The 56,700-nt window shown below is 36.5% G+C and carries 65 protein-coding genes (2 of these 65 running past the window's edge); 38 read left to right on the forward strand and 27 right to left on the reverse strand.

Annotated features, from left to right (window positions below):
* The 3 genes in view from O5639_RS10370 to O5639_RS10380 are tightly spaced (each overlapping or abutting the next) and all read right to left on the reverse strand, a layout consistent with a single transcriptional unit that may run on beyond the window.
* Positions 1-190 carry the beginning of a DUF3153 domain-containing protein gene (locus O5639_RS10370; RefSeq protein WP_269624424.1) on the reverse strand. Its footprint begins 902 nt before the window's first position, so 190 of the gene's 1,092 nt are visible here — the first part of the coding sequence; the start codon lies at positions 188-190; its stop codon lies beyond the left edge, outside the window.
* The gene (gene argB, locus O5639_RS10375; RefSeq protein ID WP_269624425.1) at positions 191-1,105 is read right to left on the reverse strand and encodes an acetylglutamate kinase; all 915 of its coding nucleotides are present in this window, start codon (positions 1,103-1,105) and stop codon (positions 191-193) included.
* Positions 1,098-1,661 (reverse strand): DUF2854 domain-containing protein, encoded by a 564-nt coding sequence (locus O5639_RS10380; RefSeq protein ID WP_269624426.1) that lies wholly within the window; start codon positions 1,659-1,661, stop codon positions 1,098-1,100. The genes argB and O5639_RS10380 overlap by 8 nt, the downstream gene beginning before the upstream one ends.
* Before the next feature lie 53 nt (positions 1,662-1,714).
* On the opposite strand from O5639_RS10380, the gene O5639_RS10385 reads away from it, so the two are divergent.
* Complete coding sequence (locus tag O5639_RS10385; protein ID WP_269624427.1) at positions 1,715-1,906, forward strand: hypothetical protein; 192 nt, start codon at positions 1,715-1,717, stop codon at positions 1,904-1,906.
* Between the two features lie 5 nt (positions 1,907-1,911).
* On the opposite strand, the gene O5639_RS10390 is transcribed toward O5639_RS10385, so the two are convergent.
* On the reverse strand, positions 1,912-2,349 hold the full coding sequence (locus O5639_RS10390) for a single-stranded DNA-binding protein (protein ID WP_269624428.1): 438 nt from the start codon (positions 2,347-2,349) through the stop codon (positions 1,912-1,914).
* 30 nt (positions 2,350-2,379) lie between these two features.
* On the opposite strand from O5639_RS10390, the gene O5639_RS10395 reads away from it, so the two are divergent.
* Complete coding sequence (locus tag O5639_RS10395; RefSeq protein ID WP_269624429.1) at positions 2,380-3,189, forward strand: precorrin-6A/cobalt-precorrin-6A reductase; 810 nt, start codon at positions 2,380-2,382, stop codon at positions 3,187-3,189.
* Positions 3,190-3,204: 15 nt separating this feature from the next.
* Positions 3,205-3,528, forward strand: coding sequence for a divalent-cation tolerance protein CutA (gene cutA, locus O5639_RS10400; protein WP_269624430.1), 324 nt, complete (start codon positions 3,205-3,207; stop codon positions 3,526-3,528).
* 11 nt (positions 3,529-3,539) lie between these two features.
* Here cutA and O5639_RS10405 read toward each other — a convergent pair whose 3' ends face one another.
* The 4 genes from O5639_RS10405 to O5639_RS10420 form a co-directional block, all read right to left on the reverse strand.
* Positions 3,540-4,544 (reverse strand): adenosine kinase, encoded by a 1,005-nt coding sequence (locus O5639_RS10405; RefSeq protein WP_269624431.1) that lies wholly within the window; start codon positions 4,542-4,544, stop codon positions 3,540-3,542.
* A gap of 41 nt (positions 4,545-4,585) precedes the next feature.
* The gene (locus O5639_RS10410; RefSeq protein WP_269624432.1) at positions 4,586-5,899 is read right to left on the reverse strand and encodes an adenylosuccinate synthase; all 1,314 of its coding nucleotides are present in this window, start codon (positions 5,897-5,899) and stop codon (positions 4,586-4,588) included.
* A gap of 95 nt (positions 5,900-5,994) precedes the next feature.
* Complete coding sequence (psb27, locus tag O5639_RS10415; protein ID WP_269624433.1) at positions 5,995-6,429, reverse strand: photosystem II protein Psb27; 435 nt, start codon at positions 6,427-6,429, stop codon at positions 5,995-5,997.
* 47 nt (positions 6,430-6,476) lie between these two features.
* Positions 6,477-8,267: a proline--tRNA ligase gene (locus O5639_RS10420; RefSeq protein ID WP_269624434.1), complete on the reverse strand. Its 1,791-nt coding sequence runs from the start codon at positions 8,265-8,267 to the stop codon at positions 6,477-6,479.
* Positions 8,268-8,441: 174 nt separating this feature from the next.
* On the opposite strand from O5639_RS10420, the gene O5639_RS10425 reads away from it, so the two are divergent.
* The 5 genes from O5639_RS10425 to lepB all read left to right on the forward strand — a co-directional run bounded on the left by O5639_RS10425 (position 8,442) and on the right by lepB (position 10,950).
* Positions 8,442-8,903 (forward strand): resolvase, encoded by a 462-nt coding sequence (locus O5639_RS10425; RefSeq protein WP_269624435.1) that lies wholly within the window; start codon positions 8,442-8,444, stop codon positions 8,901-8,903.
* 103 nt (positions 8,904-9,006) lie between these two features.
* Positions 9,007-9,255, forward strand: a complete 249-nt coding sequence (locus O5639_RS10430) for a hypothetical protein (protein ID WP_269624436.1) — start codon at positions 9,007-9,009, stop codon at positions 9,253-9,255.
* Entirely contained in the window at positions 9,245-9,772 is a 528-nt protein-coding gene (locus O5639_RS10435; RefSeq protein ID WP_269624437.1) for an inorganic diphosphatase, read from the forward strand. Before O5639_RS10430 ends, O5639_RS10435 begins: the two co-directional genes overlap by 11 nt.
* A gap of 7 nt (positions 9,773-9,779) precedes the next feature.
* Positions 9,780-10,175, forward strand: coding sequence for a Spx/MgsR family RNA polymerase-binding regulatory protein (locus tag O5639_RS10440; RefSeq protein WP_269624438.1), 396 nt, complete (start codon positions 9,780-9,782; stop codon positions 10,173-10,175).
* A gap of 82 nt (positions 10,176-10,257) precedes the next feature.
* A complete protein-coding gene (lepB, locus tag O5639_RS10445) occupies positions 10,258-10,950 on the forward strand; it encodes a signal peptidase I (RefSeq protein WP_269624439.1) in 693 nt (230 codons plus the stop codon).
* Positions 10,951-11,098: 148 nt separating this feature from the next.
* Here the strand turns inward: lepB and O5639_RS10450 are convergent, their stop codons facing one another.
* On the reverse strand, positions 11,099-12,427 hold the full coding sequence (locus O5639_RS10450; RefSeq protein ID WP_269624440.1) for a histidine phosphatase family protein: 1,329 nt from the start codon (positions 12,425-12,427) through the stop codon (positions 11,099-11,101).
* Positions 12,428-12,536: 109 nt separating this feature from the next.
* Between O5639_RS10450 and O5639_RS10455 the strand changes: the two genes are divergently transcribed.
* From O5639_RS10455 to O5639_RS10470, 4 genes are all read left to right on the forward strand, one after another.
* The gene (locus tag O5639_RS10455) at positions 12,537-13,883 is read left to right on the forward strand and encodes a CPBP family intramembrane glutamic endopeptidase (RefSeq protein WP_269624441.1); all 1,347 of its coding nucleotides are present in this window, start codon (positions 12,537-12,539) and stop codon (positions 13,881-13,883) included.
* 144 nt (positions 13,884-14,027) lie between these two features.
* Entirely contained in the window at positions 14,028-14,426 is a 399-nt protein-coding gene (locus O5639_RS10460; protein ID WP_269624442.1) for a hypothetical protein, read from the forward strand.
* Positions 14,427-14,434: 8 nt separating this feature from the next.
* Entirely contained in the window at positions 14,435-16,231 is a 1,797-nt protein-coding gene (locus O5639_RS10465; protein WP_269624443.1) for a peptidoglycan D,D-transpeptidase FtsI family protein, read from the forward strand.
* A gap of 92 nt (positions 16,232-16,323) precedes the next feature.
* Complete coding sequence (locus O5639_RS10470; protein WP_269624444.1) at positions 16,324-17,322, forward strand: transaldolase; 999 nt, start codon at positions 16,324-16,326, stop codon at positions 17,320-17,322.
* Here O5639_RS10470 and O5639_RS10475 read toward each other — a convergent pair.
* The 5 genes from O5639_RS10475 to O5639_RS10495 all read right to left on the reverse strand — a co-directional run bounded on the left by O5639_RS10475 (position 17,317) and on the right by O5639_RS10495 (position 21,797).
* Entirely contained in the window at positions 17,317-18,456 is a 1,140-nt protein-coding gene (locus O5639_RS10475; RefSeq protein ID WP_269624445.1) for an NAD(P)/FAD-dependent oxidoreductase, read from the reverse strand. The two genes, O5639_RS10470 and O5639_RS10475, sit on opposite strands and share 6 nt — an antisense overlap.
* Positions 18,453-19,001 carry a ribosome recycling factor gene (frr, locus tag O5639_RS10480; protein ID WP_269624446.1) on the reverse strand — a complete coding sequence of 183 codons (549 nt, stop codon included), beginning with the start codon at positions 18,999-19,001 and terminating at the stop codon, positions 18,453-18,455. Before frr ends, O5639_RS10475 begins: the two co-directional genes overlap by 4 nt.
* A 50-nt stretch (positions 19,002-19,051) precedes the next feature.
* Positions 19,052-19,765, reverse strand: coding sequence for a UMP kinase (gene pyrH, locus O5639_RS10485; protein ID WP_269624447.1), 714 nt, complete (start codon positions 19,763-19,765; stop codon positions 19,052-19,054).
* 97 nt (positions 19,766-19,862) lie between these two features.
* Positions 19,863-20,555, reverse strand: a complete 693-nt coding sequence (gene cobO, locus O5639_RS10490; RefSeq protein ID WP_269624448.1) for a cob(I)yrinic acid a,c-diamide adenosyltransferase — start codon at positions 20,553-20,555, stop codon at positions 19,863-19,865.
* An 81-nt stretch (positions 20,556-20,636) separates the two neighbouring features.
* A complete protein-coding gene (locus O5639_RS10495) occupies positions 20,637-21,797 on the reverse strand; it encodes a site-specific integrase (RefSeq protein WP_269624449.1) in 1,161 nt (386 codons plus the stop codon).
* A gap of 71 nt (positions 21,798-21,868) precedes the next feature.
* On the opposite strand from O5639_RS10495, the gene hemH reads away from it, so the two are divergent.
* From hemH to O5639_RS10510, 3 genes are all read left to right on the forward strand, one after another.
* Entirely contained in the window at positions 21,869-23,044 is a 1,176-nt protein-coding gene (gene hemH, locus O5639_RS10500; RefSeq protein ID WP_269624450.1) for a ferrochelatase, read from the forward strand.
* A 145-nt stretch (positions 23,045-23,189) separates the two neighbouring features.
* Entirely contained in the window at positions 23,190-24,953 is a 1,764-nt protein-coding gene (gene ilvB, locus O5639_RS10505; protein ID WP_269624451.1) for a biosynthetic-type acetolactate synthase large subunit, read from the forward strand.
* A 102-nt stretch (positions 24,954-25,055) separates the two neighbouring features.
* Complete coding sequence (locus O5639_RS10510) at positions 25,056-25,316, forward strand: nuclease (RefSeq protein ID WP_269624452.1); 261 nt, start codon at positions 25,056-25,058, stop codon at positions 25,314-25,316.
* Positions 25,317-25,362: 46 nt separating this feature from the next.
* Here O5639_RS10510 and O5639_RS10515 read toward each other — a convergent pair whose 3' ends face one another.
* From O5639_RS10515 to O5639_RS10525, 3 genes are all read right to left on the reverse strand, one after another.
* On the reverse strand, positions 25,363-25,623 hold the full coding sequence (locus tag O5639_RS10515; RefSeq protein ID WP_269624453.1) for a hypothetical protein: 261 nt from the start codon (positions 25,621-25,623) through the stop codon (positions 25,363-25,365).
* A 439-nt stretch (positions 25,624-26,062) separates the two neighbouring features.
* Entirely contained in the window at positions 26,063-26,950 is an 888-nt protein-coding gene (locus O5639_RS10520) for a Tab2/Atab2 family RNA-binding protein (RefSeq protein ID WP_269624454.1), read from the reverse strand.
* A gap of 21 nt (positions 26,951-26,971) precedes the next feature.
* Positions 26,972-28,267, reverse strand: coding sequence for a S1 RNA-binding domain-containing protein (locus tag O5639_RS10525; protein ID WP_269624456.1), 1,296 nt, complete (start codon positions 28,265-28,267; stop codon positions 26,972-26,974).
* A 102-nt stretch (positions 28,268-28,369) separates the two neighbouring features.
* On the opposite strand from O5639_RS10525, the gene O5639_RS10530 reads away from it, so the two are divergent.
* The 5 genes from O5639_RS10530 to O5639_RS10550 all read left to right on the forward strand — a co-directional run bounded on the left by O5639_RS10530 (position 28,370) and on the right by O5639_RS10550 (position 32,897).
* Positions 28,370-29,167, forward strand: coding sequence for a creatininase family protein (locus O5639_RS10530; protein WP_269624457.1), 798 nt, complete (start codon positions 28,370-28,372; stop codon positions 29,165-29,167).
* A 74-nt stretch (positions 29,168-29,241) separates the two neighbouring features.
* Complete coding sequence (locus tag O5639_RS10535; RefSeq protein WP_269624458.1) at positions 29,242-29,967, forward strand: aldehyde oxygenase (deformylating); 726 nt, start codon at positions 29,242-29,244, stop codon at positions 29,965-29,967.
* A gap of 146 nt (positions 29,968-30,113) precedes the next feature.
* The gene (locus O5639_RS10540) at positions 30,114-31,154 is read left to right on the forward strand and encodes a long-chain acyl-[acyl-carrier-protein] reductase (protein ID WP_269625550.1); all 1,041 of its coding nucleotides are present in this window, start codon (positions 30,114-30,116) and stop codon (positions 31,152-31,154) included.
* A 19-nt stretch (positions 31,155-31,173) separates the two neighbouring features.
* A complete protein-coding gene (locus O5639_RS10545) occupies positions 31,174-32,163 on the forward strand; it encodes an acetyl-CoA carboxylase carboxyltransferase subunit alpha (RefSeq protein WP_269624459.1) in 990 nt (329 codons plus the stop codon).
* Positions 32,164-32,189: 26 nt separating this feature from the next.
* Entirely contained in the window at positions 32,190-32,897 is a 708-nt protein-coding gene (locus tag O5639_RS10550) for an SDR family oxidoreductase (RefSeq protein WP_269624460.1), read from the forward strand.
* Positions 32,898-32,927: 30 nt separating this feature from the next.
* On the opposite strand, the gene O5639_RS10555 is transcribed toward O5639_RS10550, so the two are convergent.
* Positions 32,928-33,602, reverse strand: a complete 675-nt coding sequence (locus O5639_RS10555) for a phosphoribosylanthranilate isomerase (protein WP_269624461.1) — start codon at positions 33,600-33,602, stop codon at positions 32,928-32,930.
* Between the two features lie 63 nt (positions 33,603-33,665).
* On the opposite strand from O5639_RS10555, the gene O5639_RS10560 reads away from it, so the two are divergent.
* Positions 33,666-34,904 (forward strand): site-2 protease family protein, encoded by a 1,239-nt coding sequence (locus tag O5639_RS10560; protein ID WP_269624462.1) that lies wholly within the window; start codon positions 33,666-33,668, stop codon positions 34,902-34,904.
* Here the strand turns inward: O5639_RS10560 and O5639_RS10565 are convergent.
* Positions 34,898-35,647 carry a lipoate--protein ligase family protein gene (locus O5639_RS10565; RefSeq protein ID WP_269624463.1) on the reverse strand — a complete coding sequence of 250 codons (750 nt, stop codon included), beginning with the start codon at positions 35,645-35,647 and terminating at the stop codon, positions 34,898-34,900. The genes O5639_RS10560 and O5639_RS10565 overlap by 7 nt on opposite strands.
* A 160-nt stretch (positions 35,648-35,807) precedes the next feature.
* On the opposite strand from O5639_RS10565, the gene O5639_RS10570 reads away from it, so the two are divergent.
* Complete coding sequence (locus O5639_RS10570; RefSeq protein WP_269624464.1) at positions 35,808-36,212, forward strand: hypothetical protein; 405 nt, start codon at positions 35,808-35,810, stop codon at positions 36,210-36,212.
* A 69-nt stretch (positions 36,213-36,281) separates the two neighbouring features.
* The gene (locus O5639_RS10575) at positions 36,282-37,295 is read left to right on the forward strand and encodes a protochlorophyllide reductase (RefSeq protein ID WP_269624465.1); all 1,014 of its coding nucleotides are present in this window, start codon (positions 36,282-36,284) and stop codon (positions 37,293-37,295) included.
* Positions 37,296-37,311: 16 nt separating this feature from the next.
* Here O5639_RS10575 and bchL read toward each other — a convergent pair whose 3' ends face one another.
* Positions 37,312-38,202 carry a ferredoxin:protochlorophyllide reductase (ATP-dependent) iron-sulfur ATP-binding protein gene (bchL, locus tag O5639_RS10580; RefSeq protein WP_269624466.1) on the reverse strand — a complete coding sequence of 297 codons (891 nt, stop codon included), beginning with the start codon at positions 38,200-38,202 and terminating at the stop codon, positions 37,312-37,314.
* Between the two features lie 355 nt (positions 38,203-38,557).
* Between bchL and O5639_RS10585 the strand changes: the two genes are divergently transcribed.
* Positions 38,558-39,814: a ferredoxin:protochlorophyllide reductase (ATP-dependent) subunit N gene (locus tag O5639_RS10585; protein WP_269624468.1), complete on the forward strand. Its 1,257-nt coding sequence runs from the start codon at positions 38,558-38,560 to the stop codon at positions 39,812-39,814.
* Positions 39,815-39,818: 4 nt separating this feature from the next.
* Positions 39,819-41,396, forward strand: coding sequence for a ferredoxin:protochlorophyllide reductase (ATP-dependent) subunit B (locus tag O5639_RS10590; RefSeq protein ID WP_269624469.1), 1,578 nt, complete (start codon positions 39,819-39,821; stop codon positions 41,394-41,396).
* A gap of 11 nt (positions 41,397-41,407) precedes the next feature.
* On the opposite strand, the gene O5639_RS10595 is transcribed toward O5639_RS10590, so the two are convergent.
* The gene (locus O5639_RS10595) at positions 41,408-41,773 is read right to left on the reverse strand and encodes a hypothetical protein (protein WP_269624470.1); all 366 of its coding nucleotides are present in this window, start codon (positions 41,771-41,773) and stop codon (positions 41,408-41,410) included.
* Between the two features lie 101 nt (positions 41,774-41,874).
* On the opposite strand from O5639_RS10595, the gene O5639_RS10600 reads away from it, so the two are divergent.
* Positions 41,875-42,651 carry a BMC domain-containing protein gene (locus tag O5639_RS10600; RefSeq protein ID WP_269624471.1) on the forward strand — a complete coding sequence of 259 codons (777 nt, stop codon included), beginning with the start codon at positions 41,875-41,877 and terminating at the stop codon, positions 42,649-42,651.
* Here O5639_RS10600 and O5639_RS10605 read toward each other — a convergent pair.
* A complete protein-coding gene (locus O5639_RS10605; RefSeq protein WP_269624472.1) occupies positions 42,648-43,238 on the reverse strand; it encodes a non-canonical purine NTP pyrophosphatase in 591 nt (196 codons plus the stop codon). The genes O5639_RS10600 and O5639_RS10605 overlap by 4 nt on opposite strands.
* A gap of 356 nt (positions 43,239-43,594) precedes the next feature.
* Between O5639_RS10605 and O5639_RS10610 the strand changes: the two genes are divergently transcribed.
* The 9 genes from O5639_RS10610 (at position 43,595) to O5639_RS10650 (ending at position 51,340) form a co-directional block, all read left to right on the forward strand.
* Entirely contained in the window at positions 43,595-43,906 is a 312-nt protein-coding gene (locus O5639_RS10610; protein ID WP_011130577.1) for a BMC domain-containing protein, read from the forward strand.
* 73 nt (positions 43,907-43,979) lie between these two features.
* On the forward strand, positions 43,980-45,392 hold the full coding sequence (locus tag O5639_RS10615; RefSeq protein ID WP_158466229.1) for a form I ribulose bisphosphate carboxylase large subunit: 1,413 nt from the start codon (positions 43,980-43,982) through the stop codon (positions 45,390-45,392).
* Between the two features lie 100 nt (positions 45,393-45,492).
* Positions 45,493-45,834, forward strand: coding sequence for a ribulose bisphosphate carboxylase small subunit (locus tag O5639_RS10620; RefSeq protein ID WP_036906978.1), 342 nt, complete (start codon positions 45,493-45,495; stop codon positions 45,832-45,834).
* Between the two features lie 99 nt (positions 45,835-45,933).
* Positions 45,934-48,321 carry a CsoS2 family carboxysome shell protein gene (locus O5639_RS10625; RefSeq protein ID WP_269624473.1) on the forward strand — a complete coding sequence of 796 codons (2,388 nt, stop codon included), beginning with the start codon at positions 45,934-45,936 and terminating at the stop codon, positions 48,319-48,321.
* A gap of 7 nt (positions 48,322-48,328) precedes the next feature.
* Positions 48,329-49,888 (forward strand): carboxysome shell carbonic anhydrase, encoded by a 1,560-nt coding sequence (locus O5639_RS10630; protein ID WP_269624474.1) that lies wholly within the window; start codon positions 48,329-48,331, stop codon positions 49,886-49,888.
* Positions 49,889-50,164: a carboxysome peptide A gene (locus tag O5639_RS10635; protein ID WP_011294514.1), complete on the forward strand. Its 276-nt coding sequence runs from the start codon at positions 49,889-49,891 to the stop codon at positions 50,162-50,164. It begins immediately after the preceding gene.
* A complete protein-coding gene (locus tag O5639_RS10640) occupies positions 50,164-50,415 on the forward strand; it encodes a carboxysome peptide B (RefSeq protein WP_038651780.1) in 252 nt (83 codons plus the stop codon). The genes O5639_RS10635 and O5639_RS10640 overlap by 1 nt, the downstream gene beginning before the upstream one ends.
* A 46-nt stretch (positions 50,416-50,461) precedes the next feature.
* Positions 50,462-51,010, forward strand: coding sequence for a BMC domain-containing protein (locus O5639_RS10645; RefSeq protein ID WP_269624475.1), 549 nt, complete (start codon positions 50,462-50,464; stop codon positions 51,008-51,010).
* A gap of 75 nt (positions 51,011-51,085) precedes the next feature.
* Positions 51,086-51,340, forward strand: a complete 255-nt coding sequence (locus O5639_RS10650; RefSeq protein ID WP_269624476.1) for a 4a-hydroxytetrahydrobiopterin dehydratase — start codon at positions 51,086-51,088, stop codon at positions 51,338-51,340.
* A gap of 3 nt (positions 51,341-51,343) precedes the next feature.
* Here the strand turns inward: O5639_RS10650 and O5639_RS10655 are convergent, their stop codons facing one another.
* From O5639_RS10655 to gloB, 3 genes are all read right to left on the reverse strand, one after another.
* Positions 51,344-51,574 carry a DUF3136 domain-containing protein gene (locus O5639_RS10655; RefSeq protein ID WP_269624477.1) on the reverse strand — a complete coding sequence of 77 codons (231 nt, stop codon included), beginning with the start codon at positions 51,572-51,574 and terminating at the stop codon, positions 51,344-51,346.
* A gap of 92 nt (positions 51,575-51,666) precedes the next feature.
* A complete protein-coding gene (locus tag O5639_RS10660; protein WP_269624478.1) occupies positions 51,667-52,068 on the reverse strand; it encodes a RidA family protein in 402 nt (133 codons plus the stop codon).
* A gap of 45 nt (positions 52,069-52,113) precedes the next feature.
* On the reverse strand, positions 52,114-52,869 hold the full coding sequence (gene gloB / locus O5639_RS10665; RefSeq protein WP_269624479.1) for a hydroxyacylglutathione hydrolase: 756 nt from the start codon (positions 52,867-52,869) through the stop codon (positions 52,114-52,116).
* Positions 52,870-52,919: 50 nt separating this feature from the next.
* Between gloB and hisG the strand changes: the two genes are divergently transcribed.
* Genes hisG through O5639_RS10680 form a run of 3 tightly spaced genes read left to right on the forward strand, consistent with a single transcriptional unit; the run spans position 52,920 to position 55,921 of the window.
* The gene (gene hisG, locus O5639_RS10670) at positions 52,920-53,582 is read left to right on the forward strand and encodes an ATP phosphoribosyltransferase (RefSeq protein ID WP_269624480.1); all 663 of its coding nucleotides are present in this window, start codon (positions 52,920-52,922) and stop codon (positions 53,580-53,582) included.
* Entirely contained in the window at positions 53,569-55,365 is a 1,797-nt protein-coding gene (locus tag O5639_RS10675) for an ABC transporter ATP-binding protein (protein ID WP_269624481.1), read from the forward strand. Before hisG ends, O5639_RS10675 begins: the two co-directional genes overlap by 14 nt.
* A gap of 13 nt (positions 55,366-55,378) precedes the next feature.
* On the forward strand, positions 55,379-55,921 hold the full coding sequence (locus O5639_RS10680) for a GNAT family N-acetyltransferase (protein ID WP_269624482.1): 543 nt from the start codon (positions 55,379-55,381) through the stop codon (positions 55,919-55,921).
* A gap of 23 nt (positions 55,922-55,944) precedes the next feature.
* On the opposite strand, the gene O5639_RS10685 is transcribed toward O5639_RS10680, so the two are convergent.
* A complete protein-coding gene (locus O5639_RS10685; RefSeq protein ID WP_269624483.1) occupies positions 55,945-56,649 on the reverse strand; it encodes a TIGR04283 family arsenosugar biosynthesis glycosyltransferase in 705 nt (234 codons plus the stop codon).
* Positions 56,598-56,700, reverse strand: partial view of a TIGR04282 family arsenosugar biosynthesis glycosyltransferase gene (locus O5639_RS10690; RefSeq protein WP_269624484.1) — the 3' end only. 629 nt of this gene lie beyond the right edge of the window; 103 of the gene's 732 nt are visible here — the last part of the coding sequence; its start codon lies off the right edge, out of view; its stop codon occupies positions 56,598-56,600. Before O5639_RS10690 ends, O5639_RS10685 begins: the two co-directional genes overlap by 52 nt.

The raw sequence follows: 56,700 nt of genomic DNA on the forward strand, positions 1-56,700 counted from the left end.
TACTTATCGCTTTTTGTTCATCACCTTTCCCCATGTATGCAGTAACTATAAGTAGCCTAAGTTCTCCTCCTATTGCAGTCTCTTCTTGAAAAGCTAGAAGTAAAGGGTCAACTATTTTTATGCAGAAATTATAATCACCTTTATCAAGGGCCGCTTCAGCAGCTTTTATAGCTGAAGCTATATTTGACATTTAACCTCTACCCATAACCATTGTTCCAATACCTGCATCAGTGAAAACTTCTAATAGAAGTGCGTGAGGACTCCTTCCGTCAATGATATGGGCAGCATTCACACCCTGGGCTAGAGAACGAATACAACATTCAACTTTTGGCTTCATACCTGCTTTAACTATCCCTTTATCGATTAATTCTCTAGCTTCCGATAGACGTATCTTTTCTATTAAGGAAGAAGGATCATTTTCATTCATTAATATACCAGGAGTATCTGTTAGAAGGATTAATTTTTCGGCACCTAGTGCTGCCGCAAGCTCCCCAGCAACGGTATCAGCATTGATATTGTGTGATCTGCCATCCGAAGAGTTAGCAATACTCGAAATGACTGGGACGTAACCTTCCTCGAGAAGAGGGCTTAATATCTTTGTATTTACTTTTGCAACTTCTCCAACAAGACCATGACTTCCACCTCCAAGCGTTCTTGCCTCAATAAGCCCGCCATCTATTCCACATAGTCCAACAGCTAAGCTTCCGTGATTGTTGATCCCACTAACTATCTGTTTATTTACTCTTCCAGCAAGAACCATTTCTACTACATCCATGGTCTCGGTATTAGTAATACGTAAACCATCAAGGAAAACTGGCTGTATTCCTAATTTTTCCAACCATTGGTTTATTTCTGGCCCCCCACCATGAACGACTACTATTTGTACTCCAACAGACGAAAGAAGAGCTAGATCTCTAAATACTGCACTCTGAAGTGCTTTGTCTACCATGGCTGACCCGCCATATTTAATTACGATCCTTTTATTTGTAAAACGCTGAATATAAGGAAGCGCCTCACTTAACACTGAAACTCTTATTGAATCCTTATCTGTAAAGGGATTATTTAAATTCTTACTGTAGTGAGCGGGTTGATCTTCTTTATTCATTTTCTTGTGGCTTTTCTTCTTGTTTTTGCGGAAGTAGGATTAAATCTATTTCACCTGGTGTTGGACAAAATAATTCAGCGCACATACCTTTAGCAAAAAACCTTCCTAAACGTTCTTTTTGAGCATTCCATCTTTCTAAAGATATAGCAGCCATTTCAAATCTCATTCTTATTCCATAATTACCATCTTGAACCAATTCCTCTACCTCTGTAAGTTGGGGAGGACTGTCTATGTCCCAAAGCTTTAATACTCTGAGAGATGCTTCAAGCTGGCAAGATTGCCCATACCGCCATCTAGTCACATCGTTAACTAGATTCCCTAGTTCTTTAGGAGCTTTATCTCTATCTGAGGCAAACTTAGTTGCTGGAACTACTCTTAGGGCAGGAGGCACCTCAGTCGTTTTTAGTGATATACCTATCAGAAAAATAGGTACTCCATAGAAGAAAGTTGGAACACTGAGGTTAGTTGCATCAGTAAAATAGGCGGTTAGACCAACTAATGAAAGGGATGCTCCTCCGATAGTGATGAGGCTTGCCGGTGAAAGAAGTTTATTCATGATTGTAATTTTGGCTAAAATCGAGCGCAGATGGGTTTTCAGGAGACAGTCTCATGGCCTCACACCAAAAACAATTTTCTGAGTTAATTGAACTTGTAGAAAAACTAAACAAGGATAGAGCTTGGATTCTTGAACAATTAGATAGAGGTAGTTGGCCTGAATTTAGACCTGACTTGGCAGCTTTGGAGAGAGAATTAGGTCAACTCTTAACTAGGGCTACAGAATACATTGAAGAAAATTGTTGATTTTTTCAGAATGGAATGTCATCAGTATCAGGAACTAATGGCGAGCTGTCCCATTTAAGACCCTCGTTATTTAAAGAATTTGTTGAGTCGCTTTTAAAATTTGACTGAGTTTGAGAAGGTGTTGATGAAATAGTTGAGTTAGAAGAAAAGGGGTGAATTCGTGAAAGAGTAAATTCAGCTTGTTTCTCTTTAGTCCCATCCTGTCGAGGAACAGTATTCATTCTTAAGCGACCTTCTATTACTAATTTAGAATTGATTTGAACTGAGTTTTGAAGTTCTTCTGCTAATTTCCCCCAACCAACTACCTTAATTACGCAGGGAGGGTCATCAGCACGGAGGCTGTCAAATTCAACTTCTATTTCAGCTAGTGGAGTTTTGTTGTCTTGTGTAAAACGAACTGTTGGGGCTTTTTTGACCAAAACCTCAAGCATGCAATGGTTCATTTCTTTCTTTAGTTATTGTGGTTTATCTTGATGGGTATAAGGGAAAAATGCCAGCCACATCTTTGGTTGTTAACAGGAACAGGTGAAGGCCATCTCTTTGCCAAGTCTTTATTGCAGGAAGGCTGGAAAATAACTGTTAGTGTTGTTTCGATTAGAGCCTCAATTCCGTATGAAAAATTAAATTTAGAGAAAATTTTAACTGGGGCCTTAATTACGGAGGAAGATATAAGGGATGTCATATTAAATTCAAGAATTCATCAAAATGGATTTCATTGTGTTGTTGATCTGACTCATCCATTTGCTATAAGAATTACACGGTCAATTTCAAAAGTTTGTCAGGAATTAGGTCAACCATTCATAAGGTATGAAAGAGCTATAGATAATATTTCAAATGCATTTTTAATAGAAAAATTTAGTGATTTAAGAAATTATGATCTAAAGAATAAATCTATTTTGCTTGCTGTAGGAGTAAGACATCTTCAGGAAGCCTTTATTTTTTCCAGGAATTCAGGGGCAAATGTTTATGCAAGAGTTTTAGCTAATCCGGAAAGTATCAGAAAAACACTTTCTTCTTCAATTCAAAAAACAAATTTTGCGGTATTAAACCCTTCAGCCTCTAGTAATGGGGAAATTGAGAAAGCACTTGTTAGGAAATGGAAAATTGATGGTGTCATATGTAGACAATCAGGGGGAAGGAATGAACTCTTATGGCATCGAATTTGTTTGAGTATGGGACTTAATCTTTGGATGTTGGAAAGACCCTCTGAATATAAGAATATAAATTCAGTAGATAGTTATGAAAAATTAATTATAAGATTGAAATCTATTAGTATGGAATAAAAAGTATTTAAGATCATGACTCAATCTCATTTAAATCATGAAATTTATATAGTTCTAACTACTGAAGTCGACAAAAAAAATGCATCCAAATTAGCTGACTTACTCTTGAGAGAAAGATTAATACCTTGTGTAACTTTTAAAGATATCGAATCACATTTTTGGTGGGAAGGAAATATTAATCAATCGAAAGAAGTGCAATTAATAATTAAGTGTAAGAAGGAAAATGTAAACAAAGTTTGCAATAAGATTGCTGAATTGCATAGTTACGAAATACCAGAAATAATTTATTTTCCCGTTTCAGCTAATATAAATTACCATCATTGGGTGAATTCAATTTAAGCTTTCGATGTTTAGATTCCTAAATGCGAATTGATCAATTTTAAAAGATCAGTATTAGATCGAGATCCTAATTGTGTAACGATCTGTCCTGCACAAATAGATCCAATCTTTGCAGATAATTCTGGATTTAGACCATCTGCAAGCCCTTTTAAAAAACCTCCAGCATAAAGATCTCCTGCACCTGTGGTGTCAACAGCCTTTCCCAGAATGAAAGGATCTATATTTATTTCTTTGCCATTTGAAATTAGAATTGAGCCTTTTTCACCAATTGTGACTGCCGCAAGATCACATTTCTTTTTCAATTTCTCAAGTGATGCATTTAAAGAGGTTTTATACAAAGTTGTTATTTCATCTTCATTGGCAAATAATATATCTATGTGATCTTCAACTAGTTTTATAAAACTTTCACGGTGTCTACTTACACAAAATGAATCAGAAAGGGATAAAGCAACTTTTCGACCTGCATTTTTAGCTATTTCTGCCGCTTTAATAAATGCATTTTTAGCAGCTGGGTTGTCCCATAAATACCCCTCTAAATAAAGTATTTTTGCTTCCATGATTGCTGAGAGGTCGATATCCTTAGGTTCTAATAGAACTGAAGCACCTAGATAAGTGCACATAGTTCTCTGAGCATCTGGAGTGACAAAAATAAGACATCTTGCAGTAGAGGGGCCAATGGATGATGGTGGGGTTTTAAAAATGGTCCCAGTTGTTGATATTTCTTCTGTAAAGATTTTTCCTAGCTTGTCATTTCTTACCCTTCCAATAAAGGCTGCCTTCCCTCCTAACTGGGCTATACATGCTAATGAATTAGCAACAGAACCTCCTGATCTCTGAATTCTGTTGGTAGTCATTTCATAAAGTTCTTTAGCCTTATTTTCATCAATCAAGGTCATTGACCCTTTCTTGAAAGATAGTTTTTCTAGGAGATAATCATCAGTTGTTGTTAATACGTCTACAATTGCATTGCCAATTCCTACTATGTCTAGTGAAGGATTGTTTCTCTTGTTAGTCATTAAGTTGATTTGTAAATCATAAAAGCATAATTGCTCTATTTTTAAGAATTCAAAAGAGCTCTTTTTGGTCCATGAATAGGATCCTCAATAACAATTGTTTGATCTCTATTAGCTCCCAAAGAAACTATTGCTATAGGAACTTCCATAAGCTCTGCTAGGAATCTCAAGTAACTCATCGCTGCAGGTGGAAGATCTTCTAGGCGACGACAATTTTCTGTAGAGCATTTCCAGCCAGGCAACTTTTTAAAAATAGGAGTACATTTTTCAAAATCTTCAACGCTACTTGGGAAATAATCAATTCTTTTACCATTTAATTCATAAGCGACACATATATCAATTTCTTCAAGTTCGTCTAAAACGTCTAATTTAGTAATAGCAAGGCAATCTAATCCATTAACCTCAACTGCGTATTTCCCAATTACTCCATCAAACCAGCCACATCTCCTCCTTCGTCCAGTAGTTGTTCCAAATTCACCCCCTCTATCACAAAGTTGATCATTAATACTCCCTTGCAATTCAGTCGGGAAGGGCCCCTCTCCAACTCTAGTCGTATAGGCTTTGGCAACTCCGATAACCCTGTCTATAAGTGTAGGGCCTACTCCTGCGCCAATGCATGCTCCGCCTGATACTGGATTAGAGGAGGTTACATAAGGATAGGTACCATGATCAAGATCTAAAAGAGTCCCTTGAGCACCCTCAAACAAAATATTCTTCTTTTTTCTGGCTGCTTGATGAATTGTTCTATTGCAGTCAACAATATGTTTTTTTAGTTGTTTTCCGTAGTCAAGATACTCTTCTATTATTTCATCAATAATCAAAGGCTCAATTCCATAAATCTTTTGTAGGAGGCCGTTTTTCTCTGCTAAAGGTACCTTTAACCTTTCTTGAAGTTTTTCCCTGCTCAGAAGATCAATTATACGAATCCCATTTCTTTGAGATTTGTCTGCATATGTAGGACCAATCCCCCTACCAGTAGTACCTATTTTTTGGTCACCTCGTTTTTGCTCCATAGCCAAATCCAGAAGCCGGTGATACGGCATAGTTACATGAGCAGTTGAAGCAAGTTTTAGTCCTGAAATATCAATATCGCTATCTTCAAGCATTTTTATTTCTTTAATCATCACTTTCGGATCAACGACTGTTCCTGACCCAATAAGACAAATCGTATCTGGATACAAGATTCCAGAAGGAATCAAATGTAATTTGAGAACTTTATCCTCTACAACAATTGTATGACCAGCATTAACACCACCTTGATAGCGAACAACTACATCTGCGGAGCGACTAAGCAAATCGGTGATTTTGCCTTTACCTTCATCACCCCACTGAGCGCCTATGACTACAACATTTGCCAAGGAAGATAATTCGGCTCGAAACCGGTCTACTTTAGAAGAAACAAGATTTGCAGACAGCCCTACCCTGAGTCAAAGAAATGAATTAAAGATTATCTTTAATTGTCTCTAACTGCCAATTTCTCGGCTTTAGATAGCTCTTTGTTTAATCTATCTTTTAGATTTTCAGGAACTGGTCTGTTTGCAAACGTTTTGTAATGTCCTGATAAAGCATTTAATGCCGTCTGCATTGTTGTAAAGGTGATGGAAGTATTTACTTGAGATCGATTTCTATATCTTGAAATGTAATCGCTGATTAAAAAAACAGCCTCTTTTTCTGCTTCTGATAGGCCTTTATCTTCTTTAGGTAAAGTTATGGTCTCTTTTAAAGTTGAGGAGACTGCAATAGTATCTTTAGCAAAATCTCCAGTCATTAGTGTTTTGGCTGCATTCACTTCTGAAGCGAATTGGAAGAACATGAGGCAGAAGCCAAGGCAGATAGCCAAAGCTGCCCTCACCAACCTGTTGGAGAGGTGATGAAAGGCAGAGATCATTTGTTTTTTTGCAGTTACATAAGACTCTAGAGTCCTTTGGGCTAAATTTATACTTTTTCAGTATTAAATTCTTTAGAAAGCTTTTTAAAAACCGAGTTTAGATCTAGTAACTCTGTAGTTTTGGCTTTTCTATTATGTAATTCAACCAGTCCAGAACTAGCTTCTCTACCAGAAACAATTCTCCATGGGATCCCAATAAGGTCTGCGTCTTTAAACTTCAATCCAGCCCTTTCATCCCTATCGTCAAGTAGAGCATCAATTCTATTTTCTATTAATTTCTGATAGATATCTTCAGCCAATGATGATTGTTCAGTATTTTTTATGTTGGCAATAATAATAATTACTTCAAATGGGGCGATTGATACTGGCCAAACAATACCTGAATCATCGTGATTTTGTTCGACTGCTGCTTGAGCTAATCTGGAAATACCAATTCCATAGCACCCCATCCAAAAATGCTCTTCTATGCCTTTATCGTTAGTAAAAGTAGCATTCAGTGATTTTGAATACTTTGTACCTAATTGAAAGATATGCCCTATTTCTATGCCTCTACATTCTTGAAGTTTTTGTTTTTTATCATGAACACATCTATCTCCAGGCTTGGCTTTTCTAATATCACATATAAACTGTTCAGTATTAATTAAACTCCAGTTATAAAATATTTTGTGTTCATCCTTGAGATTATTTCCACATATAAAACTTTTAAGATCTTTTACAGAATTGTCAGCAATTCGTATAAATTTCTTTTCCCATACTTTTGCTTTTGATAATAAATTATCGCTAAGATCAGGACCTATAAAGCCAAATGGAATATTAGTAATACCCTGCTTTTTTATATCTTCATTAGAAATTATTCTTATATCCAGTACATTTTGTTTTAATTTGTGAGCTATTTCATTTGAAAGTTTAATATCATTAATTTCTTGGTCTCCCCTTATACTTACTAGCACTGGGTATTTTTTATTATTTTCACAAGATGCAAGATAAGTTAATACTTTTATAATTTGACTTGGATGGAAATTATTGTGGTTACATAATTCATCTATAGTTTTTTGATTAGGGGTCTTTATAATCGAAGGCTTATTAGAATCTAGTAATTTTCCTTCTTCGATAATTGAGATAGCTTTTTCTTGATTAGCCCCGTATTTTCCATCAGCACTTATTAAAATCAAGTCTTCTCCTGATTCGGCCGTAACCATGAATTCTTGAGATGCTGCTCCTCCAATGGCTCCACTATCAGCTTCGACACAAACAAAATCCAGACCACATTTTGTAAATATATTTTGATAGGCATTTCTCATCTCAGTATATGTTGATTGAAGGTCATTCTCATTTGCATGAAAGGAATACGCATCCTTCATGATGAATTCTCTACTTCTCATTAATCCAAATCTTGGCCTTATTTCATCTCTAAATTTTGTTTGAATTTGGAATAAATTTATTGGTAATTGTTTATAGGAGTGAATAGTTTGAGAAATTATTTGAGTAATTACTTCTTCATGAGTTGGCCCTAGTCCTAATTCTTTACCCTGTCTATCTTTAAGGCTAAACATAATACCTTCTCCTTCGGTATATGATTTCCATCTTCCACTTTTTTCCCATATTTCTGAAGGCTGAAGCTGAGGGAGAAGAGTTTGAAGGCAACCTTTCTTTGATAACTCTTCTTCAACAATTAGGGTTATTTTTTTTAGAACCTTCCAAAGCAATGGCATGTAAGCATAAATACCTCCAGTTAGACGTTTAATAAAACCTCCTCTTATGAGTAACTGATGTGAAATTATATCTGCTTCAGAAGGGACGTCTCTGAGAGTGATCAGCATTAGGCGGGAGACGCGCATGAGCCTAAAATTTAAATCTTTATGAGATTAGTACTTTGAGTGTTGGCCATATGAATATCTATATTGATTGTGCGGGAATCATGTTGTTTTTTTAAAGTGTCCAAATGTACATGGTGTTAATCTGATTCATCTGCTAACTTCTGTCACATGTTTTTCTAGAAGCTTTCTTTCGCAATGTTTAACGGGTCAGTAAATTCAGGATCAAATGGAAGAGCAGAGGAATCTTTAGATAAAGGATTTAATACAGCTTCTAACTCAAATGATTCATTATTGACTATTGATGAAGTTCAGAAAACATTGAATAGATCTAGAGCTTCCGTATACAGATATACAAACACTGATACCAGGAATCTTAATCCTCCATTCAATCCCAGAAAATTAAACACTGAATTTAGGAGTGATCAAAAAGATCAACTACTGTTTCATCCCAACGAAGTTGCAAGATTTGCAAAAGATATACTGAGAATTAAGGAAGTAACTGTAGAAATATTGAATTCTCCATCATCGGAAACTCAAAAGATTCTAATTGCAATACTTGATGAGTTGAGAATCATTAGGAATACGCTTGATGGACAACCTGATAAGAATCAATCTATTCCTAATCATTTACAAGATACTGATAGAAAGGCTGCTTAGTTATTCATAAATGTGGGATAATATCTATATAATTTCAGGTGAATTAAGTATTTGAATTGATTTTCACTCATTCGACTAACGGTTTATCTATTCCAAGCCTTACATGGATTTAGAACCACATTTACTTAAGGATCAATCTTCTAAGCTTGATCCACCTTCGTTTGATAAAGAAACAGATCAACTATCTTCTGATGATGAAGAAGATCCTTACAGTTTTAATAGTACCTCAACTTCTTTAATTGGTTTGGTAATAGTATTTGTAATGCTTGGAATACCACTATTAGCTGTCATAAGTGAAAGAGCAGAAACACCAAAAAGCATACCGACTTCGATAAATCAAAATGGACCTTAGTGATCTTCCTCCTTCGCCATCGCCTGGATTAGTAAATCTAGTTGTTGAAATTCCTGCTGGGAGTAGAAATAAATATGAATATTTTAGCTCTGCAGGAATTATGGCTCTTGATAGGGTTTTGCATTCTTCAGTGAGATATCCGTTTGATTATGGATTTATTCCAAATACTCTTGCTGAGGATGGGGCTCCGCTTGATGCGATGGTAGTTATGGAAGAACCTACTTTTGCAGGTTGCTTGATAAAGGCAAGACCTATAGGAGTTCTTGATATGCATGATTCAGGGGCTTACGATGGCAAACTTCTATGTGTACCTACTGCAGATCCAAGACAAAGGGAAATTAATACTATTAAGCAAATAGCTCAAAACCAATTGGAGGATGTAGCTGAGTTTTTTAGAACTTACAAAAGCTTGGAAGGGAGGGTAATCGTAATAGACGGATGGAGAGATTATGATGCTGTAGATGAACTACTGAAAAGCTGCATAGCGGCACATCATTTTGATATGAAACGAAAATAACTTTTTTATGCGTACTCTTTTGAATATAAAATTATTGTTTGTTTGCTTTGAAAACTTGCAATTATTTAGTTACTCTTCATGTTCAACTTGTCGCAAAGCGATTAAGTGGCTCAACAATAATGATATTGCCTTTGAATTAATTGATCTTTTAAAATCACCCCCATCTAAGGAAATGCTTGTCTCAGCTAGCGAGCTATATGGGGATAGAAAGTATCTTTTAAATACAAGTGGTGTTATATATCGTTCTATTGGTTCGGATGTTGTTAAAAAAATGACCGATAACGAATTTTTTGAGAAACTTTTTATGGAACCCAGATTAATAAAGAGACCTTTTTTGAATAAGCCTGGTAAATTCTTTTTAGTTGGATTTAAAGAAGAAAAGTGGGCTGAAAAATTACTTTGAGATTCAGATAAGGACTAATATTGACCTAAACTAAGTAGTCTTTAAAAATAAAGTAAACTATATTTTTATTATTGCAAAACAAGTGCAGCAAAATCATTCAGATTCGAATAAAGAAACTAAAAATTGTTGGTTGTACTCTTTTTTTGATACATGGGGACCTATTTCGCTAACTGTTCTGTTGTATGCAGGTATTCGTCATTTTATAGCTGAAGCTAGATATATACCATCGGGTTCAATGTTGCCAGGATTGAAAGTAAATGATCGACTCATTGTTGAGAAACTTTCTTTACGCAAAAGGTCTCCATCCCGTGGAGAAATTGTTGTTTTTAACTCACCATATTCATTCGATAAGAAATTGATAGCGGATAGAAAAAAACAACTCCCGTCTAAATTACAATGCTCATTTATAACTTTCCCATTGATTTCTTGGATACCTACTATATCAGATCGTGCTTGTGATGCTTACATCAAACGGGTAATAGCTGTAGGAGGAGATCGTCTTTTGATTAATGGTAAGGGAGAGATTAATTTGAACGGTAGATCAATTAACGAACAATATGTTGAATACTTCTGCTCAAGTGAGCCTAAATTTAATCTATGTCGCCCCATGTCAGCTATTGTTCCAAAGGGACATGTATTCGTTTTGGGCGATAACCGTGCTAACAGTTGGGACAGTCGCTTTTGGCCGGCAGGGGGGTTCTTACCCCAGAAAGAAATTCTTGGCAAAGCGACCTGGCGTTTTTGGCCTATTAGTCGTTTTGGTAAGATTGATTAATAAGGCCACAATCTATTACTTTCCAAAATATTTTTTCTCTTTGATCGGTGATTAGTAGCTGTAGAAAAATGTTTCTCTTCTTATAGATGATCCAGCCTTTTTAAGGATGTGAATATTTTTAAACAAGTAACTTTTCGTAGTCATTCTATTAAAGTGCCCCGGTAGCTGTTGAGTCGATAATTCCCCCCAAATGTGAAGTGATATTTAGACAGGTGATTTGATCTGGTTGATCTTCTTCTTCTGATAGGTCAATTACTGTAATTCCACCATTACCTTGTTTTATCATCCATATTTGTGATGGGTTTAGGCCTAAAAGATGACAAAGAATAGTTTTGTTAACTGCGTCATGAGCGACAACCAATGCAGTTTCATCATTTTTTAGATTTTTGCAAATCTCATTCCAACCAGTAATGGATCTGGTGGAGACTTCTTTTATATTTTCCCCCTCTGGCATTTGAACTTTTTCAGGAGAGGTTTTCCATTCTTTAAGAAGATCTGGCCAGTCGGTCTTGATCTCAGACTCCAACTTCCCCTCCCATTTACCGTGACCGATCTCTTTGAGGTTATCTTTGACAGAAATTTTGATCCCAGGATGTTCGTTTAGAATTATCTGAGCTGTTTCTTTTGGTCTTGATAAAGAACTACTAAAAGCTTTTTGTATAATATGGTTTTTTAAAAAATCTCTTGCTGCCTTGGCTTGGGATTTTCCATTTTTATTTAAGGGAATATCAATTTGTCCTTGGAACCTTCCCTGCTTATTCCAATCTGTTTCACCATGCCTGACTAAAATAATTCTTTTTTCAGTTGTTTTTTTTGGAATACTAGGATTTAAATGAGCGATATTATTTAGACATTGAATTTGCACTTGTCTATCTTTACAACCATTGAAAGTAACATTACAAATTGAAATTGAGGTATTGTCTAACTTTAATCTTCTAAACCCTTCTGAAGGCTCATTAATTAATTTCAGTATCAAGCATCTAAGAATTGCATTATGTGCAACTATCAAAATAGTTTTATCAGAGCCTGAATGTTCATTAAATAAGAATGTTAAGAAACTTTCAGCTTGATATAAGAGTTCTTTAAATGGTTGAAATCTTGTACCGTCGTTTCTATTAATGGTTAGCTCTTTTGGCTCTTTTTGCCAAATCGCAAGCTCCTCTGGATAGTGATTCTTTATTTCATTTTTTGTTAAACCACTCCAAGGTCCAAGATCAACTTCCAAAAGCTCATCAGTAAAAGTTGCTTTAAGGTCGCTTTGATGTTGTTTGATAATGATTTTTGTGGTTTCTGAGGCTCTTTGCAAAGGGGAGCTATAAATTGCATCTATTGGAATAGAAGAGAGTGTTTTTCCAGCAGCTTCCGCTTGTGATTGTCCTTCTTTAGTTAATGTTGAAAGATCGTTTCTTCCTTGAATACGACCTTCCTTGTTAAAACTACTTAATCCATGGCGGACAAAAATTAGACGCAATGTCATTAAATAAACTGTCTTCTAGATAAATATGGTATTAGCCATGAGGGCAATCTAATGTTCTTTTAGTAAAGATAGAAGTCTTTCTCCATGTCAGTCTTCACAAGTTGATTTTATGAGACAAGCCAAAACTGGCTGGAAATGGGCCATAGCTCTATTTTCATTGCTTTTAACTGTTCTGATATGGCGCCAAGGTTTGCAAGAAAGCTTTGAACGACCCTCAGTGGCCCCAAAGATTTCATTGATGCAAACTGAGATGGCTGTTTCAGCTTCATCATCTTTACCTAAAACAATTCAAGATGTATTTTTAGGTTCAGAACCTCAAGAAAAACTATATCAATCTCTTAAAAAGATTCCTTTGGAACAACTTGAGGATAGGCAGAGACTGTTATTAGCAATTCTGGAAGAGTCTGAGGATAAGCAAAAATTTTTCTTAAAGAAAAATTTTAAGGATAAAAGTTATGAAATGGTTAGAAGCAGTATATTAGATAGACAAAAAGGTAAAGAAATAAATGATTTTCCTGATATTAATGAGATTAAATTAGACCCTTTCCTTTATCAAATTTCATGTTCTTATATGGGATTTAAGGATGAAAAGTGTATTAATGAAAAATATAATTCCCATTCTGCTATAAGACTTCTAACCTCACAATTATTACCATTTTTGGCTTCTTTTATAGGGAGCATATTATTGATTAGATATACTTTTGTTTTCTTAAGAAAGAAAAATACTCCATGGCCAGAAATGATAGCGCCGCCCTTGTCCTTAATAGATATGGTTTTACTTATTTCTGGCGGCTTCGTTGTTATTGGCGAAGTTGTTTTTCCCGCGCTAATAATACCAATAACTGATTTATTTTTTAATAATTTATCCTCTCCATTAAAAGAGTCTTTAAGAGTATTTATTGGATACTGTTCAATGACTATAGCTCCGTTATTTATAATTAGATATCAATTAATGGGTCTAACTTCTTCGGGGATCGATGGAGGATGGTTGCAATGGAAAATTAAACCAATCAAAGAAGGGCTTTTTAAATCAATAAGTGGATGGTTAATGATTATGCCCTTAGTACTGCTTATTGGATGGCTAATGAATGAAGTCATCGGCGACCAGGGTGGAAGTAATCCCTTGTTGGAACTGGTTTTAGGTAGTGATGAATTTATTCCACTTTTTTTGCTTTTGATTACAACTGTTGTTTTGGCCCCAGTTTTTGAGGAGTTAGTTTTTAGAGGTATTCTTTTGCCTGTATTGGTATCCAAAGTTGGCCAGATAAGCGGGGTTTTATTGAGTGCGTTGATCTTTGCTTTGGCTCATTTAAGTGTAGGGGAATTACCTCCTCTATTTGTTTTAGGAATTGGTCTTGGTTTAATGAGATTGAGTTCAGGAAGATTATTTCCTTGTGCTGTTATGCATTCTCTTTGGAATGGAGTGACTTTTATTAGCCTACTATTAGTAGCTTGATATTAAAAAAAATCGCTATTCCAGCTCTTGCAGTTGCTTGATCAAGGTGTTTGACTTGAATTACTTTCGAAATTTGATTTGGTTAGTCGAACTCTATATAAACAAAAAGTAGGACAATTTCAAAAAAAGAAGTTGCCCAAGGGATTGTTAAACAGTGTTTTCTCATCAAAACAGGTTCAACGAAAATTTCCAATTCAAGCTGCTCTTCATATCGTTTTAGATGGTGCATTGGTCGGCATGCTCACGACAGTGGCGATAATGTCATCCGTTGCTCTTCACTCTCAATATTTGTGGACTAAGTCTTTTACTAAACTTGAAACCACAAGAGATTTGAACAAAAGGATATTGGAATCAACTTCAATTCTTGAAAGTTACCTATTGAAAAATCAAAATTTGTCTAGTTTTTTAGTTCCTACTAAAGCAGAAGATCTTATATATGTGGACAGACCAAAACCAGAAGAAACTAAAAAATTATTCACTATGACATTTAAAAGTAGATTGCTAGAGAGAATAGCTTCTTTTCCAGTTAAGTCAGGTTATTAATAAATTCTATGAAAAGTGTTAATTCTAGAAAGAAGAGAAAGACTTTTAAAGTAAAAACTCTTGCGCCCTTATCTCATTCTAGATTGCGAATTGTCTTTGTTTTATTATGCCTTGGACTTGGGGGCCTTTTTTTTAGAGTAGGTTGGCTTCAATTATTTCAATCTGATCAATTAAGAGCTTTAGCCCGCGAAGCTCAAACAGAGCAAAAGATCCCTTTGGGAACACGTCGATCTATTTTAGATAGAAATGGAAAGCTAATCGCAATAGATGAGAGACGTTTTAAAATTTGGGCTCATCCCAGGTATTTTAAGTTTCCTGGTGATTCATCTAGGACAGTGCGTAAACCAGTCGAAGTAGCAAAACTTCTCGCTATGCCACTATCTCAAAGTGTTGATGAGATTTTAAATAAATTAGAAGATTATTCTTCAGGGGTAAAACTTGCAGAGGGGGTAACACAAGAGCAGGCTAAGTCTATTAAGAAACTTGGAATTAGTGGTATTGACTTGGAGGTTTATCCTCAAAGGCTTTATCCGCATGGATCACTTTTTGCAAATGTAGTTGGTTTTTTGGATTTAGATAGAAGGCCTCAGGCTGGATTGGAATTAAGTTTAGATAAAGATCTCAAGCGTCTAGAGAAAGCAAGTTTAATTAGAAGAGGCGCTGATGGAACACCTTTACCTATAGGTGTTCAACGTGGTGTTTTTGATGAGGATCAACTAAGTCTTCAGCTAACCCTAGATGTAAGGCTTCAAGAAGTAGCTGTTAAAGAAATAAGTAAGCAGGTCAAGAAATGGAATGCAAAAAAAGGTGTGGTAATCGTAATGGATATAAACACAGGAGAACTCCTAGCATTGGCTTCTACACCAACTTATGATCCTAACAAATATTGGGATTATTCTCCATCTCTTTTTAAAGAGTGGTCAGTGCAAGAATTATTTGAACCTGGTTCTACTTTTAAGCCAATTAATTTGGCATTAGCCTTGGAGGAGGGAGTTATCAAGCCTAATGGTGAGGTGAATGATGATGGTCTAGTTACAGTAGGAGGATGGCCTCTCTCTAATTGGGATCGAAGGCCAAACGGGATATTGACTTTCCCTGAGGTATTACAAGTCTCAAGCAATGTAGGTATGGTTAAGATTATGAATAAATTGAATGCGAGTAATTACTGGCAATGGTTAAGGCGCTTAGGCATAGATGAAATCCCAGAGACAGATCTTCCAGGAGCAGTCTCTGGGCAAATAAAATCAAAGCAGACTTTTGTAAATCAACCGATAGAACCTGCGGTAGCCTCCTTTGGTCAAGGTTTTTCTATTACTCCGCTTAAGCTAGTTCAATTGCATGCCTTGCTTGCAAATGGTGGCAGACTTGTGACGCCTCATATCACTAAAGGTCTGAAAAGTGATTATGAGTCATATTTCAATACTCCTTCTGAATCTAAGCAGGTTTTATCGCCTGATATTACGAATACTGTTCTTGGATGGATGGAAACAGTTGTGTCATTTTACGATGAAAGTGGTATTGAGGTAAATGTTCCTGGTTATCGAATTGGAGGGAAAACAGGGACGGCACAAAAATCGCAGGATGGCTTAAATTATAATTCTAAAATTTGCAGTTTTGTAGCAAGTCTGCCTATCGATGATCCTCGCTATGTTGTTTTAGCAGTTATTGATGAACCCCTAAAGCCAAATGCCTATGGCTCAACAGTGGCTCTTCCTGTGGCAAAAAAAATTATTGAGACTTTGCTTGTGATAGAAAAAATCCCTCCAAGTATTTCTAAAAAAGAACATTTAGCCATCAAAAACTAAGAGATGGCTAAATTTTTTCAAAAGTACTAATCAAAGGGTGAAATCTATAAAAAATATAGCTAGTCTAGATTTTATGAAAGACGTTTTTAATTATGGAATCCCTTCTTAATCAGTTATCTTCAATGACTGTGGTGGTGGCTGATACTGGTGATCTTGAAGCGATCAAAAAGTTTCATCCTAGAGACGCTACGACAAATCCTTCTTTAATTCTGGCGGCCGCACAAATCCCTGCTTATCAAAGTTTGATTGATCAAGCACTTACTACTTCAAGAGAAATGTTAGGAGCCAGTGCTTCCACTTCTGATGTGGTTAAGGAGGCTTTGGATGAACTTTGTGTTGTCTTTGGCAAAGAGATTTTGAAATTAATTCCTGGCCGTGTTTCAACAGAGGTTGATGCAAGACTAAGTTTTGACACTGATGCCACTATTGCAAAAGCAAGAAAAATAATTGCTAAATATAATCAGGATGGCATTCCTAACGACCGTGTTTTAATCAAAATTGCTTCTACTTGGGAGGGAATAAAAGCTGCTGAGGTATTAGAAAAAGAGAATATTCACTGCAATCTAACTTTATTGTTTAATTTTTATCAAGCAGTTGCTTGTGCTGAGGCAGGTGTAACGCTTATTTCACCCTTCGTTGGAAGGATTTTAGATTGGTACAAATCTGCTACAGGAAGAGATTCTTATCCAGCGACTGAAGATCCAGGGGTCGTTTCTGTGACAAAAATATTTAATTATTTCAAGTCAAATGGTTATAAGACAGAGGTTATGGGAGCAAGTTTCAGGAATATAGAGGAAATAACCGAGCTTGCAGGATGTGATTTGTTGACGATTTCTCCTAAATTACTTCAGCAACTTAATGAAACATATTCGGACTTGCCAATTAAGTTAAATCCAAAAAAACCTTTATTGATTGAAGAGACAATTCATTTAGACCAGACATCTTTTGAACTAATGATGGCTGGAGATAAAATGGCTACGGAAAAACTTGATGAAGGAATTAGCGGTTTTAGTAAAGCAATTGATAAATTAGAAAATCAATTGAACGAAAGACTTGAGTATATTGAAGAAGGGATTGCCCTAACTCTATGAGCTTTGATTTTGAAAGAGTAATCTTTTGATTACTCTTTTTGCTATGTCTTCATAATTCATCTCACCTGAAAGAATTTGTGCAATTCTTTTTGGAGCAGTTGGCCTTTTTACACCTAATTGGTATCCAACTTTTGGGAAACGATAAAAAACTTGAGAAATTCTTTTACCCCAAGCCATCGAATCCCCCCAATTTCTTTGCATTGTTTTTGTATAGGCATCTAAAGAATTGACTTCTCCATCCAGCCAATAAATAAGGCTTTTTGCAGCTTCAAACCCACTCATCAAAGCAGGTCTTAACCCCTCTGCTAAAAAGGGATCACATAGTGAGGCGGCATCTCCAACCAGAAGAATTCCTTCTCCGTTTAATTTGCAGTGGCCATTCCATACTCTTAATTTCTTTTCATGACCAATTACTTCTGAAGGGGTAAAACCTAAATCAGGAAGAAAGGCTTTAAGTATTTCTTCAACTGGAATTGAATGTTTATTATCTAGAAAAGTTCCCATCCCAATATTTACTTCATTTTTTAATGGAAAGGCCCATGCAAAACCATTCTTTACTAAGCCAAATTCGAATCTAGCCGTTTTACTCCTCAAATTTCCCTTTCTTTTAATTCTTCCTGAGAAAGCGGATGCGAATTTTTGTTGATTGGGACCTAAATTAAACGTTTTAGGCCATGGTGATTGAGATCCATCAGCGATAACAACTGCTTTTGCCTCTATTTGTCTCCCATCAAGAGCGGTAATCTGCCAGATATTAGATATTTTTTTTATATCGACTACATTAAAAGTAGTCAATAAACTACAACCAGAATTTAGTGCTTGATCTAATAGGAATTTATCGAGCTTTTCACGTTTGACTATCCAAAAAGGAGAAGACCCAGAGAGCTCAGCAACCACTTTGTCGGTACTGCACCAACTAAATTCTACACTTGTTATCACTTCATCAACTATTGGTAAAAGTTTAAAAGGAAACCAATTTTGCACTGCAGCAGACATGCCCCCACCGCAGGTTCTCTCTAGAGAGGAAATATTTTTTTCAAGAATACATACATTTTTACTTTTTCTAGCTAGATGAAATGCAGCAGTATTGCCTGAGGCTCCCCCTCCAATAATTGCAACATCTATGATGGTCAAACCTTTAAAATCTCAGCCTCTTTCTCAGAAAGTTTATTTTCAATATCTTTAATGAAATTATCCGTCTCTTTCTGGATTGTTTCTTGTTCATCTCTGCTTTGATCCTCGGAAAGATCACCATCCTTTTCAGATTTTTTGACTCTCTCTATTGCATCACGCCGTATGTTCCTTAGGGCAACTTTCCCTTCCTCTGCATATTTGGATGCGAGTTTGCAAAATTCTTTTCTACGCTCTTCAGTTAAAGGTGGAACATTGATACGAATTATTTTACCATCGTTGTTTGGAGTAAAACCTAGATCACTTGTAGCAATTGCTTTTTCAATTGAAGCTAATGAACCCAAGTCGAAGGGTTGAATTGCTATCGTTTGAGAGTCAGGTGTAGTGATAGTTGCAAGTGACTTTAGTGGGGTATCAGCTCCGTAGTATTCGACTGATATTCTGTCTAATAAAGACGTATTTGCTCTTCCCGTCCTGATGGTATTGAAATTTCTCTGAGCTGCTTCAACAGATTTGCTCATTGTGTTTTTTAGCTCTTGGTTTGACATTTAGATAAAAGTCTTGCGAATTGATTATTAAAAAGGTTAAAAATTTAACATTAACTTGAATTAGATATTCTTGATCCAATGGGTTCGCCAGAAATAGCCTTAGCAATATTCCCAGGTTGGAAAATATTAAAAACAACTATAGGGATTTTATTATCTTTGCAAAGAGCAATAGCAGTGCTATCCATTACTCCTATTTCGTTGGCTAATACTTCTTGAAAGGTGAGATTGTCATATTTGACTGCATCAGAAAATTTCTTTGGATCTCGATCGTAAACCCCATCAACTTTCGTGGCTTTGAAAACAACTTCCGCGTTGATTTCGGCGGCCCTAAGAGCAGCAGTGGTATCAGTTGTGAAAAATGGATTGCCGCACCCACCTCCAAAGACTACTACTCTACCCTTCTCAAGATGTCTTATTGCTCTTCTTCTTATGTATGGTTCTGCAATCTGCTGCATGTCAATAGCGGATTGAACTCTTGTTGGTACTCCAGCTCTTTCTAATCCATCTTGAAGTGTGATTGCATTCATTACGGTTGCAAGCATCCCTACATAGTCAGCAGTGGCCCTATCCATTCCTGCAGCAGATCCTTTCAGACCTCGAAAAATATTTCCACCGCCAACCACAATTGCTATTTGCGTGCCATTTTCAACCACTTTTGAAACATCGTTGGCAATAGATTGAACAATTTCAGGATCAATTCCATAAGGTTTTTCTCCCATAAGAGCTTCACCACTGAGTTTTATAAGTGCTCTAGAGTATGTCATTAAAAATTCATAACAAATTGACAGTAGCAAGTCCTGGGAGAACGTCTTTATATCTGTATTGGATCCCTTGCGATGGAAATATTTGCAAGATTGTAGATTAATATTCAATTCCTTCTTGTGCTTTTACTCCCTGCTCTCTAAAGGGATGGTGGATTAATTTCATTTCTGTCACAAGATCAGCTGAATCGATTAATTTTTCTGAAGCCCCTCTTCCAGTCAAAACCACATGTGTAAGCTCAGGGCGCAAATTTATGCCATTAATAACTTCATCTTCATCTATATATCCAAGTTTTATCGCAATAATGATTTCGTCTAAAATTATAAGTTTATAATCTGGGTCTTTAATATAAGAGACCGCCTTTCTCCAACTTGATTTGACTAAATTTATATCTTTTTTTCTGTCTTGTGTTTCCCATGTGAAGCCCTCCCCGCAGGCATGAAACTTTAATTTGTCCCCAAATATTTTCAAAGCTAATGATTCACCTGGTTCCCATCCACCTTTGATAAATTGAATTATTGCAACTTTGTGCTTGTGTCCAATAGTTCTTATTCCCATCCCAAGAGCTGCTGTAGTTTTACCTTTACCTTGTCCAGTGTTAATTATTATTAGACCTTTTTCTTTCTTTCTTTCATTTAATCTTTGTGTTTGAACTTCTTTCCTTTTTTTCATCCTTTCTCGATATTTTTCTTCGGTAATATTTTGTATTAAATTTCCACCCATTCCTATTTTTTCTGCACTTTTATCTAGTTTATTAAGTCTTGAATCTTCTTTAGGAACATTATTTTTCATTTCCTTTTCTTAAATGATATAAATTAATAAAAGAATAATTTATAGAAGTTATATAGCTATAAATATTAATTATTCTTCTTGTTAATATTTGATTCTAGATAGAGCACTATCAACAGCAATTTGCTGATCTCTTCTTGTTATCCAATGATGATAGGTTTTTGTATGTATTGAGACTGAGTGTCCCATCATTTTTGCGGCTACAGTATTTGGTAGGCCTATTAAGATAGTTCTAACTGCCCATGCATGTCTTAAATCATAGGGTGTGAAAGATATTTTATATCTTCTAAATTGTTCAGATACTCTTCTTCCTATATGTTGAAGAGTTGTCTCTTTTAGATCTGTTTTAATATCTGGGAGTAAATCTGAAGTATCAGTTATGTAGTCTAGCTCAAATAAACCAACCCATTCAGGATGAAATGGCCAAACTTGATGCTCTCCTGTTTTTGTATTTGGGAAAACCCGAAGTATTCTATCCCCACCTTTTCTTAAACAAGATAAGTCACTAAAAAAGACTTCATGATTTCTAAGCCCATAGGTAGCCATTAGCCCAAAAACAAATCTCCATTTTGGATTTGGAATTAATTGAAAGCTATTAATAATTTCTTCATCACTAGGTAATTCTCTGAAATTAGATTCGTGGATTCCATAACCACTTTGAAGTTGTTTCCAGTTATCAGGAAGCTCCAATTTAAGGTGCCTAGCTAAAGCACTTAAAGCAATTCCACATTGTTGTCTGCTCCTTGAATTTTCTTTGTAACTTAAAAGAATTTTCACTAGAAGCTCTTCGTTTAATTGAAATTTAGATTTATGGCTTATCCCAATTAATCTGTTCAAATATGGTTTATAAGCAGACTGCCAAGTGCTGATCATTCCTGCTGGTGACTTGCTTCTAGAGGTATCAGAAAAAAATTGTCTTTTAAAGCTTTCTATTTCATTATTTACTACTTGTTTATTAGTCTTTTTTGATGAGATAGCTTTTTTTTTAATCCAATGTGACCAGCAAAATTGACTTTTTTTAAGTTGAAAATCAATTAATTCTATAGCTTTTCTAGCCTCTTCTAGACCGCTAATATTGTATGGAAGTTTAAGACTTATTCTTTGAACTTTAGAAAGATTATGAGATTTCTTATCTGGCAAAGAACCGCGAATGTTTATAACTTTGCCTCTTTTCTCAATTCTTAAATTGATTCCCTTTGATTCAAGGTCTTGGTTGATATCTAGTAACTTTTGATTCTCGTCCATAATCCTGTAAATTTAGCTAGCTTTACTTTGATAAGGGTTTGTATAACCTTTTATAAGGAGTTTTTTCTAAAATGGCTCGGGTTGGTGTCCTCTTATTAAATCTCGGAGGTCCTGAGAGGATTAAGGACGTTGGCCCATTTTTGTATAATTTATTTTCTGATCCAGAGATAATTCGTTTACCAGTTCCTGCTTTTCAAAAACCTCTGGCTTGGCTTATCAGCTTATTAAGAAGTAGTAAATCACAAGAGGCTTATAGATCGATTGGAGGCGGATCACCTTTACGTCGTATTACTGAGCAACAGGCAAGAGAACTCCAAAGTTATCTTAGAAATATAGGAATAGAAGCTACAACATATGTTGCGATGAGGTATTGGCATCCATTCACTGAGTCAGCCGTAGCGGATATTAAGGCTGACGGTGTTAGCCAAGTTGTTGTTTTGCCTCTTTATCCCCATTTTTCTATTAGTACAAGTGGATCCAGTTTTAGAGAATTGAAAAGGTTGAAAGATGGTGACTCTGAGTTTGCAGAATTATCAATTCGTTGTATTCGTAGCTGGTTTGATCATCCAGCCTATGTTTCTTCAATGGCTGAATTAATAAAGAAACAAATTTTAGCTTGTGATTTACCTCAAGAGGCCCACGTTTTTTTTACTGCGCATGGTGTTCCTAAAAGCTATGTAGAAGAAGCCGGAGATCCTTATCAAGATCAAATACAGAACTGTTCACTTTTGATTATTGATCAGCTTGAAAATTCGCTTGGATTCAGCAATTCATTCTCACTTGCTTATCAAAGCAGAGTGGGGCCAGAAGAGTGGCTAAAACCATATACCGAGCAAGTCCTAGAAAAATTAGGAAAATCTGGCGTTAAGGAACTTGTCGTGGTTCCAATAAGTTTTGTGAGTGAGCATATTGAAACTCTCCAAGAAATTGATATTGAGTACAAAGAAATTGCTCATAAAAATGGAATTGTTAATTTTAAAAGAGTTCCTGCTCTTGATACCTATCCGCTGTTTATTGAAGGATTGGCCGATCTTGTTTCTTCTTGCTTAAACGGTGAAGGAATTAGTTTAGAGGAAGCATCAAAATTACCAGAAAGAGTAAAACTTTATCCTCAAGAAAAATGGCAATGGGGTTGGAATAACAGCTCTGAAGTTTGGAATGGAAGAGTTGCAATGATTGTTTTTCTTTGTTTCTTGATGGAATTAATAATTGGGGGTGGACCTTTACACCATATAGGTTTGCTCTGAAGAGTTAAAATAACTATTTGTGTTAATTAATTTGATAATCAGCTTGCTATTAAAACTGAGAGAATTTAATTAAATCTTTGCTTAATTTACTTTGATTGAAATTATGCATACTAAGATTTATTGTTAGTTTAGATTTTCTTCTGCCGTGACCCTGACTTCTACGCCTAATCAAATAGGAGATTCAGGAACACAAACTCAATATGAGATGTCAGGAGCTGATGCCTTGATGGATTCGCTGCGAAGGCATGGCGTAGATACTATTTTTGGTTATCCAGGCGGAGCAATCCTCCCAATATATGATGCAGTTTTTAAAGCAGAGCAAGAGGGATGGCTAAAACATATTCTTGTTCGACATGAGCAAGGTGGAACGCATGCTGCAGATGGTTTTGCCCGAGCGACAGGGAAAGTAGGTGTTTGTTTTGGTACTTCAGGGCCTGGAGCGACGAATCTAGTAACAGGGATAGCCACTGCTCAGATGGATTCTGTACCTCTTGTCGTCATTACAGGACAAGTCCCAAGACCTGCTATTGGTACTGATGCTTTTCAAGAAACAGATATTTTTGGGATAACACTTCCAATTGTTAAACATTCATGGGTCGTAAGAGATCCATCTGAAATTGCAAAAGTTGTAGCTCAAGCTTTTCTTATTGCCTCATCGGGTAGACCAGGACCTGTTTTGATTGATGTACCAAAAGATGTTGGACAAGAGATGTTCAAATATCTTCCTGTTGAGCCAGGTTCAATAAAGCCACCAGGCTTTGAACTACCATTCGCGCCGGAACATAAAGCCATAAGTGCAGCCTTAGATTTAATTGAAAATGCTGAGCAACCACTCCTTTACGTTGGAGGGGGTGTTATTTCTTCGGGAGCGCATGAAACTCTGGCTGCTATTGCTAATAGATATCAAATACCCGTAACAACAACTTTGATGGGGAAAGGCGCCTTTGATGAACGTGAGCCTTTATCAGTAGGGATGCTTGGTATGCATGGAACAGCTTATGCAAATTTTGCTGTGACTGAATGTGATTTATTGATTGCTATTGGAGCAAGATTTGATGACAGAGTTACCGGTAAATTAGATACTTTTGCTCCTAAAGCAAAAGTAATTCATTTTGAGATTGACCCTGCTGAAATAAATAAAAATAGAGTAGTTGAAGTTTCCGTATTAGGTGATGTTGGAATTAGCCTCGTTAAATTATTAGATCTCAGTAACCAACGAAAAACAAATCCGAAAACTTCTAACTGGCTTAAAAAAATTAAAAGCTGGAAAAATGATTTTCCTTTGATTATCCCCCCTAAAAAAGGAGAAATTTATCCACAGGAAGTATTAATAGCCTTAAGAGAGTTGGCTCAAGATGCTTACATTACAACTGATGTTGGACAACATCAGATGTGGGCAGCTCAATATCTGTTGAATGGACCAAGACAATGGATTAGCAGTGCTGGACTTGGAACAATGGGTTTTGGAATGCCCGCGGCAATGGGAGTCAAAGTTGCTTTGCCTAAGGAGCAAGTTATTTGTATTGCGGGTGATGCAAGTATCCTGATGAACATTCAGGAGCTTGGTACTATCGCTCAATATAAGCTGAATTTAAAAGTAATTATCATCAATAATCATTGGCAAGGAATGGTTAGGCAATGGCAAGAAAGCTTTTATGATGAAAGGTATTCGGCATCTAACATGTCTGTTGGGGAACCTGACTTTATTTCGCTTTCTAAGGCTTTTGGGATTGAGGGCATTGTGATTTCAGAAAGAGACAAATTAATTCCTGAACTTCAGAAAGCATTAGCTAATGAAGGACCAGTTCTTGTTAACGTAAATGTAAGAAAAGGTGAAAATTGTTACCCCATGGTGCCACCTGGAAAAAGTAATGCTCAAATGGTTGGTATACCTGAGATTAAAAAATAATTTTTAAAATCTTTTATGAATAAATTTTTTACAAAGATATTAATATTATTCGTTTCTTTGTTTTGTTTTTATTTGGCAGTTGATGCAGCTGAAATTGTGCAAGTGACTAGTTCTTCTGTTTTGTTGATCGGAGATCATAATCGTACCTATACTGTGAAATTAGCATGTACAGAAATTAGCCCTGACTTAGAAGATAAATCTGTTAAATGGCTCAAAAAACAACTACCAAGACATACAAAAGTAAATTTAAAACCTAAGGGATCAGTTGATGGTGTCCTGCTTGCTAAAGTTATTCCTTTTGATAGCAATACTGATATAACTGAGGAATATATAAAGGAAGGATTAGCAAAAAACAAATGCTAAATCAATTATAAAATTCTATTTATCTATGATTGTGAATATATACAACTTAATTTTCTTGAACTAGTTTTATTTCTCCTGTAAGAATTAAATAGCTTTGAATTTGAGTAAGTGCAAATTCTATTTGGATTGATTTGATTCCTTCTTTATATGATTTTAAAATAGTAGCATTTTTTATATCAATACAAATTTTATTAGGGTTGAAATCGTTTTTTAATATGTGAATCATTTCTACTTCTTTAACTTCATTAATGCATAAACTTTTCTCCATAAAATTTGTTTCTTTAAGTTGAATGATCAAATCTTCCACGTCTTTTTTACTTAACTTGATATTTATTTCCTTTAATAGCAGGCAAAATGGCAATAATTAAATTATTTTTTTAGATCCAATAACCTTAAATCATTTTAATGTTTTGAGATAATTTGCTTTTTAAGACCTTTTAATCCAGAATTAAAAGCTGCTATATGTCTTGGTTTTAAATTGAATGTATGTATTAACTTGATTAACTTTATAGCTGTGTATTTATTTTTTATAATGAACTTTAGAGGTTAGATTGAGTTGATTTTTGTAATCCTATTGGTTTACTCTTGTTAGATCTTTCAGTAAACAATGCAGGTTTAAAATTATTGTCTATTAATAGATCAGATTGAAAATATTTGATACTCTTATAAGTTGATAACTTCATTGGCTTTTAAGATATTGCCTTTTAGGTAATATACCTAATTGGACTCTATCGTCAGGAAAATCATTAAATCTCTCCAATATCTTTTAGCATCCAAAAACCATCTAGAGAATTTTCTTTAGGACTTTTTTGAACTGAAATAAATTGAAGTCCGTCTGCTTCTAGTTTTGCATTTAGAAAATTATTTTCAATAGCTTTTTTGGCTTCTTTTTCGACATCAGTTACCAACCATCTATCAGCTTGACCTGCTTCTAGAATTATTTGAGTACCTTCTATTAAAAGCTTTGCTGGTTCAAGTCCTCCGAGCCAAGCTGCAAGTGCCAAGGATCTTTTTGGACTAAAAAGTCTAATACCAGGAATAGAAATATTTTGATTAATTGAATCTTTAACAGGAATTAAATTGGAAAATTCTATATCCCATTCATCAGCCTCTCTTAGTGTTTTTAGAGAAAGAGAAGCAAAGCTCCAAGAGTCCCCTCTTACTTCCTCAGGTAATGGTATAGCTTGGTTTGTAATTGGGCTTGAAGGAGGAGCAAGGTTGATGCCAATATATCCTTTTTGCTGAGGATAGAAATTCTTTTCTCTATCAATAAGCCATTCAAACAATGAGTACGTTCGTCTGCTGGAAATAAGTTCAATTCCGATTTGATCTGCTGCACGTTTTATCATTGTTTTCATAGAGGATCGCCAACAACGAATAACGGCAGGTTTATCCCAGCCTTGAGAATAAGCTTCACCAATAGCTTCTTCTAATGCATCTTTTAACCAAATAGAATTTACATTTGAGGCTGGACATATTTTTTCCCATTTAAATGTTTTTGTATCTTTGAAATTATTTGTAGATGTTATTAGTAACTCCCATCTTTTTTTTTCATTTTCATCAATTATAGGGCGGGAATAAAAGTCTATTTCCCAGTCTGTTTTTTTTAAATCAGGTTTTTTTGATGCAATCACAACTGTTTCTTCAATGTAAAATTATGAGGATAAATTGATGCCTTTATCTTCTTTTTGAGTATCAACTTTTTCTTTATTCAAACTATTTCGAGCTTTAATTGCTCGCTCATCGGCCTCTTCCATTACTTTTGCTTTATCAGTAATAAGTTCTCCTGGAGGTCCCTCCAAAAGAGCGGTGTTTAAGCCAATTCGTCCCCGGGAGGGATCTAAATCAGTTATTAAAGCCTTGATAGATTCGCCTGGCTGAAAAACTTCTCTAAGGCTTCTCATGCTTCCGTTGGTTACCATTGAATGGTGCAATAGCCCACTGACCCCTTTCAAATCAACAAAGAAACCATAAGGTTTTATTGTTAAGATCTCACCCTCAATTAATTGTCCAATTTCTAATTCAGAAAATCTTGAAGCAATTGCAGCTTTCTTTTCGGAAAGTACAAGTTTTCGTCTCTCTGGATTGACCTCTAGAAAAGCAGTATTAATTGTCTTTGAAACAAGAGATTGATGATTTTCTCCATCTTCAAGTTGAGATCTAGGAATAAAACCTCTCAAACCTTCGAAGTCGCATGTGACGCCCCCACGGTTAAAGCCATTTATTTGAACTCGAATAACTTTTCCTTCTTTTGCAAGATTTTGAACTTTATCCCAGCTTTTTCTTAGCTCTAACGCCCTACAACTAATTGTTACCATCCCATCGGCATTTTGTTCTCTAGTAACAAGAACTTCGACTTGTAATCCTTTTGGAAAACGCTCTTTTAAATTTGTAATTACACCTAGACCACATTCGTTTTTAGGCATGAATCCTGGAGCTTTTCCGCCTATGTCTACGTAAATACCATCACTTTCAACTGCAATAACTGAACCTTTTGCAATTTCCCCAGTTGTACCGATAGGTTGATTCTCTTCTAAGGCTGCTAAGAACTCGTCTTCATCAAAATCAAATTCATCAACTGTTCTACTTTTTTGTTTAAAAACATTTTGATCGTTAAAAGCTTCAATATTTTTCTTATAGTCATAATTTTTTTCAGATCTCAGAAGATCTTCCATTGTAGTTGTTGGGAAACTATTGCTAGAGTCCTCCTGGATTAAGTTTTGCTGTTCAGGTGCTTTCTTTAGCTCAGGAAATTTTTTTTCATGTAGAACTTTTTCATCAAATCTTTTATCTTTAGCTTGGGCAGAGACTTCTTTGTTAGATGATTCTTTATTAATGATTTCTTTCTCAGTCTTTCGACTGATATGCATCACCTGCAATGGCTTGCGCGGTGCATCTGTTGCCGGCCTTGGGGGAGTGGCTTTTTTAGGCTGAGAATCTGACCCGGCCATAATACCCTTGGTAATAAGTTAGACATTCTTACAGTCAAGGGTAAGTTGTTTTTTAATTATTAGGAGATTTCTATCATTTTTCAAACTAGGAGATTTGAGCACTTGACCTGGCCTGAGGCCTCTAAAGCCGCTTCAGGTAAAGGATCTACATTGGTTTGGCCCTTTGGTGCATGTGAACAACATGGGCCTCATTTGCCTTTGATTACTGATACTTTTTTTGCTGAAAATATTTTAATTAAGACACTTGAAAGGTTGCCAGAAACAATGCCGATATGGATGATGCCAGCTCAATCAATTGGATTCTCCCCTGAGCATCAAGCTTTCCCAGGAACTTTGTCCTTGTCAGCAGATGTTTTGCTTTCACTAGTAACTGATGTTGGTCAGCAAATAGCTTCTATGGGATTTAAAAGATTAGTATTCTTTAATGCTCATGGAGGACAGATAGGTCTTCTGCAAGCAGTTTCAAGGCAATTAAGAATTCAATGCCCTTCCCTAGCAGTATTGCCTTGTTTCCTTTGGAGTGGTGTTCCAGGCTTAGATGATCTTCTGCCTGAAAAAGAAGTTGAGGAAGGACTCCACGCTGCTTTAGCAGAAACAAGTCTTATGTTGCACATGGCTGAAAACTTGGTCCGAAATAATTCTTACCTAGAAAAAAAAGGGGCAAATGAAGAAATAATTTCAGCGCCAAAAGGTTGGAGCCTTGAAGGTGCATCACCATGCGCATGGCTGACAGAAGATTTGAGCTCATCTGGGGTTATTGGTGATGCAAGTTTTTCAAATCCTGAATTGGGTGCCGCTTTAGAAAATGCACTAATTGATCATTGGAAGTCTTTATTCACAAGCCTTTTGGAGAGTAATTGGCCCCCAATTATGTCAGAAAGTCCTGTTTCTAGCAGTTAAGATGTGGTAACTGAACTACCAATTTGGATTTAATTCTGTAAGATCACTCAGATTGATAAATTTCTAATAGATCTATGCAAGCTTTTGCATCCAACAATTTAACAGTAGAAAAAGAAGAGTTAAGTTCTGATTCTCTTCCAGATTTCACCTCAGAATCTTATAAAGATGCTTATAGCAGAATCAATGCAGTTGTAATCGAAGGTGAGCAAGAGGCTTATTCCAATTTTCTTGATCTCGCCAAGTTGATTCCAGAGCATGCAGATGAGCTTGTGAAGCTAGGGAAGATGGAGAAAAAGCATATGAATGGTTTCTGTGCTTGTGGGAGAAATCTTGCTGTAAAGCCAGATATGCCATTTGCTAAGACCTTTTTCTCGAAACTTCATAACAATTTTTTAGAGGCTTTTAAAGTTGGAAATACAACTACTTGTCTTCTAATTCAATGCATTTTGATTGAATCTTTTGCAATATCTGCTTATCACGTTTATATACGTGTTGCTGATCCATTTGCAAAAAGGATTACAGAGGGTGTTGTTCAAGATGAATATTTGCACTTGAATTACGGTCAGGAATGGCTTAAGGCCAATCTTGAGACAGTTAAGAAAGATCTCATGAAGGCTAATAAAGAAAATTTGCCTCTTATAAAATCCATGCTTGACGAAGTGTCAAACGACGCGGAAGTTCTTCATATGGATAAAGAAGAGTTGATGGAGGAATTTATGATTGCATACCAAGATTCCCTTATGGAAATAGGTTTAGACAACAGAGAAATCGCAAGAATGGCTCTTGCTGCAGTGATCTAAGATTTTTAATTTATTTCTTTTTCTATTCACATTTATTCCTCAAGAACTTTAAATTCTTGAGGAATTCTTTTTTTTTTGACCTTGGTGGTTTAATCTTCAATCTTGGAGAAATATTTAGTTTCAATTTTGATCTTTCTTGGTGCCAAATGTTTGGGCTAATTGGACATTCAACAAGTTTTGAAGATGCCAAGCGAAAGGCATTGGGCTTGGGGTATGACCATATTGCTGAAGGAGATTTGGATGTATGGTGCACTGCACCTCCTCAGTTGGTAGAGCACGTAAAGGTTGTAAGCGCGATTGGAAAGACTATTGAGGGAGCTTATATAGACTCATGCTTTGTTCCTGAGATGTTAAGTCGATTCAAAACAGCAAGAAGAAAAGTCCTGAATGCAATGGAGTTAGCTCAGAAGAAAGGGATCAGCATTACCGCTCTAGGTGGATTTACATCAATAATTTTTGAGAATTTTAATTTACTTCAAAATCAACAAGTGAGAAATACAACTCTTGATTGGCAAAGGTTCACTACTGGTAATACTCATACAGCTTGGGTGATTTGTAGACAGTTAGAGCAAAATGCACCTCGAATAGGAATTGATTTGAGCAAATCAAAAGTAGCGGTTGTTGGGGCTACTGGTGATATTGGAAGCGCTGTTTGCAGGTGGCTTACTAATCGAACTGGTGTTTCTGAACTTCTATTAGTAGCTAGACAGCAAAAACCTTTAATCGAACTTCAGTCTCAACTTGGTGGAGGGAGAATTCTTAGTCTTGATGAGGCTTTACCTGAGGCGGATATTGTGATTTGGGTTGCAAGCATGCCCAAAACCTTAGAAATTGACCCATCTAAAATTAAAAGGCCCTGCTTAATGATTGATGGTGGATACCCTAAGAATTTAGGTGAGAAGTTTTCAGGCCCTGGTATACATGTCTTAAAAGGCGGAATAGTTCAATTTTTCAAAGATATTGGTTGGAGCATGATGGAATTGGCTGAGATGGAAAATCCTAAAAGAGAAATGTTTGCCTGTTTTGCTGAAGCAATGCTTTTAGAATTCGAGAATTGTCATACCAATTTCAGCTGGGGAAGGAATAATATTACGTTGGAAAAGATGGATTTTATTGGCAAGGCTTCTGAGAGGCATGGGTTTTCTGCTGTTGGGTTGAAATCAAATATTCAGACATTAACCGTCTGAACATTTGGTTGCTTTTTTTATGGCTAGACGTTTTCTCCTCGAATTTGAAAAACCTCTTGTTGAATTAGAGAATCAGATTGATCAAATCAGAGAATTAGCAAGAGATTCAGAAGTTGATGTAAGTCAGCAACTTCTGCAATTAGAGACACTTGCTGCAAGAAGGCGAGAAGAAATATTTAATGCACTAACACCAGCTCAAAAGATACAGGTGGCTAGACACCCTCAAAGGCCTAGCACACTTGATTACATCCAGATGTTTTGTGATGATTGGGTGGAATTGCACGGCGACAGGAACGGGACTGATGATCAAGCTCTCATAGGAGGGTTGGCTCGAATAGGTGAAAGATCTGTCCTTCTAATTGGACAACAAAAAGGCAGGGATACAAAAGAGAATGTTGCAAGAAACTTTGGCATGGCAAAGCCAGGAGGATACAGAAAGGCATTGAGGCTAATGGACCATGCAGATCGCTTCAATTTACCAATAATCTCTTTTATAGATACTCCTGGAGCTTATGCAGGGCTAATCGCAGAAGAACAAGGCCAAGGAGAGGCAATCGCAGTGAATTTGCGTGAAATGTTTAGGCTTAAAGTTCCCATCATTGCAACTGTGATTGGTGAAGGTGGCTCTGGCGGTGCTTTGGGAATAGGTGTCGCAGACAGGTTGCTGATGTTTGAACATAGTGTTTACACCGTTGCAAGCCCTGAAGCTTGTGCTTCGATTTTATGGAGGGATGCTGCCAAGGCTCCGGAAGCAGCATCATCATTAAAAATTACTGGACCTGATCTTATGAAGTTAGGAATTGTTGACGAAGTACTAAAAGAGCCTTCTGGGGGAAATAATTGGGCCCCGCTTCAAGCTGGAGATACTTTAAAAAATGCCCTTGAGAAGCATCTATGCGAATTATTGGCTTTATCCACTGATGAATTGAGAGAAAATAGATATTCTAAATTTAGAAAAATGGGAAAATATTTGGAAAGTCAGTCTATCGAAAGTGAAATTTCAGTTTAAAGTATTAGTGTTTGTATTAAACTTTTTTGTCAACAGTATTAATTACGGGAGCCTCTAGAGGGATTGGGAGAGCAACTGCTAAAGCTTTTGCTAATTCTGGATGGGATTTACTGCTTATAGCCAGGTCTGAAGATGAACTAGAAAGCCTTGTAGAAGAAATTGATAACAAAAAAGTTAAGGTTTTCTTCCAGTCTATTGATCTCAGTAATCCCCAAAAAATATCTAAAGGAATAGATGAATTAATGAATAATGGTTTGACGCCATCAGTTTTAATAAATAATGCTGGAGTTGCTTGGACTGGAGATCTTTTATCAATGCCACTTGAAAAATGGGAATGGATCATGCAAATGAATCTCACCAGTATCTTTCAGGTTTGCTCTGAGGTAGTCCCTTTTATGAGAAAAAAAGGAGGACTAGTTATCAACGTTAGTAGTCATGCTTCTCGAAAAGTTTTTCGACAATGGGGCGCCTATTGTGTTTCCAAAGCAGCATTAGCAAGTTTTACAAAATGCTTAGCAGAAGAAGAACGTCAGAATTCCATAAGAGCATGCACACTTACTCTTGGTTCAGTGAATTCATCTCTTTGGGATTCTGATAACGTTCGAGGGGACTTCAATAGAGATTCGATGCTTTCTGTTGATCAAGTTGCTTCTGAACTCTTGCATCTTGCTAGTCAACCAATTAATCAAATTATCGAGGATGTAACTATGATGCCTTCTACAGGAGCATTTTGATCTAAGAGAAATTAGGATTAAATTTCTTTATTAATTTTGTGCCCTTATTTCGCGAACAAGAGATTCAACTTTCTTGATATCTTTAATACCTGGAGATATTTCAAGTCGACTAGAGGCATCAATCCCATCTGGTTTAAGTTTAGAAAAAATTTCCGGAATTATTTCACTAGATATTCCACCAGCTAAGATCCAAGGAGCTTTAAAAGTTTTGTTAGTTAGTAATTCTATTGGGACTCTATTCCCAGTGCCTCCAAGTGATTTATTATCCCAGGCATCTAAGAGAATAGCATCAATATTTTTCTCATAATGACTTATTTTTTCTAAATCATTAATAGATTTTATCCTGAAGGCTTTCCATAATTTAATTATTGGAAATTCATTCTTTAATTCACGACAATAATCAACTGATTCATTCCCATGTAATTGGATTACCGATGGTGGAGTAGATCTGTTATTTATATATTTGACTTCCTCTAATTTTTCATTTGCGATTACTAATACTTTCTCAATACTTGAAGAAACTTTTTCTACTTCATTAAAAATTCTTATACATTCTTCTTCTGTTACAAAACGAGGTGAATTTTTAACGCCAATAACTCCAATAGCATTTATCTTTAATTCCGCTATGGATCGTGCTTGAGAAGTCTTTGTAATTCCACAAATTTTTATTGCTGTTGACTTTTTAGAAGTAGATTTTCTGATCATTACCAGAACTTTTATTAGGATTAATTGAAATAGATTTTATTGAGAGCTTGGAGGAATTTAAGTTTGGGTAGTTGGGAAGTTATGAAAATCAGAGGCATACCTTTGAGGATCCATCCAAGTTTGTTTTTGGTGTTCTTATATTTTACTTTGTCAGCCAGAAATCAGTTCGAGACGCTTTTGGATGGACAAGCATCTATTTGGAATGGATGGGTGATTGGTGTTTTTACAGCTTCTCTGTTGTTTTTATCTATTTTATTGCATGAATTGGCTCATTCTTTTGTCGCAATTGGAGAAGGTCTAAAAGTTAGAGACATAACACTTTTTTTTCTTGGAGGCATGGCTAATCTTGAAAAGGAATGTCCGACTTCAAAAGGAAGTTTAAAAATCGCAATTTCAGGTCCAGTTGTTAGTCTTTCGTTGGCTTTTTTAATGGTTTTATTAAGTAATAATTTATCAACATCAAATTTTATTCTCTCTAATTTATTTAAGCAGGTTGGTAGCCTCAATCTTTTGATAGGTGTATTTAATTTGCTTCCGATAATGCCTCTTGATGGTGGGGTAATCTTAAAATCTTTAATTTGGTATTTTACGGGGAGTAAAAGAGCAGGGATTAAAGCTGCAGTCGCCTCTGCAAAGTTAATTTCATTTTTTGCTATTTTTATTGGCATTTTAAGTTTACTTAGGGGTAACTTCTATATCGCACTTTGTTTTTCTATTATTGGTGTATTGATTTTTTCTTCATCTAAATCACAGAGTCAAATTATTCAAGTACAAAAGATATTGTCTGAATTATATGTAAATCAGGTTTGTAGCCGTTCGTATAGGGTTCTAGAGGATGATTTGCCTGTGAAAGTTCTATCTAAATATAATTCTTTAAATAAAGATAATATTTTCAATAAAGAATGGATCCTTTTATGTAGAGAAGGGAGATGGGTTGGTTATGTTAATGAGGAAATATTAAAGAATATAGCTGTACAAAACTGGGATAAAAAGTTTCTTTATGAGTTTTCATTTCCAATAAATGAATTGCCATCAATTAGTGAAAAAGAATCATTATGGAAAGCAATAATTAAAATAGAAAAAACAAAAGATGGAAGGCTTCTTGTGCTATCAGTTTCTGGTCTTCCTATTGGAACTTTAGATAGAGTAGATATAGGGAAAGCAGTACTTAAAAAAATCGGATTAAATCTTCCAGATCAATTAATTAAAATAGCAAGAAAAGAGAATATTTATCCACTAGGATTAAATCTATTTAATATTGCACAATCAATGCTTTCGAGTGATTTAGATGAGGATCAATAATAAGTTATTCTTTTAAATTTATCCATAGCATAACGTCTTATCACCTCTTTATCTTCTTTATCTAATGTATAATCAGAGATACGTAGATTGGGCCATGTTTTACTAAACGATTCTTTTAGAAAATTTATTACTTTATCTTTTTCTTTGGTTTCATTATTTATCTTTGGCGGATCTGAATTAAAAACTTTTTTCCATAGGTTTTTTGATGGTTTCATTAAAATCTCTCCATGCTGAAGCAAGTGCCCCTTTCTCCAGTACTGGGCACTTCCAATATACTTGTTTTTATCTTGATCAACTAAGTCAGCCAATGTTGAAGTTGAAAAACAATTATTATTAGAGATATTCACAGGTTGATTCCCAAAAAATAGATCTACTCCAGCTTTTTTTAAACCATGTTTTAACCATTGAGTTGTTTTTAAATATGATTCTTTTTTATTCCTTGGTGGATATTTCCATATAAGAGCGTAAGTGAGCCCACTGCTATGAAGAACAGCTTTTCCTCCACTAGGTCTTCTTACAATTTTTAATTCTTGATTTTTTAAAAGTTCAATCCATGTTTTTGGTAGTTCTTTTTGATTTTTTCCAATCGACAACCAGTTTCCATCCCACGTATAAAAACGTATTGCCATATTGAAATTTTTGTCAGTAAATGACTTGTCTAATAGGAAGAGATCAATTGCCATTTGCTCTGGCCCACTCAATTCAAGAGGATTTATATAAAGGACTTCTTTTAGTTTGTTCATTTTAATTTTTAATTAACCGTCATAAAAAAGTTAGTTTATTGATATTCTCCTTTTTTATTATTTTTTTTTTTAATTTATAAATGCATTGAAAGAAGTCAAAGAATTGATTCCATTATTAATTAAGTTAACATGAAGAAAAATCGAGACATTTTTATTTAATTTGGGACAACCTCAACGAATTGAAGAGCCATTCAGAAGGAAGCGTTCAAAAAAAATCAGAAAGAGCATTCCTTCGGTAAATAAAAAAATCGATGCTTTTACTCAAGTTTCTGAATTTCAGAAAGAAGAAGTTAGGAGGGAGCTTTTATATAGCCATGTGGGATTAATTTTGAAGTTTGGATTATTTATTGTATTTGCAACCAGCCTCGTGAACTTAGGACTTGCTTCTCATCAACGTGTTAATAGAAATCTAGAGTTGTCATATTTATTAGAGAAAGAATCAAAAAAACTTCATAAGTTAAGACTACGTTTTGATGAAATGTTTACTAATGGTGGGGAACAAAGTTTTTTTAAGGAGCAAGATCAGTGGATTACTCCAAATAGTGTCAGAGTTATCTGGCGATGATTCACTTTGCTTCTCTTAGGTTTAGATTTGTATTTGAAAATTGATTAAAAATAGTTTTTACTAAAGAATATGGCTCTAGTACAAGCTGCACCAGGAACTGTCTTAATTACTGGAACAACATCAGGAGTTGGTTTATATGCAACAAAGTCTTTAGTAGAGAGGGGTTGGAGGGTAATAACGGCAAATAGATGTTCTTTGAGAGCTGAAGCTTCTGCCTCAGCAATTGGATTACCTAGTAATAGTCCAAGACAACTTAAACATATTCAAATTGATCTTGGCGACTTGGATAGTGTGCGCAATGGAGCGAAAATTCTTCTGGAGGATTTGGAAAAGCCATTGGATGCTTTGGTTTGTAATGCTGCTGTATATCTTCCTCGTTTAAAAAAACCTTTGAGATCTCCACAGGGGTATGAAATATCAATGGCAACAAATCATTTTGGACATTTTTTATTAATTCAGTTGCTTTTAGAAAATCTTAGTAAGTCTTCCAGACCAGTCTGGAAGGGAAGATCTTGGGGGATGGAATCTTCTAGAGTAGTTATCTTAGGAACTGTAACTGCTAACAATAAAGAACTTGGAGGTAAAATACCAATACCAGCTCCGGCTGATCTAGGAAATCTATCTGGTTTTGAAGAAGGTTTTCTCGACCCCATATCAATGGCTAGTGGTAAACGTTTTAAACCAGGGAAAGCCTACAAGGACAGTAAGTTATGCAATATGATTACCACCCAAGAATTGCATAGGCGATTCAATTCTTCTCCAATACTTTTTAGTTCTCTATATCCAGGATGTGTGGCGAATACAAGATTATTTAGAAACACTCCTAAACTTTTTCAATGGTTGTTTCCATGGTTCCAGAAATTAATAACAGGGGGTTTTGTAAGTGAAGCGCTAGCTGGTGATAGGGTAGCCCAAGTAGTATCAGATCCTCAATTTGCTATTTCTGGTGTTCATTGGAGCTGGGGAAATAGACAACGCAAAGATAGACAACAGTTTTCACAAGAGTTGTCCGATCGTGTGACAGATCCAGTGACTTCTAGAAAAGTTTGGGAATTATCTATGGAATTAGTCGGTCTGAAATAAACCTTCAAATAGTTATTTAATCAAACCCAAGTAGATCAAATATTTCACGGTCTTTTAAAGGTTCAGCCTCTAATGGTTCAACATTATCTATCATTTTTTGCGCTAACGAAAGATATTCATTTTGTACTTCCAATACGCCTTCTTCTTCTGAATCCATCTCGAAAATTGTGCATTTTTTAAGCCTTGATCTGCGGATGGCATCTACATTACGGAAATGAGCCATAGTCTTAAGACCTGTTCTTTCATTGAATTTCTCTATTTGATCTAATTCAGCAGAGCGGTTGGCTATTACACCTCCTAGACGAACTTTATAATTTTTTGCTTTAGCGTTTATTGCTGCGACGATCCGATTCATTGCAAAAATAGAATCAAAATCATTTGCAGTCACAATTAGACAATAATTTGCATGTTGCAGTGGAGCAGCGAAACCACCGCATACAACGTCACCAAGAACATCAAATATAACTACATCAGTATCTTCTAATAGATGATGCTCTTTTAATAGTTTGACCGTTTGACCTGTGACATAGCCACCACAGCCTGTCCCCGCTGGAGGTCCCCCACTTTCAACGCACATGACGCCATTGAAACCTTTAAACATAAAGTCTTCAGGTCTTAGTTCCTCACTATGAAAATCTACTTCTTCAAGGATATCTATGACGGTAGGCACCATCTTGTGCGTAAGAGTAAAAGTGCTGTCATGTTTTGGATCACAACCAATTTGAAGTACCTTCTTCCCAAGCTTTGAAAATGCAGCTGATAAATTCGAAGAAGTAGTTGATTTACCAATGCCTCCTTTGCCATATACAGCAATAACAAGAGCTCCTTCTTGGATTTGTGCTTTTGGGTCTTGTTTTACCTGAACGCTACCCTCACCGTCCTCCTTGCGAGTTATTGTCGAAGTCATTAATCTGTTTCTTTCGGAAGTCCTTATTTATATTCTTGCAGTCAAATATCTCTTTAGGAAATGTTTAGTGAATTCGATACATTTAACATTAAATAAATATCTTGAAATAAACACATGAATACATTGCGCGCTTTAGTTGCGTATTTTTACTCATGTTTTTGACTTCTGCAGTGGTTAAGGAATTGCCCTCTTGAATGCTTTGAGGGACATAGGGTTGCTATTTTCTCAAGAGTAAAAGTTACCGTAGTCAGACATTAGGTAACTAAAAAGTAACTAAATGCGAAAGAGATTAAGTGTTTGTTGACGGTTTACCCTTTTTAGATGCAGTTTGAATATATATATGTATTAAATCTCTATGAGCGGTGCAACGCTCCTTAAAGAATCTGGTCCAAAAGAAGTCTTTTGCGGGCTAACTTCTATTGTTTGGCTACATAGAAGGATGCCTGATGCTTTCTTCCTAGTTGTGGGTTCTAGAACTTGTGCTCATTTAATTCAAAGCGCAGCAGGCGTAATGATCTTTGCTGAACCGCGCTTTGGTACAGCTATTTTAGAAGAAAGAGATTTAGCAGGATTAGCTGACGCTCATGACGAGTTGAATCGAGTAGTTAAAAATCTTTTAGCTAGACGTCCCGAAATAAAAACTCTTTTTCTCGTTGGATCTTGCCCAAGCGAAGTAATAAAAATAGATCTTTCAAGGGTTGCCGAAAACCTGAATATCGAACTTAAAGGTCAAGTAACAGTATTGAATTATTCGGGAAGTGGAATAGAAACAACATTCACGCAAGGCGAAGACGGGGCATTAAAGGCTTTGATTCCATTAATGCCCAAGAGTGATCAAAAGAAATTACTTTTGGTGGGAACACTTGCTAATGCTGTGGAGGATCGGCTAATAAGTATTTTTAAGCGGCTTGGAATAGACAACGTAGAAAGTTTTCCACCTAGGCAGTCAACAGAATTACCATCTATTGGTCCTGCAACAAAAGTCCTTCTTACTCAACCCTATTTAACTGATACTGCAAGAGAGCTAAAAAATAAAGGTGCTGAAATCATTGAAGCCCCCTTCCCTCTAGGCGTTACTGGAAGCACATTGTGGATTAGGGCGGCTGCAAATTCATTTGGCATCGATAAATCCATTGTTGATTCAATATTAAATCCATTGATATCAAGAGCTAAGCAAGCTTTAGCTCCTCATGTTGAGAAACTTTCTGGTAAAAAACTGTTTCTTTTACCCGAATCTCAATTAGAAATTCCTCTCGCGAGATTTCTAAGTAATGAGTGTGGAATGGAGATTGTTGAAATAGGAACTCCTTATTTAAATAGAGATTTAATGAAAGCAGAAATAGACTTGCTACCTCCCGATTGTCGTATCGTAGAAGGTCAACACGTAGAGAAACAGTTAGACAGAGTAAGAGATAGTTCGCCAGATCTTGTAGTTTGTGGAATGGGACTAGCTAATCCACTTGAGGCAGAGGGAATATCAACTAAATGGTCAATTGAAATGGTTTTCAGTCCAATTCACGGAATTGACCAAGCTTCTGATTTGGCAGAGTTGTTCTCAAGGCCACTTCGTAGACATGAAATTTTAAACCCTAAAACTCTTACATCAAATTAATCTCATGGAACTAACTCTCTGGACATACGAAGGACCTCCTCATATTGGAGCGATGAGGATTGCTACGTCTATGAAAAAATTACATTATGTTTTACATGCTCCTCAAGGGGATACTTACGCTGACCTTCTTTTCACGATGATTGAACGCCGCGGAAGCAGACCACCAGTAACTTATACAACTTTTCAAGCTAGAGATTTAGGTGGTGATACAGCAGAACTTGTAAAAGGACATATAAAGGAAGCCGTAGACAGATTTAAGCCAGAGACTCTTTTAGTTGGCGAAAGTTGTACAGCTGAATTAATTCAAGATCAGCCTGGATCATTGGCAAAAGGTATGGGCTTTGATATCCCAATTGTCAGCCTCGAATTACCTGCGTATAGCAAAAAGGAAAACTGGGGCGGATCTGAGACCTTTTATCAAATCGTAAGAACTTTACTCAAAGATCACTCTAATGAATCCAAACATACGTGGCAGGAAGAGAAAAGAAGACCGAGAGTAAATTTACTTGGCCCAACTTTGCTTGGCTTTAGATGTAGAGATGATGTTTTGGAAATACAAAAATTACTTGGTCAGTACGGGATAGATGTCAATGTTGTAGCGCCCTTAGGAGCATCACCCGCAGATATATTGCGAATCCCGAATGCTGATGTGAATGTTTGCCTCTATCCAGAAATAGCGGAATCAACTTGTATTTGGCTTGAAAGAAATTTAAATATTCCTTTTACAACAACAGTTCCTCTTGGCGTCGGAGCAACTCAGGATTTTCTAAAAGAATTACACGAAGTTTTAGAGATGGAAATCCCGCAATCAGTAAACGAATCTAATAATTCAAAATTAACATGGTACTCGAATTCAGTTGATTCCAATTACTTAACAGGAAAAAGAGTCTTTATTTTTGGGGACGGAACACATGCCCTCGCGGCAGCAAGAATTGCTAATGAGGAACTTGGTTTTAAAGTTGTGGGCCTAGGAACTTATAGTCGTGAAATGGCTAGGAAAGTTCGTCCAGCTGCTAAGGCACTTGGTTTAGAGCCACTGATAACCAATGACTACTTGGAAGTAGAAGATGCGATAAAAGAAACCTCTCCAGAGCTAGTCCTTGGGACACAAATGGAGCGACATAGTGCAAAAAGACTTGGCATTCCATGTGCTGTAATCAGTACCCCAATGCATGTACAGGATGTACCTGCTCGATATAGCCCCCAAATGGGATGGGAGGGTGCAAATGTCATTTTTGATGACTGGGTTCATCCATTAATGATGGGACTTGAGGAACATTTAATTGGAATGTTTAAGCATGACTTTGAATTCGTTGACGGTCATCAAAGTCATCTAGGACATTTAGGTGGGAAAGGAAATCAAAATAAAAATAAAGATGCTATGAAAACAAACTTACAAGATTCAGTAATTAAAGACGGTGATCCTATCTGGACACATGAAGGTGAAAAAGAACTTTCGAAAATACCATTTTTTGTGAGAGGTAAGGTAAAAAGAAACACAGAGAATTATGCTCGCCAGGCAGGGTGCAGAGAAATCAACGAAGAAACTCTTTACGACGCTAAGGCTCATTATAAAGCCTAAATTTGGTCCTTCTAATTACGCCAATGAGAACTTTCTTGGCTCGATTTGATTAATCTCCAAACATTTCTTGATACCTTCTTAGCAATGAGACCACCTCTCTCAACTTTTGAGGAACCTGGCCTAACGCCAAGAAGTTTTGATACTTCTGAAGTGCTTAGTGGAGCTCCTGTTTCTATAGCTAGAGAAGTTAGTTCAAGTCTTTGACGCAGCTCATGCGTATCACATTTTTCGTCTTCTTTTAACCAATTCAAGTCTGCGATACCTTTGTCAGACAATTTTTGCATAAGACTTAATGAGACTAAGCCAAGCGCTTGCTCCGGATTGATTTCAGCGTTTGAGTTATTTTTTTTCGGATCCTTTGGCTGAGGGTCAGACATTCTTTAATCAGATCAGTATAAATTGAATTTATCGGCTTAAATTCAGCATGCAAGTCTTAATTGCTAGCTAAAAAGACAATCTTTGAGGTAGTATCCCGCCCATGAGAAGATTCGCCACATTTGAAAATAATGAAAGGCGACTAGGTGGTAGCCAGAGAGTTACTGGCGCAGAAGTAACTGAATACCTTGCTGACGATCCAAAACGAGTAATAACAACTGATTCGGAAAAATCGTTAGTTGCTCGTCAAGCAAGTCATGTAAAACAAATTGAATTAAGAACATATGTATTTCTTGATTCTTTGCAACCTCAACTTGCGGCTTATATGGGAACTGCAAGTTCAGGATTTTTACCCATACCTGGTGATGCTTGTCTTTGGATGGAGGTTTCTCCTGGAATGGCTGTGCACAGGGTTACAGATATCGCACTAAAAGCCAGTAATGTTCGGTTAGGTCAAATGATCGTTGAAAGAGCATTTGGATCTCTGGCTCTTTATCATCGAGATCAAAGCACAGTTCTACATTCAGGTGATGTCGTTTTAGATGCAATAGGAAGCACAATTGATAAGAGAACTAATCCTCAAGTTACTTGGACTGAAGTTATTCGAGCTATCACTCCAGACCATGCTGTTTTGATCAATCGCCAAAATAGACGTGGCTCAATGATTCAATCTGGCATGAGTATGTTTATTCTTGAGACTGAACCAGCGGGATATGTTTTGATGGCTGCAAACGAGGCAGAAAAATCATCAAACATCACAATTGTCGACGTGAAAGGAGTTGGTGCTTTTGGAAGATTGACTCTGGCTGGGAAAGAGGGTGATGTTGAGGAGGCAGCCGCGGCTGCGATGAGATCTATTGATCAAATAAATAGAAATTAATTATTTTTAATTCCTATAGCTTTCAAAAGGTAAGGAGCTAATTCTCTAGCTGCTTTACCTCTACTTCCATGTTTTGATAATTGTGCATTATTTAATTCTCCATAAGTGCAATTAGTTTCACGAACCCAAAATAATGATTCAAATTCCCCATTGGGATAAGCAGGCTTTTTTAGAATTTCACCCCAGCAAATTCCTATTGTATTTTTAATTATCTCTCCACCGTTAGTACAGAGAACCATTACGCTGCATACTTTTGCACTTCTGTAAGGACTGTCGCCAAGAGCAGTTAAAATTTTCTCTATCTTTTTTTCATTTGTGTCTGCAAGTCGCGCAGAAAAGATACCGGGAGCATTGCCAAGAGAATCAATTTCAAGTCCAGAATCATCAGCAATAGTCCAACTATTAGTTAATGCTGCTGCTGCTTTTGCTTTCAATATTGCATTATCAAGGTATGTTTTTCCTGTTTCTTCAACATCAAGAGAGCTAGGTTGTTTTTTAACTTCAATTGGGAGAGGCCCAAGCATTGCCTCTATTTCGGCAACCTTCTTGGGATTACCACTAGCTATGGTTATTAGTGGATTTTTCAAATCGAATAATTTAACTAGATCTATATAGTCTTACAGGAAGAAGTTAAAAACAATAGTCGTTGAATTTTTTAGATGATTTTGAGACAGTTTTGGGTGAACATTCCAACCCTGACGAAGCCAGGACACTGTCTCTTGCGAAAAAATACCTACACGAACAAGTTTACGCAATGCAATATCAGTATGTCCTAACCATTGATCGAACAGCGTTACTCAACTGTCGTAGCAAGGGTGATAAGTTCAGCTTATATATGGGACTAGAAACTGTAATCAGCGCTATTAGAAAATCCCCTTGACTAATTGCTCTTTGGCGGGCCATTGTCCCTCCTGAACATTCCATCCCTTTACTGAAATAGGACATGGCTAGCGAAACAATGGGTATTGCTCTCGGCATGATCGAGACACGCGGATTAGTACCAGCTATTGAAGCTGCTGACGCGATGACCAAGGCGGCAGAAGTGCGCTTGATTGGTCGTGAGTTTGTTGGAGGTGGTTACGTAACAGTTTTAGTTCGTGGTGAAACTGGTGCGGTAAACGCCGCAGTTCGTGCAGGTGCAGACGCTTGTGAGCGTGTAGGTGACGGACTCGTTGCAGCTCACATCATTGCTCGTCCTCATCGTGAAGTTGAGCCTGCTTTGGGTAACGGTAACTTCTTGGGTCAGAAGGACTGATTTTTGACTAAGTCCTAAGAGGAGAGGACTTTTCAAATTTTCAACCTTCTAAACTAATTAACAGGAGCTATCAATGGCTAAAAAGTATGATGCTGGAGTTAAGGAGTATAGAGATACTTACTTCACTCCTGACTATGTCCCCCTAGATACTGACCTACTTGCATGTTTCAAATGCACCGGTCAGGAAGGTGTACCAAAGGAAGAGGTTGCAGCAGCTGTTGCGGCTGAATCATCTACAGGTACATGGTCAACAGTTTGGTCTGAATTACTAGTAGATCTTGAGTTCTACAAAGGCCGCTGTTACCGCATCGAAGATGTCCCTGGAGACAAGGATGCCTTCTATGCATTTATTGCCTATCCATTAGATCTTTTTGAAGAAGGATCTATAACTAACGTTTTGACATCACTTGTTGGAAACGTCTTTGGTTTTAAAGCCTTGCGCCATCTTCGTCTTGAAGATATTCGCTTCCCAATGGCATTTATCAAAACCTGCGGCGGACCTCCTAGTGGAATCGTAGTTGAACGTGATCGTCTTAATAAGTACGGTCGTCCATTACTTGGTTGTACTATTAAACCGAAACTAGGACTCTCAGGTAAAAACTACGGTCGAGTGGTGTACGAATGTCTAAGAGGCGGTCTTGATCTAACTAAAGATGATGAGAACATTAACTCTCAGCCATTCCAGCGTTGGAGAGAGCGTTTTGAATTCGTGGCTGAAGCGGTAAAGCTAGCCCAACAGGAAACTGGTGAAGTTAAAGGTCATTACCTTAACTGTACAGCGACTACTCCTGAGGAGATGTATGAGCGTGCTGAGTTTGCTAAAGAACTCGATATGCCAATCATCATGCATGACTACATAACTGGTGGTTTTACAGCTAATACAGGTTTGGCTAATTGGTGTCGTAAGAACGGCATGCTTCTTCATATTCACCGTGCTATGCATGCGGTTATTGACCGTCATCCTCAGCATGGTATTCACTTCAGAGTTCTTGCGAAGTGTTTACGCCTATCTGGCGGAGACCAACTTCATACAGGAACAGTTGTTGGAAAACTAGAAGGAGACCGTCAAACAACTCTTGGCTATATCGATAACCTTCGTGAATCTTTTGTCCCTGAAGACCGCACTCGCGGTAACTTCTTTGATCAAGATTGGGGTTCTATGCCTGGTGTATTTGCTGTGGCATCTGGTGGTATCCATGTATGGCATATGCCAGCATTGCTCGCAATCTTTGGAGATGATTCATGTCTTCAGTTTGGTGGTGGTACTCATGGTCACCCATGGGGATCAGCTGCTGGTGCGGCTGCGAACCGTGTAGCTCTCGAAGCATGTGTTAAAGCACGTAATGCAGGTAGGGAAATCGAAAAAGAAAGTCGCGATATCCTTCTTGAAGCTGCGAAGCATAGTCCTGAGCTTGCAATTGCTCTTGAGACATGGAAGGAGATTAAGTTCGAATTCGATACAGTCGATAAACTCGACGTTCAGTAAAAAGATATAGAGGTGACATTTAAAAGTTGCCTCTATCTTTCTTAAATTCACTAGTCGATGACTCAGTCGACTTTCATTCATTCACTAACCTAAGTTCACCATGCCTTTCCAGAGCACAGTAGGTGACTATCAGACAGTCGCCACCCTGGAAACATTCGGCTTCTTACCGCCGATGACCCAGGACGAAATTTACGATCAAATCGCTTATATCATTGCTCAGGGTTGGAGCCCAGTTATTGAGCATGTTCATCCAAGTGGTTCAATGCAGACCTATTGGTCTTATTGGAAATTACCTTTCTTCGGTGAAAAGGATTTGAATCTTGTAGTAAGCGAGTTAGAGGCTTGTCATAGAGCATATCCTGACCACCATGTTCGTATCGTTGGATATGACGCATACACTCAAAGTCAAGGTACTTGCTTTGTAGTTTTCCAAGGCCGCTAGATTTTAGGCTTTGACAAATTTAGCCCTGAAAAGCTTTCAGGGCTAATAATTCCTTAGAGAATTAAAAATTATTTTTTACGATCTCTCCATTGGATTGATATGGCAAAACAAACAAGTAGACAATTAGTTCTTGATCGCCGACAGGCATTGAGTCAAGGTGGTAAAAATGCCTCTATCAAAGGTTCAACACCTAATAGAGTTCGTTCCTCAAGTGATGCGAGGGCCACGAGGACTGATGCGGCTTTTGTTAAACCACAAAAAACTTTGGCTAAATCAAATAATTCTTCTTCTCAGTTAAGTACTAGTAGTTATCAATCAGGTGCTTCTGGAAGTTCAAGAGGTACAAGGTCATATAAAAGTTCAGTAGCTCATTCTAGTCGCCAACTTGTTATTACTAGACGAGAGGCATTATCTCGTAGAGGTAAATCTGCTGATAATACAAAAGATATAACTCGAGTTGATGTTGAGAGAAAAAAGGTCCAAAACGCTCCTTCTTATGACGCCAAAAAAGCTGAACATTGTTGTCCAGAATGTGAGCAAAAAGCTTTAGAGGAAATTAGTAATACAACTTCAAAGCCTGAAATTAGTTTGACATTAAATAAAAGAAAGACTGATCACCGCTCAACTGTTAAAAGAAAAGCAATTACGAATTCAAGTAGAGCTTTTGTGCTTGCTCGAAGAGAGGCATTGTCAAAGCACGGTAAATCTGCAGGGAAGCAGCCAACTACAGCTGCTTCAGTAGCTCGGCAAGGTAATCCAGATTTGACTACTAAAGAAATTGCTCAAAGAGTAAGAGAGCTAAAAAGTAAAACAGGAGCTACTGGCAAAACTCGTACATCAGTAACACGTCCTTGTGGTCCAAATAAAAATGGCGCCAAGCAAAATGCTAGTGCACCTGATGCTCATTGGAAAGTGGGAATGAGTGAGACTTCTACTGGCCAACTTGTTACAGGAACTCAAGCGAATAGATCTCTAAAAACCACAGGAAATGAAGCAAGTACATGTCGTTCAATTACAGGTACTCAATACTTGGGTTCAGAGGTGATTGATTCTTTCTGTAATGGTTTAAATACTCCTATAAGTCAGCCAGCAAAAGTAGGCGTTACAAATACTACTCATGGAAACTTAGTTACTGGTAACGAGGTGGGTAGATCAGAGAAAGTTACTGGTGATGAGCCTGGAACCTGCAAAAACCTCACTGGTACAGAATATATATCTGCTAATCAATCTAATGATTATTGCGGAGGAGTTAACCCTTCACCTTCAAAAATTGGCTATAGCAAAACTATTGATGGTCAAAAAGTCAGTGGAACCATGACAGGAAGGTCAGAGTTGGTTACGGGAAATGAAGCAGGATCAAATAAAGGTTTAACTGGTGATCAATATTTAGGCTCTGAACCACTACCTTCTGGTAGGCCTGCAGAAAAGGTTGGCTCACTAACAACAATTCGTGGGAATGGTGTAACCGGTACTGATGTCTCTAGAAGAGAGAATGTTACTGGTAATGAGGCTGGTAGTTGTAAGAACGTAACAGGAGATGAGTATGTGGGTGCTGGACAATTTGATGTTTTTTGTGGAAGCAAGCCCGCTCCTGATCCAGCAAAAGTTGGATTGAGTATTACTAATAAAACTCAATCCGTTAGTGGAACTATGACAGGTAGATCACCACTCGTAACAGGAGATGAACCTGGCACTTGTAAAGCCGTAACAGGTACACCTTATGCAGGATTAGATCAGGCAAATCAATGGTGTGATACTCCTGCATCATCTGAGATAGAGGCTAGAACCCCTAGAAAACTTGGTACTCCTGCTGCAAGATTGACTGGCCAGCAACCTGGTATCGGTGGAAAGATGACAGGTGCTCAAAAGGGTGCTTGTGAGCCTTTAACTGGAACTCCTTATGTAGGAGGAGATCAATTAAGAGATAATTGTGGCGTTTCAAATATTCCTGAAGGTTATGCGCATCAAGAAAAAACTGAGAAAGCAGCTGCATGGACAAGTTTCAGCGTGAAATCTCCAGCTAGACAGGCTCATATTCAAAATGAAATTAATTCAGGTGTCACAGGTACGAGCTACGAAGACAGCTCAAGAATCACTGGTCCATTTGATATGGCTGCAAATAAAGTTACAGGAACTGAACAATTTCGCTTTGATAGAAAACCATCAAATTCTCAGAGAAATAAAGTTGATGAAGTAGTTAACGAAGAGACTGAACAAAGACCAACCTCACAAATAACAGGAGAGGGACAATCTGCAGGATTGAATATAACTGGTGATGATTGGGCCAGAGGAGAACATGTCACTGGAACAGAAGGTGCTTCTGCTAAGCGTAGAAATCCTTCACGTCCTGGACCAATGAGTGCCATGAAAGCATCTGAATTAAAGAGAAACCAAGAGGTTCCCGAACCGGATTTCCTAATCACTGGTTCTAGTGGTAATACAAGAGATGGTCAACTGGTTACTTTCTCTGGTGGAGCAAGAGGTTAAATAGTCGATGGCCTATCGTAATTTGGCCAAGAAATCTCTTCGTGGCCCTACAGCTCCTATGAAGAGATTTGTCGACCTAGAGAACCAGAGCTTCAATTCTAAAGTAATTAAGACTACTAATTCTTTCTCTGATGAAATAAAAACTATTAGCTCTTTCTCCACTGATCATCCATTAACCAATTCTCAAGAAAATCAGAAGTTAAATCAATACGAAAAAAAGGTTAAAGGTCGATTTGATAATATTGTCCCTCTTTTAAAAAGAGTCTCTAGTCTTCAAAATGATTTAAATTTTGTAGAAAGTGCTCAAAATTTATGTCGCTCAGAATTAGGTTATGAATTACCATTGCATATACTTGAAAAGGCGTGGGTTGGAAATGTTGATATAAGTAGCTTGTTTGCATGGTGTGTTTTTCAATCACACCAATTGACGAGTAATGAATTTTTTAATTCAGATCCAATAGAGGGTTCTGAAGATAGTCAATATGCCAAATCTTTTCAATCTTTCCTTTATCAATGTGGCTTTCATCTTTTAGATATAACTCCTTGTGCCGATGGCCGGTTAGCTCATGCTATTTCTTATGCATTACGTATACCTTTTAGTTCCGTTAGGAGGCGTTCCCATGCTGGTGCGTTATTCGATATTGAAAAAACAGTTAATCGTTGGATTAAAACTGAACATAGTAGATATAGAGAGTCAACTCCAAATTCTGCAACTGAGCCAACAAGATATTTAAAATCAGTAATCTATCATTTTAGTTCTGTTGACCCTACGCACCAAGGATGTGCTGCTCATGGTAGTAATGATGAGTTAGCAGCATCAGAAGGCTTACAGCGATTATTAGATTTTAGGGAAGCAGTAGAAAATAGTTTTTGCTGTGGTGCATCGGTTGATTTGCTTTTAATTGGTATTGATACAGATACAGATGCGATAAGAGTTCATACGCCTTCCAAAACCAATGAAGTTGATTTGAAATCATGGGTTTGTGCAAATGAAATATATAAAGAGACACAATTTCTAAATGCTGAGGAGGCTCTTCAAAAAATTCAAGAAAATGTCAAAAGGGTTTGTCCAGGGAAAACAGATCCGAATATGGTCACATTTATTACAAAGCTTATTTCAAATAATATTTCTCAAATTGACTATGTGAAGAATTTTTATTCCGGAAGCTACCAAGATGCAGGTCATGCTGAGCGATTTATTGGTGTAGGTATTGGTTTTAAAGAAGTTCATTTAAGGAATCTTACTTATTTTGCTCATTTGGAGACTGTTGAACAAGGAGCTCCTGATCTTGACGTAGGAGTGAAAATTTTTACTGGTCTAAATATCTCGAGAAGTTTACCAATCCCTATTGTTATTCGCTTTGATTACTCAGGGAGTGTCCCTCACGCAAGAAATAGAGCATTATCTGATTGTCGTAGAATTAACGACGCTATTAAGTCTCGTTATCGAGATTTAATAGATGATGGTTCACTTCACACATTTCTTACTATTCGAGATCGAGATAAAAAGGCTCCTGCAGAAGTTGTAGGTTCTTCCCTCGATCCAGTCACTCAGGAGGCTCATTAAATGCTCATTTGTAAAGTTCTCAAACCACTTGTCTCAACTAATCGTATTCCAGGCTTTGAACATAAGCATTTACAGGTTGTACTGGATGGCAGCTCAAAAAAAGTTGCTGTTGATGCCGTTGGATGTAAACCTGATGATTGGGTTATTTGTGTAGGAAGTTCTGCCGCTCGCGAAGCTGCTGGAAGCAAGTCTTATCCAAGTGATTTAACTATTGTTGGAATTATTGATCATTGGGATCCAGAGACACAACAACAGATCTCGGGAGGAGCAAAGTAATGGAGATAATGCAAGTTATGGGACGCTTGGTTTGTACACAGAGAGTGGAAGGATTAGGACATATGCATTTAAGAATATTGTGTAATAACAAAGGTAAAAGACTTGTGGCTGTTGACCCTGTGGGTGCACGAGAAGGTAATTGGGTCTTTACCGCAACAGGAACCGCTGCGAGGTGGGGGTGTCCAGACCCCAATGTTCAAACAGATTTAACTATTGGTGGGATTATTGATCATTGGTCCCCTGATGATTAGCTTGACTGCTATTCAATAAAACTTTACTCTATAAAATCATAAATCCATGGCCACACCACAAAAACGTCAAGCAAAAAGTAGTAATAATAGTATTAAAGCTAAAGATCAGGTAGTTGATGTTACTCCTTTGAATTCAACAGAGCAAACAAAAACTTCTTCTAAAGTACAGTCTTCGTTAAATAAAAATTCTTCTAATACTTTAAAAACTACTACCTCTAAAACTTCATCCAATGCTTCTGGGGGTGGTGGTTCATTTAATGCCCGAATTGGACAAAATAAAGCTTTTGAAACTAATTCAAATTTTGGAATTGCTTTAGGAATGATTGAAACTCGTGGTCTAGTACCAGCAATTGAAGCAGCTGATGCAATGACCAAGGCAGCTGAAGTTAATTTGATCGTTAAAGAACTTGTTGGTGGAGGATATGTAACAGTAATGGTTCGTGGTGAGACTGGTGCTGTTAATGCTTCTGTGAGAGCGGGTGCTGACGCCTGTGAGCGTGTTGGGGATGGATTGGTTGCTGCACATATCATTGCTCGCCCACATGTTGAAGTTGAGCCCGTCTTAAAAGGTAGCGGTGCCAAAAGGAGAAATTAAGTAGTTTTTGATTTATAAATTTTTCCTTGAATCAATTCACGATGTAGTAGTTTTTATAAAAGTCAAGTTTTTTTCATGGAAGGGTGGAGGCAAAAAAAAAGACCAGAGTGTCTAGAAAAAAGGTTCGAATTTAAATCTTATGAAAAAAATAGAGATTTTCTTGATGCGCTAGGTGACTTTTGTGAAAAGGTCAATCGCTTCCCCGATATAAGTTTTGGGAAGACTTATGCAAATATCACTATCCGGCCAATAGAAAATCATGAGAGAGAGAAAATATCAAAAGATGATCATGATTTCGCAAGTGAAATAGATCTTTTAAATAAACATTGAAGATTAATCTTCCTCTTTTGGTTGTTCTAGATCTCTTTTGATTAATGCCATTAGATAGGAGGGGGTCTTATATCTTCCTGGTAAACAACGATTAAGAGTCTCTAAGTGGCTCCAGCAAACAGTTCTTTGGATTTGATCAGTGGTACGCCCTTGTTGCAAAAGCCTCCTAAGTGCCTTGCAGTAAAGAGGGTATCCTGCTTCTAGTTCGCCAATAGTCAACTTGGCAGTGGACATTGTTTATTGCGAATCAATTATCAATTTAGACAATAATGGGGCCACTTAGCAAAGTGGCAAGAATCTATTTAGTCATAATTTTGTTTTTATCTCTAGTTTCCTATCCAAGCCACACAATCTATCTCAATTTTTCCCCCTTTAGGAAGATTTGACACTTCAACGCATGCTCTTGCGGGAGTTACTGTTTCGCTAAAGGTTTTTGCATAAATTGCATTTACTTTTGCGAAATCATTTAAATCAGTTAAATAAATGGTTGTTTTTATGACGTTTGAACTTTTTCCTCCAGCGGCTTCGACTACAGCTATTAAATTTTTGAGAACTTGTTTAGTTTCTTCTTCTATATTGCCATCTCCGATCATGGCACCAGATGAAGGGTCTAAAGCAATTTGCCCTGAGCAATACAACCAATTTCCTACTAACACAGCTTGGTTGTAAGGACCAACAGGTTTAGGGGCCAATTTTGTTTCGATTGGCTCAATTGCTGAACTTTTCATAAATAAATAAGCTTTAGTTGAAAGATTTGATAAACAAATTAAAATTTAACATTTCCAACAATCTTTGTGTCTTCTAAGTAATGTAAAATCTTCTACATTTTCTGCTTTTAAAAATAAATTTGTTTTTCTTTCTTCTGAGAGTGTTGACGGGAGACTAGATTTTCCGTTCTTAAGTTTATTCTGAACAAGCTTTAATCTTTCGAAAATAGAAATATTTTCAGGCTCTAATGTTAAAGCCCATTTCAAGTTATTTTCTGTATATTCATGAGCTGAGTATATTTTAGTGTTTTCTGGAAGGGAATTAAGTTTATATAAGCTTTCAAACATTTGAATAGGAGTACCTTCTAGGAGACGACCACAACCTGCTCCAAATAAAGTATCTCCAGGGAATAATATATTATATTTAGTAGTTGCTTTTGATATGTAAAAAGCTATATGATTATTAGTATGACCATGTACCTCTATAACTTTAATCTCACTATCCATTAAATGGAAAACATCATTATCTCCAACTGAAAATGTTTGAAAAGGGATTCTTTTAAGTTCTTTTTTTGATGCAATAACCTTTGCTTTTGGCCATCTTTTTATTAACTTTTGTGTTCCACCAATATGGTCATCATGATGATGTGTTTGAAGGATTGCTTTTAATGATAGGTTTTTTTCTAAAAGCCATTTTTCTACTGGGCCTGATATCGAGGGGTCTACTACCACTGCATTGCAATTGTGGACCCATACCCATACGATATTGTCCTGTAAGACAGTAATTGGGTAAATAGTGAATTCGTTTTTTTTCTCTAACATTTTTTATTTAGGTAATGGAATAGTTAGAGCCCACTTCAATAGTTTTTGACATGTTTACTGTTGCATTAGCTAAAGGTGCCTTACTGCAAGAATCAGTCTCAATGTTTTCTGACGTTGGACTTGATTTCTCAGCTGTTTTAGAAGATAGCAATCGGCAATTAATGGTTCCTTCAATTTGTGGCCGTGCTAAAGCTCTTTTGGTTCGTAATAGCGACGTTCCTGTTTATGTATCTTATGGTCAGGCGCAACTAGGAATAGTGGGTTTTGATGTGTTACAAGAGCAGAAATTGCAAGTATCGAATTTAGTAGACCTTGGATTTGGAGAGTGTCATATGTCTGTTGCAGTTAAGTCTAGCAGTGGTTATTTGAGTGCTTCTGACTTGCCGCCCAACTGCCGAATAGCAAGTAAATTCACAAACTGCGCAAAGAAATTTTTTGATCAAATTGATTTGCCCGTTCAATTGGTACATTTGAGTGGATCTGTTGAGCTAGGTCCCATAACAGGTATGGCTGAAGCGATAGTTGATTTAGTCGCAACTGGTCGTACTCTTAGAGATAATGGTCTTGTTGAAATTGAAGAACTTTTCAAATCAAGTGCTCGGCTTGTTGGACATCCACTATCTCTAAGACTTGATAAAGGGCCCCTTCAAGAAATTATTAATTCAATTCAAATCCAATCTCAGACCAACTTCTTTTCTGATGGCAAAAAATGATTTTCGAAGAGTTAAGAAACTTGGAAAGTATTTAAAAAAAGAAAATAAACGTTTAGTTCTTATAATTTTGATATTAATACCTGTGGCATTAGCGGGTGCAGTTCAACCTCTTCTTGTTGGGCAAGCTATTTCTGTTTTAAGGGGAGAAGATACCATACCTTCTTTTGATAATTTGTCTAATGAATTATCAATTCGGCTAATAATATTAATGCTATTCATAACAGTATTACTTAGACTTGGATTACAAGGATTTCAATCATACAATATACAGTCAGTAGGTCAGCGTTTAACTGCACGGATTAGGAATGATTTGTTTTCTCATTCCATGTCATTGTCTTTGCGTTTTCATGACAAAATGCCTGTTGGTAAATTACTTACAAGGTTAACTAGTGATGTTGATGCATTGTCAGAAGTCTTTGGCAGTGGAGCTGTTGGTGTTCTAGCTGATTTTGTAAGTCTTATAGTTATATCAATAACTATGATTTTGATAGAATGGAGATTAGGCTTACTTCTTTTGATTGTTCAAATACCTGTTACGTTGTTTATACTGTGGCTTCAAAAACGTTATAGAAGACAAAACTATAAAGTTAGAGAAGAACTTTCTCAATTGAATGCAAATTTTCAGGAAAATCTGCAAGGCCTCGAAGTTGTTCAAATGTTTAGGCGGCAAAAATTAAATGGTCAAAACTTTTTAAAAACTGGAAATAATTACAAAAATGCTGTAAACGGCACCATCTTTTACGACAGTAGTATTTCTGCGTTTATTGAATGGGTTTCATTGGCTGCAGTTGCTTTGGTTATTTCTCTTGGTGGGTATATGGTTACATCTGGAGCAATGGGATTAGGTACTCTTACGACATTTATTCTTTATTCACAAAGATTATTCGAACCCTTAAGGCAGTTGGCAGAGAGATTTACTCAAATACAGGGAGGATTAACAGCAGTTGAAAGAATAAGTGAATTGCTTGAGAAAAAAATTGAGATTTATGATCAAATTAATCATAAAGAACCAAATAAAAAATTAACAAAATCAATTAATAATGTTTCTGGGGAAGTTCTATTTGAAAATGTAAGTTTTTTTTACAGAGAAGATGAACCAATAATCAATGATTTAAGTTTTAAAATTAAACCAGGTGAACATATTGCTCTTGTTGGACCAACGGGTTCAGGTAAGACTACTTTAATTAGATTGTTATGTAGACTTTATGAGCCTCAAAAGGGAAATATATACATTGATGGTCAAAACATTAAAAATATACCTATAGATTCATTAAGAAAGCAACTTGGAGTTGTTCTGCAAGATACTTTCCTGTTTAGTGGAAATGTTGCAGATAATCTTCGTTTAGATTCTTCAATTGATAAGCATCGCTTAAAAGAAATATGTAGTGATTTAGGTCTTGATAATTTATTGAGAAAGCTACCAAATGGATTAGACACTTTTATTAGAGAGAGAGGAGGAAATCTTTCTTCAGGTGAGAGACAGCTTTTATCTATTGCAAGAGTTGCAATCAGAGATCCAAAAGTATTAATCATGGATGAGGCGACTGCCTTTATGGATCCATCAACTGAAGCAACTTTGCAAAGAGATCTTGATAGATTGCTAGAGAGAAGAACAGCGCTTGTAATTGCACATAGGTTAGCAACAATAGAAGCTTCTGATCGAATCCTCGTTATGAGAAAAGGCAGTCTAATTGAGCAAGGCACTCATGAAGAGTTGAGGTCTTTAGGTGGGCTTTATTCTCAACTTTCTGAGTTGCAAGAAAAAGGTCTCACAACCATTTAATAAGTATTAATTTATGATTAATATAGGATCAAAAAGAATAGGTATGCCAGGGCGGAGAAATGAAAATATTCTTTCAGATGAAACCTTGAAAAATATATATGGAAAACAAGCTCTTCAATACTTTAATCAAAAGAATTCTTCTCTTTTTGTGTTTAGTAATTCAAAATCTTTTGATTTAATTGAACTTGAGCAACTTCTTCAAGCTGTTGGTTGGGGAAGAAGACCACTGAGGAGAGTAAAACGAGCATTGGATAATAGTTTGCTTAAGGTTGGTCTATGGCAACATGATTCTAAATTTCCAAGGTTGATTGGATTCGCAAGGTGCACGGGGGACGGAATTATTGATGCAACAATATGGGATGTAGCCATTAACCCCGTTTATCAAGGTTTTGGATTAGGAAAGCAACTTATGTCATATCTAATGAAGAGTTTAAAAAGAGACGGTATTAGCAGAGTAACTTTGTTTGCTGATTCTGATGTTATTACTTTTTATAAAAGACAAGGTTGGACCTTAGAGCCAAAAGGTAATAAATGTGCATTTTGGTATTCAAACTGATCGGTTAGATCTGTTTTGGGAAATTATGAATTGTATTCCTTTGACAGGGTCTCTATATCATAACCCTCTCGCCACCTTTTTCTTAATATAGCATTTTTAATTGCACGTTCAATTATATTTGAATTAGACCACTTTATAGCATCTGTATATATATCTTCTCTAATACGTTTTACTGTAGTCGTTTTAGTAATTCTTGTTATTAAGTCAACATCTTCCATTATTTTCAGGGAAGAGAAACCTCCTGAATTATGATATAGATCTTTGTGTATGAGTAAGCCTTGGTCTCCGTAAGGGCGTTGAAAAAAATAACTTCTAAGTGCTACTGCTAGTTCTAAGAATCTAAACTCTAAATTATCTTTTTTAATTTTAAAGTCAAAATACCATCCAAATTTTTCTGATTTTTTATTTTTTATTATTTTATATGAACTCTTTACCCAACTGGGGTTTAATCTACTATCGGCATGTAGAAATAAAAGCCAATCTCCTATTGCATTTGAAGCACCAGTTTTTAATTGATATCCTCTATTTTTTTTATGGGTTTTAATAACATCTACTCCTTGTATTTTTGCGATTGATGGAGTTAAATCTATACTCCCTCCATCAACGATGATTAATTCAAATTCATATGGCCATTCTTTTAAATCAGCAAGGAGAAGAGGGAGATGGAGTGCTTCATTTAAAGTTGGTATGATGATGCTGAGAGTCGGAAACTTTTGTAATCTAGCCATGGTGACAAATCCATAATATTATCGAGATCATTTTTAGTTTGAAGAAGTTGA

It is taken from the genome of Prochlorococcus marinus str. MIT 1214, assembly GCF_027359355.1.
In the GTDB taxonomy this organism is placed as follows: domain Bacteria; phylum Cyanobacteriota; class Cyanobacteriia; order PCC-6307; family Cyanobiaceae; genus Prochlorococcus_B; species Prochlorococcus_B marinus_F.

Coding starts and splice junctions, on each gene's coding strand:
- O5639_RS10595 (WP_269624470.1), bottom strand. CDS start 41,773: ATGTCTGACCCTCAGCCAAAGGATCCGAAAAAAAATAACTCAAACGCT.
- O5639_RS10405 (WP_269624431.1), bottom strand. CDS start 4,544: ATGACTAACAAGAGAAACAATCCTTCACTAGACATAGTAGGAATTGGC.
- O5639_RS10625 (WP_269624473.1), top strand. CDS start 45,934: ATGGCAAAACAAACAAGTAGACAATTAGTTCTTGATCGCCGACAGGCA.
- O5639_RS10420 (WP_269624434.1), bottom strand. CDS start 8,267: ATGCGCGTCTCCCGCCTAATGCTGATCACTCTCAGAGACGTCCCTTCT.
- O5639_RS10645 (WP_269624475.1), top strand. CDS start 50,462: ATGGCCACACCACAAAAACGTCAAGCAAAAAGTAGTAATAATAGTATT.
- O5639_RS10465 (WP_269624443.1), top strand. CDS start 14,435: ATGAAAAGTGTTAATTCTAGAAAGAAGAGAAAGACTTTTAAAGTAAAA.
- argB (WP_269624425.1), bottom strand. CDS start 1,105: ATGAATAAAGAAGATCAACCCGCTCACTACAGTAAGAATTTAAATAAT.
- pyrH (WP_269624447.1), bottom strand. CDS start 19,765: ATGACATACTCTAGAGCACTTATAAAACTCAGTGGTGAAGCTCTTATG.
- O5639_RS10640 (WP_038651780.1), top strand. CDS start 50,164: ATGGAGATAATGCAAGTTATGGGACGCTTGGTTTGTACACAGAGAGTG.
- O5639_RS10525 (WP_269624456.1), bottom strand. CDS start 28,267: ATGGCCGGGTCAGATTCTCAGCCTAAAAAAGCCACTCCCCCAAGGCCG.
- O5639_RS10390 (WP_269624428.1), bottom strand. CDS start 2,349: ATGAACCATTGCATGCTTGAGGTTTTGGTCAAAAAAGCCCCAACAGTT.
- O5639_RS10545 (WP_269624459.1), top strand. CDS start 31,174: ATGGCTAGACGTTTTCTCCTCGAATTTGAAAAACCTCTTGTTGAATTA.
- O5639_RS10660 (WP_269624478.1), bottom strand. CDS start 52,068: ATGAAAAGTTCAGCAATTGAGCCAATCGAAACAAAATTGGCCCCTAAA.
- O5639_RS10380 (WP_269624426.1), bottom strand. CDS start 1,661: ATGAATAAACTTCTTTCACCGGCAAGCCTCATCACTATCGGAGGAGCA.
- O5639_RS10435 (WP_269624437.1), top strand. CDS start 9,245: ATGGACCTTAGTGATCTTCCTCCTTCGCCATCGCCTGGATTAGTAAAT.
- frr (WP_269624446.1), bottom strand. CDS start 19,001: ATGTCAAACCAAGAGCTAAAAAACACAATGAGCAAATCTGTTGAAGCA.
- psb27 (WP_269624433.1), bottom strand. CDS start 6,429: ATGATCTCTGCCTTTCATCACCTCTCCAACAGGTTGGTGAGGGCAGCT.
- O5639_RS10635 (WP_011294514.1), top strand. CDS start 49,889: ATGCTCATTTGTAAAGTTCTCAAACCACTTGTCTCAACTAATCGTATT.
- O5639_RS10385 (WP_269624427.1), top strand. CDS start 1,715: ATGGCCTCACACCAAAAACAATTTTCTGAGTTAATTGAACTTGTAGAA.
- O5639_RS10450 (WP_269624440.1), bottom strand. CDS start 12,427: ATGACATTGCGTCTAATTTTTGTCCGCCATGGATTAAGTAGTTTTAAC.
- O5639_RS10615 (WP_158466229.1), top strand. CDS start 43,980: ATGGCTAAAAAGTATGATGCTGGAGTTAAGGAGTATAGAGATACTTAC.
- O5639_RS10575 (WP_269624465.1), top strand. CDS start 36,282: ATGGCTCTAGTACAAGCTGCACCAGGAACTGTCTTAATTACTGGAACA.
- O5639_RS10540 (WP_269625550.1), top strand. CDS start 30,114: ATGTTTGGGCTAATTGGACATTCAACAAGTTTTGAAGATGCCAAGCGA.
- O5639_RS10395 (WP_269624429.1), top strand. CDS start 2,380: ATGGGTATAAGGGAAAAATGCCAGCCACATCTTTGGTTGTTAACAGGA.
- O5639_RS10630 (WP_269624474.1), top strand. CDS start 48,329: ATGGCCTATCGTAATTTGGCCAAGAAATCTCTTCGTGGCCCTACAGCT.
- O5639_RS10440 (WP_269624438.1), top strand. CDS start 9,780: ATGCGTACTCTTTTGAATATAAAATTATTGTTTGTTTGCTTTGAAAAC.
- O5639_RS10600 (WP_269624471.1), top strand. CDS start 41,875: ATGAGAAGATTCGCCACATTTGAAAATAATGAAAGGCGACTAGGTGGT.
- O5639_RS10430 (WP_269624436.1), top strand. CDS start 9,007: ATGGATTTAGAACCACATTTACTTAAGGATCAATCTTCTAAGCTTGAT.
- hemH (WP_269624450.1), top strand. CDS start 21,869: ATGGCTCGGGTTGGTGTCCTCTTATTAAATCTCGGAGGTCCTGAGAGG.
- O5639_RS10495 (WP_269624449.1), bottom strand. CDS start 21,797: ATGGACGAGAATCAAAAGTTACTAGATATCAACCAAGACCTTGAATCA.
- O5639_RS10585 (WP_269624468.1), top strand. CDS start 38,558: ATGAGCGGTGCAACGCTCCTTAAAGAATCTGGTCCAAAAGAAGTCTTT.
- O5639_RS10555 (WP_269624461.1), bottom strand. CDS start 33,602: ATGATCAGAAAATCTACTTCTAAAAAGTCAACAGCAATAAAAATTTGT.
- O5639_RS10675 (WP_269624481.1), top strand. CDS start 53,569: ATGGCAAAAAATGATTTTCGAAGAGTTAAGAAACTTGGAAAGTATTTA.
- O5639_RS10590 (WP_269624469.1), top strand. CDS start 39,819: ATGGAACTAACTCTCTGGACATACGAAGGACCTCCTCATATTGGAGCG.
- O5639_RS10425 (WP_269624435.1), top strand. CDS start 8,442: ATGTTTAACGGGTCAGTAAATTCAGGATCAAATGGAAGAGCAGAGGAA.
- O5639_RS10565 (WP_269624463.1), bottom strand. CDS start 35,647: ATGAACAAACTAAAAGAAGTCCTTTATATAAATCCTCTTGAATTGAGT.
- hisG (WP_269624480.1), top strand. CDS start 52,920: ATGTTTACTGTTGCATTAGCTAAAGGTGCCTTACTGCAAGAATCAGTC.
- O5639_RS10650 (WP_269624476.1), top strand. CDS start 51,086: ATGGAAGGGTGGAGGCAAAAAAAAAGACCAGAGTGTCTAGAAAAAAGG.
- cobO (WP_269624448.1), bottom strand. CDS start 20,555: ATGAAAAATAATGTTCCTAAAGAAGATTCAAGACTTAATAAACTAGAT.
- bchL (WP_269624466.1), bottom strand. CDS start 38,202: ATGACTTCGACAATAACTCGCAAGGAGGACGGTGAGGGTAGCGTTCAG.
- gloB (WP_269624479.1), bottom strand. CDS start 52,869: ATGTTAGAGAAAAAAAACGAATTCACTATTTACCCAATTACTGTCTTA.
- O5639_RS10685 (WP_269624483.1), bottom strand. CDS start 56,649: ATGGCTAGATTACAAAAGTTTCCGACTCTCAGCATCATCATACCAACT.
- O5639_RS10655 (WP_269624477.1), bottom strand. CDS start 51,574: ATGTCCACTGCCAAGTTGACTATTGGCGAACTAGAAGCAGGATACCCT.
- O5639_RS10680 (WP_269624482.1), top strand. CDS start 55,379: ATGATTAATATAGGATCAAAAAGAATAGGTATGCCAGGGCGGAGAAAT.
- cutA (WP_269624430.1), top strand. CDS start 3,205: ATGACTCAATCTCATTTAAATCATGAAATTTATATAGTTCTAACTACT.
- O5639_RS10610 (WP_011130577.1), top strand. CDS start 43,595: ATGGCTAGCGAAACAATGGGTATTGCTCTCGGCATGATCGAGACACGC.
- O5639_RS10620 (WP_036906978.1), top strand. CDS start 45,493: ATGCCTTTCCAGAGCACAGTAGGTGACTATCAGACAGTCGCCACCCTG.
- O5639_RS10535 (WP_269624458.1), top strand. CDS start 29,242: ATGCAAGCTTTTGCATCCAACAATTTAACAGTAGAAAAAGAAGAGTTA.
- O5639_RS10470 (WP_269624444.1), top strand. CDS start 16,324: ATGGAATCCCTTCTTAATCAGTTATCTTCAATGACTGTGGTGGTGGCT.
- O5639_RS10455 (WP_269624441.1), top strand. CDS start 12,537: ATGAGACAAGCCAAAACTGGCTGGAAATGGGCCATAGCTCTATTTTCA.